The sequence below is a fragment of the Aeromonas sp. R4-3 genome (assembly GCF_040908275.1).
Lineage (GTDB): Bacteria > Pseudomonadota > Gammaproteobacteria > Enterobacterales > Aeromonadaceae > Aeromonas > Aeromonas rivipollensis.
This window is the reverse complement of sequence record NZ_JBFODK010000054.1, coordinates 56,388-112,622: the sequence shown is the minus strand read 5'-3', so window position 1 is coordinate 112,622 and position 56,235 is coordinate 56,388. Positions and strand designations below refer to the sequence as shown.

The 56,235-nt window shown below is 62.1% G+C and carries 52 protein-coding genes and 2 pseudogenes (1 of these 54 cut by a window edge); 24 read left to right on the top strand and 30 right to left on the bottom strand.

The genetic code is table 11. The features are described from left to right. The first annotated feature begins 137 nt into the window (after positions 1–137). A complete protein-coding gene (locus AB5Y91_RS16460; RefSeq protein WP_139745052.1) occupies positions 138–1,052 on the top strand; it encodes a DMT family transporter in 915 nt (304 codons plus the stop codon). A gap of 37 nt (positions 1,053–1,089) precedes the next feature. Here AB5Y91_RS16460 and envZ read toward each other — a convergent pair whose 3' ends face one another. Both envZ and ompR read right to left on the bottom strand, forming a co-directional pair. Further along, positions 1,090–2,400, bottom strand: a complete 1,311-nt coding sequence (gene envZ / locus AB5Y91_RS16455; RefSeq protein ID WP_368170288.1) for a two-component system sensor histidine kinase EnvZ — start codon at positions 2,398–2,400, stop codon at positions 1,090–1,092. Continuing rightward, a complete protein-coding gene (ompR, locus tag AB5Y91_RS16450; RefSeq protein WP_368170287.1) occupies positions 2,397–3,116 on the bottom strand; it encodes a two-component system response regulator OmpR in 720 nt (239 codons plus the stop codon). Before ompR ends, envZ begins: the two co-directional genes overlap by 4 nt. A 225-nt stretch (positions 3,117–3,341) precedes the next feature. Between ompR and greB the strand changes: the two genes are divergently transcribed. Continuing rightward, entirely contained in the window at positions 3,342–3,815 is a 474-nt protein-coding gene (greB, locus tag AB5Y91_RS16445) for a transcription elongation factor GreB (protein ID WP_025325381.1), read from the top strand. 253 nt (positions 3,816–4,068) lie between these two features. After that, positions 4,069–6,381: a Tex family protein gene (locus tag AB5Y91_RS16440; protein ID WP_368170286.1), complete on the top strand. Its 2,313-nt coding sequence runs from the start codon at positions 4,069–4,071 to the stop codon at positions 6,379–6,381. Between the two features lie 66 nt (positions 6,382–6,447). Here AB5Y91_RS16440 and AB5Y91_RS16435 read toward each other — a convergent pair whose 3' ends face one another. From AB5Y91_RS16435 to bioH, 3 genes are all read right to left on the bottom strand, one after another. Further along, positions 6,448–7,209 (bottom strand): putative metalloprotease CJM1_0395 family protein, encoded by a 762-nt coding sequence (locus AB5Y91_RS16435; protein WP_368170285.1) that lies wholly within the window; start codon positions 7,207–7,209, stop codon positions 6,448–6,450. 1 nt (position 7,210) lies between these two features. Then, positions 7,211–7,444: a flagellar biosynthesis protein FlgE gene (locus AB5Y91_RS16430; protein WP_368170284.1), complete on the bottom strand. Its 234-nt coding sequence runs from the start codon at positions 7,442–7,444 to the stop codon at positions 7,211–7,213. 71 nt (positions 7,445–7,515) lie between these two features. Beyond that, positions 7,516–8,280, bottom strand: a complete 765-nt coding sequence (bioH, locus tag AB5Y91_RS16425) for a pimeloyl-ACP methyl ester esterase BioH (RefSeq protein WP_106885238.1) — start codon at positions 8,278–8,280, stop codon at positions 7,516–7,518. Between the two features lie 38 nt (positions 8,281–8,318). Between bioH and AB5Y91_RS16420 the strand changes: the two genes are divergently transcribed. Both AB5Y91_RS16420 and nfuA read left to right on the top strand, forming a co-directional pair. Beyond that, complete coding sequence (locus AB5Y91_RS16420; RefSeq protein ID WP_368170283.1) at positions 8,319–9,047, top strand: ComF family protein; 729 nt, start codon at positions 8,319–8,321, stop codon at positions 9,045–9,047. 159 nt (positions 9,048–9,206) lie between these two features. Further along, positions 9,207–9,785, top strand: a complete 579-nt coding sequence (gene nfuA, locus AB5Y91_RS16415; protein ID WP_043133206.1) for a Fe-S biogenesis protein NfuA — start codon at positions 9,207–9,209, stop codon at positions 9,783–9,785. 68 nt (positions 9,786–9,853) lie between these two features. Here the strand turns inward: nfuA and gpsA are convergent, their stop codons facing one another. From gpsA to AB5Y91_RS16400, 3 genes are read right to left on the bottom strand one after another with little or no spacing between them, the layout of a single operon-like run. Then, the gene (gpsA, locus tag AB5Y91_RS16410; RefSeq protein WP_025325374.1) at positions 9,854–10,858 is read right to left on the bottom strand and encodes an NAD(P)H-dependent glycerol-3-phosphate dehydrogenase; all 1,005 of its coding nucleotides are present in this window, start codon (positions 10,856–10,858) and stop codon (positions 9,854–9,856) included. Positions 10,859–10,860: 2 nt separating this feature from the next. After that, positions 10,861–11,331 (bottom strand): protein-export chaperone SecB, encoded by a 471-nt coding sequence (secB, locus tag AB5Y91_RS16405; RefSeq protein ID WP_005328525.1) that lies wholly within the window; start codon positions 11,329–11,331, stop codon positions 10,861–10,863. Between the two features lie 47 nt (positions 11,332–11,378). Further along, positions 11,379–11,810 (bottom strand): rhodanese-like domain-containing protein, encoded by a 432-nt coding sequence (locus tag AB5Y91_RS16400; RefSeq protein ID WP_106885241.1) that lies wholly within the window; start codon positions 11,808–11,810, stop codon positions 11,379–11,381. Positions 11,811–12,146: 336 nt separating this feature from the next. Here AB5Y91_RS16400 and gpmM point away from each other — a divergent pair, with 336 nt between their 5' ends. Beyond that, positions 12,147–13,676: a 2,3-bisphosphoglycerate-independent phosphoglycerate mutase gene (gene gpmM, locus AB5Y91_RS16395; RefSeq protein ID WP_368170282.1), complete on the top strand. Its 1,530-nt coding sequence runs from the start codon at positions 12,147–12,149 to the stop codon at positions 13,674–13,676. Between the two features lie 9 nt (positions 13,677–13,685). Beyond that, positions 13,686–15,089 (top strand): peptidoglycan DD-metalloendopeptidase family protein, encoded by a 1,404-nt coding sequence (locus tag AB5Y91_RS16390; RefSeq protein ID WP_368170281.1) that lies wholly within the window; start codon positions 13,686–13,688, stop codon positions 15,087–15,089. 320 nt (positions 15,090–15,409) lie between these two features. Here AB5Y91_RS16390 and AB5Y91_RS16385 read toward each other — a convergent pair whose 3' ends face one another. Further along, entirely contained in the window at positions 15,410–16,060 is a 651-nt protein-coding gene (locus AB5Y91_RS16385; protein WP_368170280.1) for a Qnr family pentapeptide repeat protein, read from the bottom strand. A gap of 89 nt (positions 16,061–16,149) precedes the next feature. Here AB5Y91_RS16385 and AB5Y91_RS16380 point away from each other — a divergent pair, with 89 nt between their 5' ends. Together AB5Y91_RS16380 and AB5Y91_RS16375 are read left to right on the top strand one after the other, a co-directional pair. After that, a complete protein-coding gene (locus tag AB5Y91_RS16380) occupies positions 16,150–17,157 on the top strand; it encodes a substrate-binding domain-containing protein (RefSeq protein ID WP_106885245.1) in 1,008 nt (335 codons plus the stop codon). Between the two features lie 129 nt (positions 17,158–17,286). Beyond that, positions 17,287–17,676: a nuclear transport factor 2 family protein gene (locus tag AB5Y91_RS16375; protein ID WP_168236209.1), complete on the top strand. Its 390-nt coding sequence runs from the start codon at positions 17,287–17,289 to the stop codon at positions 17,674–17,676. Here AB5Y91_RS16375 and AB5Y91_RS16370 read toward each other — a convergent pair. The 4 genes from AB5Y91_RS16370 to AB5Y91_RS16355 form a co-directional block, all read right to left on the bottom strand. Further along, a complete protein-coding gene (locus AB5Y91_RS16370; protein WP_368170279.1) occupies positions 17,665–18,357 on the bottom strand; it encodes a helix-turn-helix domain-containing protein in 693 nt (230 codons plus the stop codon). The two genes, AB5Y91_RS16375 and AB5Y91_RS16370, sit on opposite strands and share 12 nt — an antisense overlap. A 140-nt stretch (positions 18,358–18,497) precedes the next feature. Further along, positions 18,498–19,139: a bifunctional 4-hydroxy-2-oxoglutarate aldolase/2-dehydro-3-deoxy-phosphogluconate aldolase gene (locus AB5Y91_RS16365; protein ID WP_111911614.1), complete on the bottom strand. Its 642-nt coding sequence runs from the start codon at positions 19,137–19,139 to the stop codon at positions 18,498–18,500. A 9-nt stretch (positions 19,140–19,148) separates the two neighbouring features. After that, positions 19,149–20,945, bottom strand: coding sequence for a phosphogluconate dehydratase (gene edd / locus AB5Y91_RS16360; protein WP_368170278.1), 1,797 nt, complete (start codon positions 20,943–20,945; stop codon positions 19,149–19,151). 61 nt (positions 20,946–21,006) lie between these two features. Further along, positions 21,007–21,516 carry a gluconokinase gene (locus tag AB5Y91_RS16355; RefSeq protein ID WP_025325364.1) on the bottom strand — a complete coding sequence of 170 codons (510 nt, stop codon included), beginning with the start codon at positions 21,514–21,516 and terminating at the stop codon, positions 21,007–21,009. 164 nt (positions 21,517–21,680) lie between these two features. On the opposite strand from AB5Y91_RS16355, the gene AB5Y91_RS16350 reads away from it, so the two are divergent. From AB5Y91_RS16350 to AB5Y91_RS16335, 4 genes are all read left to right on the top strand, one after another. Continuing rightward, positions 21,681–23,042 carry a GntP family permease gene (locus tag AB5Y91_RS16350; protein WP_201035283.1) on the top strand — a complete coding sequence of 454 codons (1,362 nt, stop codon included), beginning with the start codon at positions 21,681–21,683 and terminating at the stop codon, positions 23,040–23,042. A gap of 153 nt (positions 23,043–23,195) precedes the next feature. Beyond that, positions 23,196–24,545: a CDP-diacylglycerol--serine O-phosphatidyltransferase gene (gene pssA, locus AB5Y91_RS16345; protein WP_368170277.1), complete on the top strand. Its 1,350-nt coding sequence runs from the start codon at positions 23,196–23,198 to the stop codon at positions 24,543–24,545. 177 nt (positions 24,546–24,722) lie between these two features. Beyond that, positions 24,723–26,792: an ATP-dependent DNA helicase RecG gene (gene recG, locus AB5Y91_RS16340; RefSeq protein WP_168236205.1), complete on the top strand. Its 2,070-nt coding sequence runs from the start codon at positions 24,723–24,725 to the stop codon at positions 26,790–26,792. Positions 26,793–26,933: 141 nt separating this feature from the next. Next, the gene (locus tag AB5Y91_RS16335) at positions 26,934–29,003 is read left to right on the top strand and encodes an AsmA-like C-terminal region-containing protein (protein WP_368170276.1); all 2,070 of its coding nucleotides are present in this window, start codon (positions 26,934–26,936) and stop codon (positions 29,001–29,003) included. Positions 29,004–29,056: 53 nt separating this feature from the next. Here AB5Y91_RS16335 and AB5Y91_RS16330 read toward each other — a convergent pair whose 3' ends face one another. Both AB5Y91_RS16330 and AB5Y91_RS16325 read right to left on the bottom strand, forming a co-directional pair. Then, a complete protein-coding gene (locus AB5Y91_RS16330) occupies positions 29,057–29,965 on the bottom strand; it encodes a bifunctional GNAT family N-acetyltransferase/hotdog fold thioesterase (RefSeq protein ID WP_025325359.1) in 909 nt (302 codons plus the stop codon). A gap of 17 nt (positions 29,966–29,982) precedes the next feature. After that, positions 29,983–30,087 (bottom strand): annotated as a pseudogene (locus tag AB5Y91_RS16325) (GNAT family N-acetyltransferase); the annotation flags it as partial. Between the two features lie 51 nt (positions 30,088–30,138). Here AB5Y91_RS16325 and AB5Y91_RS16320 point away from each other — a divergent pair. Continuing rightward, positions 30,139–30,792, top strand: a complete 654-nt coding sequence (locus AB5Y91_RS16320; RefSeq protein WP_106887815.1) for a spermidine synthase — start codon at positions 30,139–30,141, stop codon at positions 30,790–30,792. A gap of 85 nt (positions 30,793–30,877) precedes the next feature. Here the strand turns inward: AB5Y91_RS16320 and dtd are convergent, their stop codons facing one another. From dtd to typA, 4 genes and pseudogenes are all read right to left on the bottom strand, one after another. After that, entirely contained in the window at positions 30,878–31,315 is a 438-nt protein-coding gene (gene dtd, locus AB5Y91_RS16315) for a D-aminoacyl-tRNA deacylase (protein WP_106885255.1), read from the bottom strand. Positions 31,316–31,443: 128 nt separating this feature from the next. After that, positions 31,444–31,566 (bottom strand): annotated as a pseudogene (locus tag AB5Y91_RS16310) (virulence factor BrkB family protein); the annotation flags it as partial. A 15-nt stretch (positions 31,567–31,581) separates the two neighbouring features. Continuing rightward, positions 31,582–32,454, bottom strand: coding sequence for a virulence factor BrkB family protein (locus tag AB5Y91_RS16305; protein WP_368170275.1), 873 nt, complete (start codon positions 32,452–32,454; stop codon positions 31,582–31,584). 177 nt (positions 32,455–32,631) lie between these two features. Further along, on the bottom strand, positions 32,632–34,443 hold the full coding sequence (typA, locus tag AB5Y91_RS16300) for a translational GTPase TypA (RefSeq protein ID WP_041206669.1): 1,812 nt from the start codon (positions 34,441–34,443) through the stop codon (positions 32,632–32,634). 350 nt (positions 34,444–34,793) lie between these two features. Here typA and glnA point away from each other — a divergent pair, with 350 nt between their 5' ends. The 5 genes from glnA (at position 34,794) to add (ending at position 40,691) form a co-directional block, all read left to right on the top strand. Continuing rightward, the gene (gene glnA / locus AB5Y91_RS16295) at positions 34,794–36,203 is read left to right on the top strand and encodes a glutamate--ammonia ligase (RefSeq protein ID WP_025325354.1); all 1,410 of its coding nucleotides are present in this window, start codon (positions 34,794–34,796) and stop codon (positions 36,201–36,203) included. A 198-nt stretch (positions 36,204–36,401) separates the two neighbouring features. After that, positions 36,402–36,977: a DUF4124 domain-containing protein gene (locus AB5Y91_RS16290; protein ID WP_368170274.1), complete on the top strand. Its 576-nt coding sequence runs from the start codon at positions 36,402–36,404 to the stop codon at positions 36,975–36,977. A gap of 86 nt (positions 36,978–37,063) precedes the next feature. Continuing rightward, positions 37,064–38,119, top strand: coding sequence for a nitrogen regulation protein NR(II) (gene glnL, locus AB5Y91_RS16285; RefSeq protein ID WP_041206667.1), 1,056 nt, complete (start codon positions 37,064–37,066; stop codon positions 38,117–38,119). A gap of 9 nt (positions 38,120–38,128) precedes the next feature. Further along, positions 38,129–39,547 carry a nitrogen regulation protein NR(I) gene (gene glnG / locus AB5Y91_RS16280; RefSeq protein WP_289981881.1) on the top strand — a complete coding sequence of 473 codons (1,419 nt, stop codon included), beginning with the start codon at positions 38,129–38,131 and terminating at the stop codon, positions 39,545–39,547. Positions 39,548–39,689: 142 nt separating this feature from the next. Then, positions 39,690–40,691, top strand: a complete 1,002-nt coding sequence (gene add, locus AB5Y91_RS16275) for an adenosine deaminase (protein ID WP_168236202.1) — start codon at positions 39,690–39,692, stop codon at positions 40,689–40,691. 67 nt (positions 40,692–40,758) lie between these two features. Here add and hemN read toward each other — a convergent pair whose 3' ends face one another. The 4 genes from hemN to AB5Y91_RS16255 all read right to left on the bottom strand — a co-directional run bounded on the left by hemN (position 40,759) and on the right by AB5Y91_RS16255 (position 44,604). Continuing rightward, on the bottom strand, positions 40,759–42,132 hold the full coding sequence (hemN, locus tag AB5Y91_RS16270; RefSeq protein ID WP_163148938.1) for an oxygen-independent coproporphyrinogen III oxidase: 1,374 nt from the start codon (positions 42,130–42,132) through the stop codon (positions 40,759–40,761). Between the two features lie 31 nt (positions 42,133–42,163). Further along, positions 42,164–42,604 (bottom strand): DUF2489 domain-containing protein, encoded by a 441-nt coding sequence (locus tag AB5Y91_RS16265; RefSeq protein WP_106885260.1) that lies wholly within the window; start codon positions 42,602–42,604, stop codon positions 42,164–42,166. An 11-nt stretch (positions 42,605–42,615) separates the two neighbouring features. After that, positions 42,616–43,191: a Der GTPase-activating protein YihI gene (gene yihI / locus AB5Y91_RS16260; RefSeq protein ID WP_106885261.1), complete on the bottom strand. Its 576-nt coding sequence runs from the start codon at positions 43,189–43,191 to the stop codon at positions 42,616–42,618. Positions 43,192–43,986: 795 nt separating this feature from the next. Beyond that, positions 43,987–44,604 (bottom strand): cytochrome c, encoded by a 618-nt coding sequence (locus AB5Y91_RS16255; RefSeq protein ID WP_041206664.1) that lies wholly within the window; start codon positions 44,602–44,604, stop codon positions 43,987–43,989. Between the two features lie 143 nt (positions 44,605–44,747). On the opposite strand from AB5Y91_RS16255, the gene yihA reads away from it, so the two are divergent. Further along, the gene (yihA, locus tag AB5Y91_RS16250) at positions 44,748–45,404 is read left to right on the top strand and encodes a ribosome biogenesis GTP-binding protein YihA/YsxC (RefSeq protein WP_106885262.1); all 657 of its coding nucleotides are present in this window, start codon (positions 44,748–44,750) and stop codon (positions 45,402–45,404) included. Between the two features lie 1,012 nt (positions 45,405–46,416). Here the strand turns inward: yihA and aroE are convergent. The 7 genes from aroE to AB5Y91_RS16215 form a co-directional block, all read right to left on the bottom strand. Next, on the bottom strand, positions 46,417–47,238 hold the full coding sequence (aroE, locus tag AB5Y91_RS16245; RefSeq protein ID WP_163137754.1) for a shikimate dehydrogenase: 822 nt from the start codon (positions 47,236–47,238) through the stop codon (positions 46,417–46,419). A 104-nt stretch (positions 47,239–47,342) separates the two neighbouring features. Beyond that, positions 47,343–48,251 carry an oxygen-dependent coproporphyrinogen oxidase gene (gene hemF, locus AB5Y91_RS16240; RefSeq protein WP_111911647.1) on the bottom strand — a complete coding sequence of 303 codons (909 nt, stop codon included), beginning with the start codon at positions 48,249–48,251 and terminating at the stop codon, positions 47,343–47,345. Positions 48,252–48,351: 100 nt separating this feature from the next. After that, on the bottom strand, positions 48,352–48,912 hold the full coding sequence (locus tag AB5Y91_RS16235) for a Sua5/YciO/YrdC/YwlC family protein (RefSeq protein ID WP_368170273.1): 561 nt from the start codon (positions 48,910–48,912) through the stop codon (positions 48,352–48,354). Positions 48,913–49,226: 314 nt separating this feature from the next. Then, entirely contained in the window at positions 49,227–49,784 is a 558-nt protein-coding gene (locus AB5Y91_RS16230) for a topoisomerase DNA-binding C4 zinc finger domain-containing protein (protein ID WP_368170272.1), read from the bottom strand. 55 nt (positions 49,785–49,839) lie between these two features. Next, positions 49,840–50,313 (bottom strand): DUF494 family protein, encoded by a 474-nt coding sequence (locus tag AB5Y91_RS16225; RefSeq protein ID WP_025325340.1) that lies wholly within the window; start codon positions 50,311–50,313, stop codon positions 49,840–49,842. After that, positions 50,306–51,421: a DNA-processing protein DprA gene (gene dprA / locus AB5Y91_RS16220; protein ID WP_368170271.1), complete on the bottom strand. Its 1,116-nt coding sequence runs from the start codon at positions 51,419–51,421 to the stop codon at positions 50,306–50,308. The genes AB5Y91_RS16225 and dprA overlap by 8 nt, the downstream gene beginning before the upstream one ends. A 1-nt stretch (position 51,422) precedes the next feature. Then, positions 51,423–52,511 (bottom strand): LysM peptidoglycan-binding domain-containing protein, encoded by a 1,089-nt coding sequence (locus tag AB5Y91_RS16215; RefSeq protein ID WP_368170270.1) that lies wholly within the window; start codon positions 52,509–52,511, stop codon positions 51,423–51,425. A 108-nt stretch (positions 52,512–52,619) separates the two neighbouring features. Between AB5Y91_RS16215 and def the strand changes: the two genes are divergently transcribed. The 4 genes from def to trkA all read left to right on the top strand — a co-directional run. Beyond that, positions 52,620–53,132 (top strand): peptide deformylase, encoded by a 513-nt coding sequence (gene def / locus AB5Y91_RS16210; protein WP_368170269.1) that lies wholly within the window; start codon positions 52,620–52,622, stop codon positions 53,130–53,132. A gap of 12 nt (positions 53,133–53,144) precedes the next feature. Then, positions 53,145–54,089: a methionyl-tRNA formyltransferase gene (gene fmt, locus AB5Y91_RS16205; RefSeq protein ID WP_163137758.1), complete on the top strand. Its 945-nt coding sequence runs from the start codon at positions 53,145–53,147 to the stop codon at positions 54,087–54,089. Between the two features lie 60 nt (positions 54,090–54,149). Next, positions 54,150–55,442 (top strand): 16S rRNA (cytosine(967)-C(5))-methyltransferase RsmB, encoded by a 1,293-nt coding sequence (rsmB, locus tag AB5Y91_RS16200; protein ID WP_368170268.1) that lies wholly within the window; start codon positions 54,150–54,152, stop codon positions 55,440–55,442. Between the two features lie 80 nt (positions 55,443–55,522). Continuing rightward, positions 55,523–56,235, top strand: partial view of a Trk system potassium transporter TrkA gene (gene trkA, locus AB5Y91_RS16195; RefSeq protein WP_025325334.1) — the 5' portion only. 664 nt of this gene lie beyond the right edge of the window; only the first 713 of its 1,377 coding nucleotides appear in the window; the start codon lies at positions 55,523–55,525; its stop codon lies off the right edge, out of view.

The window sequence follows — 56,235 nt, the reverse complement described above, 5'->3', positions numbered from 1 at the left end:
GGACAGATTGTGCGCAACTTTGTGTGACGGATGGATCTCGCCGGCGATCGCTCTCCTGCCAGCCACAAAGCGGTAACGACAATGTTGCAAACAGGCTGATAGACTGCCCCCTTGCCTCAGTCAGCGGAACGACCCCGATGCTCAAGAATCAGAAGAAAGCCTATCAATACGGACTCTGCGCCGTCGCCCTCTGGTCGACGGTAGCCACCGCCTTCAAGATATCCCTCGCCTACTTCGAGCCGGTGCAGTTGCTGCTGGTCGCCGCCATCACCTCGACTCTGACCCTGGGGTCCATCGTGGCGATCCAGGGCAAGCTGCCCCTGCTGCTGAGCTATCTCAGGGCCCGCCCCTTCTACTATCTGGCCCTGGGGGTGCTGAACCCCTTCCTTTACTACCTGCTGCTGTTCAAGGCCTATGACCTGCTGCCTGCCCAGCAGGCCCAGACCCTCAACTACACCTGGGCCATCACCTTGAGTTTGCTGGCCGTCCCCTTCCTCGGCCAGAAGCTCCGGCGCCGTGACGGCGTGGCCATAGTCCTTGGCTACTTCGGCGCCCTGGTGATCGCCACCAGGGGGGACGTGTTCGGCCTGCAGTTTGACAGCCCGCTCGGGGTGACGCTGGCCCTGGTCTCTACCCTCATCTGGGCCGGCTACTGGATCCTCAACACCCGCAACCAGGGGGATCCCATCGTCAGCCTGCTGCTTGGCTTCCTCATCAGCCTGCCGTTCATCGTGGTGGCGACTTGGCTGCTCGCCGACTTTGCCATGACCGCCTGGCAGGGCTGGCTCGGAGCCATCTATGTGGGACTGTTCGAGATGGGATTCGGCTTCGTGCTCTGGCTGATGGCCCTGCGCCATGCCACCAACACGGCCCCCATCAGCAACCTCATATTCATCTCGCCGTTTGCTTCGCTGGTGCTGCTCAACCTCTTGATCGGCGAAGCCATTCATCCCGCCACCCCCATAGGGCTGGCGCTGATCGTCGCCGCCCTGCTGATCCAGCAACTCAAATACGGCAAGCGCTACCGCAAGACGGCCGAGCCACAAGCCTGACAATGCAGAAGGGCGCATCCACAGATGCGCCCTTCGTTCAATCCATCCACTCCAGCGGCTGGTGCTTGGGTAGCCGGATCTCCACCAGCAAGCCCCGCAGATCAGAGCGGCCCAGCTTGATGGTGCCGTGGTGCTGGGACACTATCTTGGCGACTATGGCCAGCCCCAGGCCACTGCCACCGCCGGTGCGCGCCAGATTGCCCTGGGTAAAGGGTTTGAGCACCCGGGAGTAGTCCTGCTCCGCTATCCCGGGGCCATTGTCGGATAGCCGCAACCTGACCCAGTGGCCATCGTCCTTCAGCTCGGCCTGCAGCCGGGTCGCGCCGTAGCGCAGCGCATTGCCCGACAGGTTGTTGAGGATGCGGCGGATGCTGATGGGATGGCAGGCCACCCGCACCGCCTGCTCCGGCAGGAGCAGCTCCACTTCCAACCCCTGATCGGTCTGCATCAGCAGCGCATCGTGGATGAGCTGGGTCAGGTCGATCGGATGGGCATCCAGCCCCTCGTTCGGGCGTATGTAGTCGATGAACTGATCTATGATGCCGTTGGACTCGTCGATGTCCGCATTGATGCTCTCCTTGAGGTACTCATCCCCGGAGGACATCATCTCGGTCGCCAGCCGGATGCGGGTCAGGGGCGTGCGCAGATCGTGGGAGACCCCGGCCATCATCAGGTTGCGCTCTTCGATCAGGCCCTTGATGGAGTGCGACATGTGGTTGAAGGTGCGAGTCAGGCGGCGTACCTCCCGCGAACCGTGCTCTCCCAGGGCATCGGGGAACTGGCCCCGCGCCACGGCCACGGCCCCCGCCTCCAGATCTTCCAGCGGCCGCACCAGCTGGCGGGCGAAGCGCCAGGCCGCAAACAGGGTCACTACCAGCAGCACGCTCATGTAGATGATGAGGGGCTCTATGTCGTCATCCTCGATCTCGGTCAGGGGGATGCGCACCCACATCTGGCTGGCCTGGGGCGGCTGGATCCAGATGATGTAGTGATCCTGGATCTCGACCCTGACCCTGGTTTCCCCCTTCAGCTCGCGGCTGATGTTCTCCTCCAGATAGGGGTAGGGCTTGGAATCCTTGAGTCCGTGCTGCTCCGCCTCGCTCTGGGTGTAGATGTCGCTGCCCGTGGTCACATAGACCAGCGCCTCGGCATCCTCGCTCAGCGCCAGCTGGTTGCTGTCGGCAGGGAAGATGAGCTTGACCTGATTGGCCAGCAGGTGGCTGATCTGCTTGACGGTGGGCGCCAGCAGATAGTTGTAGAAGGTGGCGTAGGAGACAACCTGATAGACCACCAGCACGGCGGCCAGGAACCAGAGCATGCGGGAGAACATGCTACCCACTTTTTTCATTCCCCGTCACCGTCCGGCACGAAGACATAGCCCAGGCCCCACACTGTCTGCAGGTAACGGGGCTGGGCCGGATCCTGCTCCAGCAGGCGGCGCAGACGGGAGACCTGCACATCTATGCTGCGCTCTGTGGCTGTGTATTCCCGGCCCCGGGCCAGGTTCATCAGCTTGTCCCGGGAGAGCGGCTCGCGAGGGTGGCTCACCAACACCTTGAGGACGGCAAACTCGCCGCTGGTCAAGGCCACCGGCTCCCCGTCACGGCTCAGCTCGCGGGTCGCCAGGTTGAGTTGATAGGTGCCAAAGCTCACCATCTTCTCGGCTGTGGAGGGGGCGCCGGGCAGCTCGACGGTATGGCGGCGCAACACGGCGCGGATCCGGGCCAGCAACTCACGGGGGTTGAACGGCTTGGGCAGATAGTCATCCGCCCCCATCTCCAGACCGACGATGCGATCCACTTCGTCCCCCTTGGCGGTGAGCATCAGCACCGGGATCTGGTTGCCCGCCTCCCGCAGGCGGCGGCAGATGGAGAGCCCGTCCTCCCCCGGCAGCATCAGGTCGAGTACCATCAGGCTGAAGTTCTCGCGTGTCAGCAGGCGATCAGCCTGCTCTCCATTGGCAACACCCCGCACCACAAATCCCTGTTCGGTGAGGTAACGCTCCAGCAGGGAGCGTAGTTTCAGGTCGTCGTCGACCACCAGGACCTTGTATTGCTGACTCATTGCCGCCTCTCCTCTCTGTCTCCTCCCAATACTAGGGCCCGCTCTGGCAACCACAAAGCATAAATATGTTACCGGTTATTACCCTTGGCCGGGGGATCCCGTGGATGAAACAGCTCCGAGCGGGCCTTTTTCCATGCATTTCTGCTCGACACTCGGACGCCAATGGCTAAGATCCCGAGCAAGACGACGCAACCCACCATGCAGGCAGCAGGGACTGATAAGCCCATGAAAACCAAACTCATCACCCGTGAAGGCTACAACCAGCTCCGGCAGGAACACGACACCCTGTGGCGCGAGGAGAGACCCGAGGTCACCAAGAAGGTTGCCTGGGCGGCGAGCCTCGGGGATCGCAGCGAGAACGCCGACTACCAGTACAACAAGAAGCGGCTGCGGGAGATAGACCGCCGGGTCCGCTACCTGCGCAAGTGCCTGGAGGAGCTGACCATAGTCGATTACTCCCCCTCCCAGGAGGGCAAGGTGTTCTTCGGCGCCTGGGTCGAGGTGGAGAGTGAAGAGGGAGAGACCAAGCGCTTTCGCATCGTCGGCTATGACGAGATCTTCGGTCGCAAGGATTACATCTCCATCGACTCCCCCATGGCCCGCGCCCTGCTCAAGAAAGAGGTCGGCGACGAGGCAATAGTGCGCACGCCAGTGGGTGACGCCTGCTGGTATGTCAACGACATCAGCTACCCCAAGTGACCCTGCCGGGAGAGCGCGGGCCCACCCGCCCCGGTGACCACCTGCCCCTGCGGGGTCAGGCTGGCACCCTTGCCCGGGGTGGCATCCCCAGCGTCGACCTCATATAGTGCTCACACCCGGCGCCTTGCGGCGCCAACCGGCCCGCGCGGCAGTGGCTTGGCTGGTACCTTGAGTACCGCTAGGACAGACCCCCTGTACGGCGACATAGCCCCGTGCTGGCCAGTTAGACAGGACCCGACCACAGAGACCCCAGATGCACAGCCATGTAATTGAGAGACAGATTGCCGGTGAGCTGAATGCCCGCCCGGAACAGGTGCAGGCCGCCGTGCGCCTGCTGGATGAAGGCTCGACCGTTCCCTTTATCGCCCGTTATCGCAAGGAGGTGACCGGCGGTCTGGACGACAGTCAGCTGCGTACCCTGGAGAGCCGCCTCGGCTATCTGCGTGAACTGGAGGATCGCCGCCAGGTGATCCTTCGCTCCATCGAGGAACAGGGCAAGCTGACCCCCGAGCTGGCGCGCGAGCTGAACGGTGCCGACAGCAAGACCCGGCTCGAAGATCTCTACCTCCCCTACAAGCCCAAGCGTCGCACCAAGGGGCAGATGGCCATCGAAGCTGGGCTGGAGCCGCTGGCCAACCTGTTGCTCACCGATCCCATGAAGGATCCCGAGCAAGCGGCAGCCCGCTTCCTCAATGCCGAGCAGGGAATAAACGACAGCAAGGCCGCCCTCGACGGCGCCCGTTACATCCTGATGGAGCGCTTCGCCGAGCAGGCCGACCTGCTGGAGAAGCTGCGTGACTACCTGTGGCACAACGCCACCCTGCGTGCCCGCGTGGTGGCCGGCAAGGAGCAGGAAGGGGCCAAGTTCAAGGACTACTTCGAACATGACGAACCGCTGCACAAGGCCCCCTCCCACCGGGTGCTGGCCATGCTGCGCGGGCGCAACGAGGGGATCCTCAACCTGGCGCTGGTCACCGGTGACGATGAGAGTGCCAGCCCCTGCGAAGGGATCATCGCCCATCACCTCAAACTCAATCTGCAGAGCCGTCCGGCCGACAAGTGGCTGCAGGGGGTGGTGAGCTGGACCTGGAAGATCAAGCTCTCCCTGCAGATGGAAACCGAGCTTATCGGCCGCATCCGCGAATCGGCAGAGGACGAGGCGATCAAGGTGTTCGCCATGAACCTCAAGGATCTGCTGATGGCAGCGCCGGCCGGCATGCGCTGCACCATGGGGCTGGATCCCGGCATCCGCACCGGGGTCAAGGTAGCCGTGGTGGATGCCACCGGCAAGCTGGTCGATCACGCCACCATCTACCCGTTCGAACCCAAGCGCCAGATTGACCAGAGCCTCAAGACCCTGAGCGAGCTGTGCCAGAAGCACAAGGTCGAGCTCATCAGCATAGGCAACGGCACCGCCTCCCGGGAGACCGACCGCCTGGTGAGCGATCTGTTCGAGCGCTACCCCGCCGCCAAGGCGCAGAAGATAGTGGTGAGCGAGGCAGGCGCCTCGGTCTACTCCGCCTCCGAACTCGCCTCCCAGGAGTTCCCGGATCTCGATGTCTCCATCCGTGGTGCCGTCTCCATCGCCCGCCGCCTGCAGGACCCCCTGGCCGAGCTGGTCAAGATCGATCCCAAGAGCATAGGCGTGGGCCAGTACCAGCACGACGTCGGCCAGAGCCAGCTGGCCCGCCGGCTGGATGCCGTGGTCGAGGATTGCGTGAACGCGGTCGGCGTGGATGTGAATACCGCCTCGGTCGCCCTGCTCAACCGGGTTTCCGGCCTCTCCCAGACCCTGGCCCAGAACATAGTCGCCTATCGGGATGAGCACGGCGCCTTCAAGAGCCGCCAGCAACTACTGAAGGTGAGCCGACTCGGACCCAAGGCGTTCGAGCAGTGCGCCGGCTTCCTGCGCATTCGCGGCGGCAACAATCCGCTGGACGGCTCGGCGGTGCACCCGGAATCCTATCCAGTGGTGGAGCGGATCCTCGCCCAACTTGAACAGACAGTCGACAGCCTGCTCGGCAACAGCAGCTTGCTGCGCAGCCTGAAACCGGCCGACTACACGGACGAGCAATTCGGCGTGCCCACTGTCACCGACATCATAGGCGAGCTGGACAAGCCGGGCCGGGATCCGCGCCCCGAGTTCAAGACTGCCACCTTCAGGGACGGGGTGGAGAAGATAAGCGACCTGGTGCCCGAGATGGTGCTGGAAGGTGTGGTCACCAACGTCACCAATTTCGGCGCCTTCGTCGACATCGGCGTCCATCAGGACGGGCTGGTGCACATCTCCTCCCTGACCGACCGTTTCGTCAAGGATCCCCGCGAGGTGGTCAAGGCGGGGGACATAGTGCGGGTCAAGGTGCTGGAGGTGGATGTACCGCGCAAGCGCATCAGCCTGACCATGCGCCTCGACGAGAAAGCGGGGCAACCCGCCCGCAAGCCAGCGGAATCCCGCCCATCGGGTGCAGGCAGCGCCAGACCCAGGCAGGAGCCGAAACAGGGTGCCCCAGCCGGTGGCGCCATGGGCAACGCCTTCGCCGCCGCCCTCTCCAAGATGAAGAAGTGATTGCCCCGAAACGACAAAAGCCCCGCGAGGGGCTTTTTTACATCGCCGGCATAGACCCGGACTCGCTCAGATGTCCTGGCTGAAGGTCTGACGAGGAGCGGGCCTGACGGCCTGCTGGTAGTGCTGGGCTATCACCTGATTGCGCCTGTCCATGTAGGCACCGAGCGGCCCGATTGAAGCACCTCTGACGTCCATCAGCTCCTTGCGGGCCTGGGCCTCTTTGGCGGTGGCGGCGCGGGCCACGCTCAGATCCTGTGACGAGGGCTCTGCCGGTGCCAGGGCGGCGGCACGCACCTGCTGCATCTTGGCGAGAGTGGCAGCCGGGTCGCCCGGGATGGCGCCGATGTCGATGGCCACCTCACCCCCGGTGGCATAACGCTTGCCATCCGGCCCATGGGAAAACTGGTAGCTGGGGCTGCCCGCATGCTCGCCGCCTGCCATCTGGTGCGCCTGCTCATGCTTGCGTACCTCGAGATCCCGCTCAACAAACGCGGCCAGCTGGCGCTGCTGCCTCTGTTGCTCCTGCTGTTCGGGATCCTGCTGCTGCCGGCGCTGGCTCTCCTCCCCCGTGGCCTCGACGAAGTGATGGGACGGGGGCGTCGGGCTGGCCTGCGCATTATCCCGGGTCGAAGCGGCGGGCGGATTGGGATTGGCCTGGGCGGCTCTGGCCTTGTCTTTCTGGGAGGCAACGCCGGACTCGGCGGCGGAGGCCTCACCCTGACGTGTGGGGGGCACCAACTCAGCACGGCGGTTGTCAGTCTGCACCGATTCAGTCTGCGGTTGCAGCTGATTGGGGATCAGGGGCGGCAGGCTGACGTTGATGTTCATCTCACACCTTGATGTCTATCAGGGTGCCCAACATGTCGCTGGCGGTCTGGATCACCTTGGCGGAGGCGCCGGCATGCAGCTCGGCCACCTTGAGATTGACCAGCTCGTCCGTCACCTGTACCTGGTCGCCCGCCGGGGTGTTGAGGCGGGCGAGCTGCCCGGATGCCTGACCGGCCAGTTGCTCGGCCCGCTGGAACCCCTGTACGCCCGTGGTCATGACAGAATCGATACGCATCGGCTCACTCCTTTCATGGTTGGCTGATTATCCACCACCTAGAGGCGTTATTGAAGCATGTCGCTCAAGGATCAGCCAATGAACTGTCGCAACAGGGTAATGAAAGGCTCTGGGTGGGAGATGAAGGGGGCGTGGGAGGCCTTCTCCAGCACCAGGCTGCGACTAGCGGGATAGCGCTCGTCCAGCAGCGGTATGGCTGCCTTGGGCACCAGGGAATCCAGCCGGCCATAGATGCGTAACCAGGGCAGATCCAGGCCGACCAGCTCATCCCGCAGATCCACGTCGGCCAGCAGGCCGAGACCCGCCTCCAGCGCGGCAAGCTGGGGGGCCGGACGCTCCGCCAGCCAGTGGCGCAACTGGCGAATGTCGTTTCTAGCATGCTCGCTGCCCATGGCCTGGATCGCCAGGAAACGCTCTATGGTCTGCATGAAGTCCCCCGCCAGCATCTGGTTGAACCCCGCAAGCACCTTGGGGGCAATCCCGGGCCAGTCTTCGCGGGCCATGAAGCAGGGGGAGCTGGCGACCGTGATGAGGGAGTGAAGCCGCTCGGGCCGGGTCAGGGCCAGCTGGCTCGCCACCAGACCACCAAGGGACCAGCCAAGCAGATGGCATTTTTCCGGCAGGACTGTGGCAACCTGCTCCGCCAGCCAGGGCAAGGAGTAGTCACTCCCCTCGCCAAGAGGGCTGTTGCCAAACCCGGGCAAGTCCACCAGGTGCAGCCGATAGTGGGCCGCCAACTGCTGGGCAATACCGTGCCAGACAGCACCATTCATGCCCCAGCCATGCAACAACACCAGGTCCTGACCCTGGCCAAACCGCTCAACCGATACGCTCATCTAGACTCAAGATCCCTGTTCATCTGCTTGGAGCCTGCATGTTAAAGCGGCTGCTCGCCAAAGCAAGTCCGATCCTCGGCAGCCGGCCCGACTGGCTCGGCCTCTGCCTGCTCTGTCGCCAGCCCTGTGATGACCAGCCTCTGTTGTGCAGCTGGTGTCAGCACTCCCTGCACCAGCCTTGCCGCAAATGCAGGCTGTGCGCGACCCCCTTGCCAGAGCACCATGCAGGAAACGAGCTGCTGTGCGGACGCTGCCAGCGCAGGCCGCCGCCCTGGGAGCGGCTGCAGGTGATAGGTGACTATCAGCTCCCCTACTCCCTGCTCATTCCCCGGCTGAAATACTCGGGCCAGATCCTGCTGGCGCCGCTGCTCGCCCGCCTGCTGGCCGACCATCTGGAGGGAGACGATCCCCCCGAGGCCATCATTCCGGTCCCCCTGCACTGGTGGCGCCAGTGGTGGCGCGGCTTCAATCAGGCGGAAGAGATTGGACTGGCCCTTGGCGCGCTCACCGGCATCCCCTGCGACACCCGGCTGCTGCGCAGGATCAGGGCCACTCCGCAGCAAACCCGGCTCAGTGCCGGCCAGCGGCGGCGCAACCTGCGCGGCGCCTTTCAGATAGCACCCCACAGCTATCGTCACGTAGCCCTGCTCGACGATGTGGTCACCACAGGCGCCACCGCCGGCCAGCTCAGCCGTTTACTCCGCAAAAGTGGCGTTGAGAAGGTGGAAGTGTGGGCACTTTGCCGCACGCAGAGGCACATCAAATAGCCGGGGCGGCATGGATAGGAGGAAATAGCGGTCTGGCGTCTTGTCATGCGCTTGTTGCGCTCAGGGTCACATAGGGTAGCCATCGACACGCTACCCAAGCCCCGCCAAGCGAGTTATCATGAATACCCTAGTCGTACACTCAGGTTTATGAGGATAGTGATGATCAGCATTTCCGACACCGCCCAGGCCCACTTCCGCAAGTTGCTGGAGAAGCAGCCTGATGGCACCAACATCCGGGTGTTTGTGGTCAATCCGGGAACCCAGAATGCCGAGTGCGGCGTATCCTATTGCCCACCCGACGCGGTCGATCCGGAAGATCAACACCTGCCCTTCAGCGGCTTCGACTGTCTGGTCGATCCTCTGAGCGCCCCTTATCTGATCGATGCCACCATCGACTTCGTCACCGATCAGATGGGCTCCCAGCTCACCCTCAAGGCGCCCAACGCCAAGATGCGCAAGGTGGCCGACGATGCCCCCCTGGCCGATCGCATCGAATACGTGCTGATGTCAGAGGTGAACCCCATGCTGGCCGGTCACGGCGGCAAGGTGACCTTGATTGACATCACCGACGACAAGCTGGCGATTTTGCAGTTCGGTGGTGGTTGCAACGGCTGTTCACAGGTGGATTACACCCTGAAAGAGGGGATCGAGAAGCAGCTGCTGGAGAAATTCCCGGGCGAGCTCAACGGCGTGAAAGATGCCACCGAGCACCAGCGTGGCGATCACTCCTACTATTGATTTGTCCTTTACGGCAAAGAAAAGGCCCCGCCAGCTGGCGGGGCCTTTTGCATTCTGCGGCGGGCAGATTACTCGTCCTTCTTGTCTCGCGACAGCAGGGCGATGGCCGCCTCTTTCGGGTTCTTGCCTTCGTACAGCACCTTGAAGATCTGCTCGCAGATGGGCATCTCGACGCCACAACGGGCCGCCAGCAGATGCACCTCCTTGGTGTTGCGATAGCCTTCCACCACCTGACCGATCTCGGTCATGGCGGTTTCCACCGACTTGCCGGCCCCGAGGGCCAGACCGAAGCGACGGTTGCGGGACTGGTTGTCGGTACAGGTCAGCACCAGATCCCCGAGCCCCGCCATCCCCATGAAGGTCTTGGCATCCGCACCCAATGCGGCACCGAGGCGCTGCATCTCCACCAGGCCCCGGGTGATGAGCGCGGTTCTGGCGTTGGCGCCAAAACCCAGCCCGTCGGAGAGACCGGCACCGATGGCGATGACGTTCTTGACCGCCCCGCCCAGTTGCAGACCGATGAAGTCCGGATTGGTATAGACCCGGAACGAGCGGCCGCAGTGCAGCAGTTGCGAGAGATCGTCGGCGAAGTCGTCGTGAGTCGATGCCACAGAGATGGCGGTCGGCAGGCCGGCGGCCAGCTCTCTGGCGAAAGTCGGACCGGAGATCACCGCCAGCGGGATAGTCTCCCCCAGCACGTCACGGGCCACGTCCTGCAGCAGGCGGCCGCTGTCCGGCTCCAGCCCCTTGGTGGCCCAGGCGATACGGGTATCCGGGCGCAGGAAGGGTTTGACCCGGGCCAGCACCTGACCGAACACATGGCTCGGCACCACCAGCAGCAACACGGGAGCAGCCTGCACCGCCGCTTGCAGATCCGCAGTCAGCTGCAGATCGGCGGGGAAAGGGACATCAGGCAGAAACGCCTTGTTGCAGCGATCTTGTTCCAGCTCGGCGACATGGGCGGGATCGTGACCCCACAGCAGGGTCGGATGGCCGTTGCGCGCCAGAGAAATGGCAAGGGCGGAGCCATAAGACCCCGCCCCCAAGACCGAGATTGCGATCTGGTCGGCCATTATCAGGCTTCCGCAGTCGCCTGCTGGGCCTGAACCTGTGCCATGTGCTGGGCAAACAGGGCGTCGAAGTTGACCGGTGCCAGGTTCAGCTGCGGGAAGGAACCCTTGCTCACCAGGTTGGCCACGGCTTCGCGGGCATAGGGGAACAGGATGTTCGGGCAGAAAGCGGCCAGGCAGTGTGCCAGCTGCGGCTCCGGCAGGTTGCCGATGGTGAAGATACCGGCCTGCTGCACTTCACACAGGAAGGCGGTCTCGGTTTCCAGCTTGCAGGTCACGGTCAGGGTCAGCACGACCTCGTACACGCCGTCGGCCAGGACATTGGTCTTGGTGTCCATGTCCAGCTTGACGTCCGGCTGCCACTCTTTCTGGAAGATGTGCGGAGTATTGGGGGCTTCGAAGGAGACATCCTTGGTGTAGACACGCTGGATGTGGAATTCCGGTTGCACTTCCTGATTGTTGATTTCGTCAGCCATTTCGTTTGATTCCTTTTTAAGACAATGAGTGGGCGCAGGCCCTTAAATCAGCGTTTTTTGGTCACCGGCAGATTATCTGCACGCCATTGGGCCATGCCACCGCTGAGCACATATACCTGTTTGAAACCGGCTTTGCTCAGTTGGCGACCCGCGCCACCAGCGGTCATCCCCGACTCGCACACCACTATGATGGGGGCATCTTTGTGCTTTTCAACCGGTCCCAGATTGTTCGCCTGGATCTGGGTGAGGGGCAGGTGATGGGCGCCGGCCAGATGACCCTTGGCAAACTCATCCTGACTGCGAATGTCCACCACGGTGGCATTTTCACGGTTGATCAGCAGGGTGGCGCCGTGATTGTTCACCGCCTTCACCGGAGAAAAACGAGCACGCACAGTGGTGTACACCAGGGTGCCTGCCAGGCCGAACCAGGCTGCTGCCAGCAGCGGGTTGCGGGCCGCAAAATCCAAATACTCTTGCATCTTCTACTATCCAGGGACCAAGACAAGGGCCCGAGTATACATGGGGCCCTTGATAAGATCAGCCATCTTGGCGGCAAAGCGAGAGCAAGCTCCCATCAGGGATTGCCCGCCCCAGACCGGCTTAGGGACGGGGCTGCCACCCGCTGCGGGGGAGAGGCGCCAGGGGGAGAACCGTGCACAAAGACAAGCCGGCAACATGCCAAATACAGCCGGATAACAGGTAAAAACAGAGGTGGAAGAGGGACTTGGCTATCAGGTGACTATTTCGGCAGATGTAGTAATATTACGCTAGTTTCACTTCCCGCAATTCATTCCTATCCGAGAGGACATAGTCTTATGTCAACAGCTAAGAAACCTTTGGTTCTGGTCATCATGGACGGTTGGGGCTACAGCACCAAGCAAGAGCACAACGCCGTTGCCGCCGCCAAGACCCCGAACCTGGACCGCCTGGCCCGTGACTACACCAGCACCCTGATCTCCGGCTCCGGCCTGGATGTGGGTCTGCCGGACGGCCAGATGGGCAACTCCGAAGTGGGCCACGTCAACATAGGCGCCGGTCGCATCGTCTATCAGGAGCTGACCCGCATCTCCAAAGACATCCAGGACGGCGACTTCTTCCAGAACGTCGAGCTGGGCAAGGCTGTTGACGCTGCCGTGACCAAGGGCAAGGCCGTGCACATCATGGGTCTGATGTCCCCGGGTGGCGTACACAGCCACGAAGAGCACATCATGGGCATGATCGAAATGGCCGCCAAGCGTGGCGCCGAGAAGATCTACTTCCACGCCTTCCTGGATGGCCGCGACGTGCCGCCGCGCTCCGCCCAGTCCTCCATCGAGCAGTTCGATGCCCTGTTCGCCCGCCTGGGCAAGGGTCGTTTCGCCTCCATGATCGGCCGTTACTTCGCCATGGACCGTGACAACCGCTGGGATCGCGTGCAGCAAGCCTATGACCTGATGACCCAGGGCAAGGGCGAGTTCACCGCCGACAACGCCACCGACGCCCTGGCTGCCGCCTATGCCCGTGAGGAGAACGACGAGTTCGTCAAGGCCACCCGCATCGGCGACGCCGCCCCTATGATCGACGGCGATGCGCTGATCTTCATGAACTTCCGTGCCGACCGTGCCCGCGAGATCACCCGCGCCTTCGTCGACAGCGACTTCACCGGCTTCGCCCGTGCCGCCACCCCGGCGCTGAACTTCGTGATGCTGACCGAGTACGCGGCCGACATCAAAACTGCCTGCGCCTACCCGCCCACTGCCCTGGTCAACACCCTGGGCGAGTGGCTGGCCAAGCAGGGCAAGACCCAGCTGCGCATCTCCGAGACCGAGAAGTACGCTCACGTCACCTTCTTCTTCAACGGTGGCGAAGAAGATTGCTTCACCGGTGAAGACCGCGAGATCGTCGCCAGCCCGAAAGTGGCCACCTATGACCTGCAGCCGGAAATGAGCTCCGAAGAGCTGACCGACAAGCTGGTCGGCGCCATCAAGAGCGGCAAGTACGACGTCATCATCTGCAACTACCCGAACGGCGACATGGTTGGCCACACCGGCGTGTTCGATGCGGCCGTCAAGGCCTGCGAAGCCGTTGACCACTGCATCGGTCGCGTCACCGAGGCCCTGGCCGAAGTGGGTGGCGAGTGCCTGATCACCGCCGACCACGGCAACGCCGAGAAGATGCTGGACGAAGAGACCGGTCAGGCCCACACCGCCCACACCAATCTGCCGGTTCCCCTCATCTATTTCGGTCGCAAAGCCGAGGTTGCTGAAGGTGGCAAACTGTCCGATCTGGCCCCGACCATGCTGACCCTTATGGGTCTGCCGGTGCCGCCGGAAATGACTGGCAAGCCCCTGATGATTCTGAAATAATCCTGCCCCATGCGGGGATGCGAAGTTATTTCACAGAAAACCAGTCGCGTCGGCCTGTTGGCCGGCGCGCTGTTTTTTTGCCTGATCGGCGGTGCCGGCACGGCCCAGGCTGCGAACCAGCAGCTGGGGGCCATGCAGTCCGAGATCAAGGAACAGCAGAAGACCCTCAAGCTCAGCAAGCAGGAGCTTGCCAAACTCAACACCCAGCTCAAGGCTGACGAGCAGGCCATCTCGGCCGCCGCCGCCAAGCTGGATCAGACCAGACTGCAACTGAAGCAGAACCAGCAGAAGCTGGCAGCTCTGCAGCAGGACAAGCTGGCGCTGGAACAACAAGCCAAACACCAGAAACAGTTGCTGGCCAAGCAGGCGGAAAGCGCCTTCCAGGCGGGCAACCACGACTACCTCAAACTGCTGCTCAATCAGCAGGATCCGGCCAAGCTGAGCCGCTCTCTCGATTACTACGACTATCTCAACAAGGCTCGCATCGAAGCCATAGACGCCCTGCGCACCACCCGCAACAAGCTGGCGAAAAACCAGCTGGCCACCAAAGAGACCGAGACCAGGCTGCAGACCCTGCTGAGCGAACAGCAGCAGCATCACCAGAGCCTGCTGGCCAGCCAGCAGAGCCGTGCCAAGGTGCGCAACCAGTTGCAGCAGTCGGTGCAAAACGACGAACAGAAGCTCACCAAGCTGGTCAAGGCGGAAAAGGCCCTGAAGGCCAGGCTGGAAGAGTTGCGTCGCCAGCAGGAAGAGAAGGAACGCCGCGAGCGGGCCGAGCGGGAGCGCCTCGCCAAGATCAAGGCCGAGCAGGAGCGCCAGCGCCGCCTGGAAGCCCAGCGCCTGGCCGCCGAGCAGAAGCGGATTGCGGAGCAACAGCGGATCGCGGCCCAGCAACAGAAGGCGGGCGAACAACAACGGCTCGCCGCCGAGCAGCAGAGAGTCACCGAACAGCAGAACCGGGTGGCGAAGCAGCAAGCCGCCGCGCGCAGCAGCAGCGCCAAGGCCAGTAGCGGCTACAACGGCCTCAGCACCAACGGCAGCCTGCGCTGGCCGGTACAGGGGCCCATCCTCATCTCCTACGGCTCACCGCGCACCGCCGAACTGAAGTGGAAGGGCACCCTGATAGGCGCAAGCGAGGGGACCCAGGTCAAGGCGGTGGCACCGGGTCAGGTGGTCTATGCGGACTGGCTGGACGGCTTCGGCATGCTGCTGGTGATAGACCACGGCCGCGGCTACATGAGCCTCTATGGTCACAATCAGTCGCTGCTGCGTCAGGTGGGCCAGAGCGTGGAGCAGGGTGAACCCGTGGCCCTGGTCGGCGACAGCGGCGGCCAGGACAGACCCGGCCTCTACTTCGAGATCCGCTACCAGGGCGAAGCCATCAACCCGACCAAGTGGCTGGCCAGACGCTAAGCCCACCCTTGGCGAGGCCATCAACCCGGCCCACGACAGCTGGTCAGACGCTGAGTCCACCTTGGCGAGGCCCTCAACCCGGCCCACGACAGCTGGCCAGATGCAAAGCCCACCTTGGCGAGGCCATCAACAGCTGGCCAGACGCTGAGCCAGCGCCCCTCATCCCCAGCCCTTCTCCCGCGAGGGAGAATGGCGCGAACGGCGGCATACCCTCACCACTCCCCCAGCAAAAAGCCTGCATCACGCAGGCTTTTTGCTTTGCGGGGGAAGAGCCGCACCGCCCGTCCTGGTTGGTGAAAACTTACATCGTTTTCCCCGTCTCAGGGGAAGACGACCAGGCCTATCTGCTCCAGCAGGGTCTGCTGCTGCTCCTCGTTTATCTGCACCCCGTCCAGGTTGACCCGGCGAAGATCCAGCCCGAGTAGATCGCACTGGCGCAGATCGCAACCCTGCAGGTTGAAGCTGGTCCAGTCGATCTGCCCAAACTCGGAGCCGCTGAGATCGGATCCCGCCAGGGAGGCCCCCAGCAGGCTGGCCCCCTGCCAGCGGTTGCCGCCGAGTTCGCACTTCTCCAGCAGGCAGCCGTCGAAGTTGGCGTAGCTGAAATTGTTTCCCGTAAGATGGGCCTCGCAGAAGTAGCTCTTGGCGGTGATCTGGTTGGCGAAGCTGGCGTGGCCGAAGTTGATGCCGACCGCCTGACAGTCGCGCATCTCCAGCCCCAGACACTGGCTGCGGCTGCAATCCGCCAGGGTGAGATCGCAGCGCAAAAAGCTCGCCTCCCGCAGGTCGCAGCCTTGCAACAGGCAGCCCCGCTCACTCTCCCGATCGTAGAAGCTGCAATCGACGAAGCGGCTATCGCTCAGATCCAGCCAGGAGAAGTTGCAGTCGATAAAGCGGCACTCCGAGAACTGCTCCCCCTCCACCTCCTGCTGCTCGAACCTTTTCCCCTCGAAACACTTGCCCTTGATCATCCCCAGCCTCTCCTGTGATGGCGTCATATGCTGACTTTGTTGCGCAAAAACGGTAATGTTACCTGTAACATTCTTTGCCGGATCCCGAGATGAACGACACCCGCAAGCGCCGCCCCACACTGCAGGACATCGCCGACCTGACCGGGGTCACCAAGATGACGGTCAGCCGCTACCTGCGTGACCCGTCCGCCGTGGCCGAAGGCACCCGTGAGCGGATCGCCGCGGCGGTGGAGGAGCTCGGCTACATCCCGAACCGGGCGCCTGACATGCTCTCCAACGCCACCAGCAAGGCGATCGGCATACTGATCCCCTCCCTCTCCAACCAGGTCTTCTCGGCGGTGATCCACGGCATAGAGGCGGTGACCCGGCCCGCCGGCTACCAGACCCTGCTCGCCCACTATGGCTACAGCCCGGAGCGGGAGGAGGAGCAGGTTGCCTCCCTGCTCTCCTACAACGTGGATGGCCTCATCCTCTCGGACACCCAGCACACAGAGCGCACCCGCAAGATGATCGCCACCGCCGGCATTCCCGTGGTGGAGACCATGGATCTGCCGCTCTCCCCCATCGACATGGTGGTCGGCATGGATCACCGCGCCGCCGCCCGGGCCATGGTAACAGAGATGCTGCGCCGGGGACGGCGCAAGGTGGTCTACCTGGGGGCGCGCCTCGATGTGCGCACCCAGCTGCGGATGGAGGGCTACTACCAGGCGATGGCGGACTTCGGCCTGGATGGCCAGCACCTGCTGACCGAACAGTCCTCCAGCTTCACCCTGGGGGGCGAGCTGCTGGAGCAGGCCATGGCCCGCTACCCCGACCTCGACGGCCTGTTCTGCACCAACGACGACGTGGCGGTCGGTGCCCTGCTGCAGTGCCAGGCCAAGTGGATACCCGTGCCCCAGCAGATCGCCATCGCCGGCTGCAACGCCCTCGACATAGGCCACGCCATGACCCCCAAGCTGGCGAGCATCAGCACCCCCCGCGAGGCCATAGGTCGCGAGGCGGCCGCCATGCTGCTGGCCAGGCTCAATGGGCAACCCCAGGCCGAGCACCGCAAGGACATGGGCTTCTCCCTCTATGAGGGGGAGAGCCTGGGCTGATCCCGCCCCTTCACACCCACCCGGCGCCACTTTGGCGCCTGTGACCGCCATGATGGCGCGTCCTCCCGGGGTCCCTCCCTGCTCACTGACTTATGCTGGCGCAGCTTGTCCCACATTCAGGAGCAGAAGATGAACAACACCGAAAGATTGAAGACCTGCCTGCAGCGCGTCATCTGCGATCCCGGCTTCACCCTGGCCGAGCTCGACACCTGGTTCAGCCCCGACTATTGCCAGCAGGTGAATGGCGAGACCCTCGACTACGCCGCCTTTCGCCAGCATATCGCCGCCTTGAGAGGCCATCTGGCGGAGGCCGCCATCGAGTTTGTCGCCACCCTGGAACTGGGGGAGCGGGTACATTCCACCCATCTGGTTCGCGCCACCCGCCAGGATGGCGGCACCCTGGCCTGCAAGGTGAGCGGCCTCTTCACCTTTCGCGATGGCCGGCTCTGTCACACCGAGGAGGTCACCTGCCTGCTGGCGGGGGGCAAGGAGGACGCAGACATAGGCTCACGGCGCTGAGCCCTGGCCCTGCACCCGCGCCAGGGCCGCCGAGAAGGCCTCGGGATCCTCATAGCCGAGGATCCCGGCAATCTCGGCAGGCGCCATCCCCTGGTGCTGCAACTGACGGGCCCGCCCCATCAGCACCCGCTCCCGCCACTGGCGAAAACTGCACCCCAGCTGCCGGGCAAAGAGGCGATTGAGGGTGCGCACCGAGGCGCCGCAGTCACGGGCCAGCGCCTCCAGCGTCACCTTGATGGAGGGGGCCTGGCACAGCTTCTCCAGCACCCGCAGCAGGCGCGGATCCAGATCTGCAGCCAGGGGGAGCTGCCCCGCCAGCGGAGCGGCGAGTCCCAGCTCGTGGTGAAGCACCCCCAGATAGGCGTCCCGCGTCTCTCCCTCCCCCAGCTCAGGCAGGCGGGCAAAGAGGCCCGCCAGCATGGAGTTCACCTGCAGCTGGCTGAAAGTGGTGCATGCCGGTTGCGGGCTGTAGAGCAGCGAGAGCCGGGAGTGGCGCAACACGCGAAACTCGTGTGCCCAGCCGGCGGGGATCAGGCAGAGCTGGCCGGCCACCAGCAAGCCGCCCCCGTCGTGACCTGTGATGACGCCGCCGCCCTGGTGCAGGTAGCAGTATTGGGCCTGGGGGTGGCTGTGCAGGGCGGTGAGATGCCCCAGCGGGTAGGAGTGGTGAAGAAAGCTCATAAGGGGCGGCAGCGTGAGGAACCGACCCCGACCTTAAGACAGCCGGCGGCTCCATGCAAATGGCTTTCCGGCCTCCCGGGGCCGCAAAAACGACAGGCCACCCGAGGGTGGCCTGTTCAATTTATCTAAACGATGGGCGCTTAGCGTTTAACCATTTCAACCGCTTCGCGGGAGAGGCGGGTCACCTCCTCCCAGTTGCCGCTCTTGACCGCATCGGCGGGCAGCATCCAGGAGCCGCCGACCGTGGCCACGCACTTGAGCGCCAGGTAGTCGGCCACGTTTTTCGGGCCTATGCCGCCGGTGGGGCAGAATTTCACCTGGGGCAGGGGCGCGGCTATGGCGGCCAGCGCCTTGGTGCCGCCGTTGGCCTCGGCCGGGAAGAATTTCAGGTGGTCGTAGCCCGCTTCCAGCGCCTGCATCACCTCGGACGGTGTCGCCACCCCCGGGATCAGCGGTGCCGTGCTCTTGGCCGCGTGGGCCAGCAGGGCCGGAGTCATCCCCGGGGAGATGACGAAGCGGGCACCGGCGGCCACGGCGGCGTCAAACTGCGCGCAGTTGAGCACTGTACCGGCACCGACCATGGCATCCGGCATCGCCTTGGCGATGAGGGCGATGGCGTCGAGGGCCACCGGGGTGCGCAGGGTGATCTCGAACACAGAGATGCCGCCATCCAGCAGCGCCTTGGCCATCGGCAGGGCCTGCTCCAGGTCGTTGATGACCATCACGGGTACCAGCGGAGAGGCGGCAAACACCTCGGCAGGGGTCACTTTCCAGTTCTGCATAACTCTTCCTCAGTCAAAGATGGTGGCGCCGCACTCGGCGCTCGATACCGCGCGACGCATCACGCTGAACAGTTCACGGCCCCACCCCTCTTGTTCCAGGGTGAGGTCGATGTCGGCCTGGGTGCGGCCTCTCAAATCGGTCAGGCAGTCGAGGCGGCCGCTGTCGGCGTCCACCCGCAGCAGATCGCCATCGGCAAGCAGGCCTATGGCCCCGCCGTGCAGCGCTTCCGGGGTGACGTGGATGGCAGCCGGGATCTTGCCGGAGGCGCCGGAGAGGCGACCATCGGTGACCAGGGCCACCTTGTGACCGGCCTTCTGCAGGTTGCCGAGCACTGGCATCAGCTTGTGCAGCTCCGGCATGCCGTTGGCGGCCGGGCCATTGTGACGCACCACTATGACGGCGTCCTGATTGAGCTCACCGGCCTTGTAGGCCGCCTCCACCGCGTGCTGGGAGGAGAAGACCCGGGCCGGCGCTTCAATCACCCTGTATTCGGGGGCGACCGCCGAGACCTTGACCACGGCGCGGCCCAGGTTGCCGGAAAGCAGCTTGGTGCCGCCTGTGGCCTGGAACACGCTGCCAGCAACGGACAGCACGCTCGGATCCGTGCTCTCCCCCACCGGCTGCCACACCAGCTTGCCATCCACCAGCGCGGGGCGGCTGAGGTAATCCTGCATCTCGCCAAACACAGGGGTGGCATCTAGGTGGATCAGGTCCGCCTCGGCCAGACGGCGCATCAGGCCGGGCACGGCGCCCGCCTGCTCGAAGGCATTCACGTCCGCCGGGCCGTTCGGGTACATGCGAACCAGGAGCGGCACCACGTCGGAGAGATCGCTCAAGTCATCCCAGGTCAACTCCAGGCCAGCGGCGCGGGCCAGCGCCACCATGTGGATGCTGTGGTTGGTGCTGCCGCCGGAGGCAAGCAGGGCCACCAGGCCGTTGACCAGGGCGCGCTCGTCCAGCACCTGGCTCAAGGGGCGGTAGGCCGGGGAGCACGGGATCATGGCGCTGATGCGGCGGGCCGCCTCGCACGTGAGGGCGTGGCGCAGTTCGCTGTGGGGGTGCACGAAGGCGGAGCCCGGCAACATCAGGCCCATGGCCTCGAACACCAGCTGGTTGGTATTGGCGGTGCCATAGAAGGTGCAGGTGCCGGCCGAATGGTAGGCGCCGCACTCCATCTTCAGCAGGGCATCGCGGCCCACTTCACCGGCGGCGTACTGCTGGCGCACCTTCACCTTCTCGTCGTTGCCTATGCCGCTCGCCATGGGGCCGGCGGGCACGAAGGCGGTGGGCAGGTGCGCATGGGAGAGGGCCCCCATGATCTGGCCCGGGGCTATCTTGTCACAGATGCCGAGCAGCAGGGTGGCGTCGAAGGTGTTGTGGGAGAGGGAAACCGCGGTGGCCTGTGCGATGAGATCCCGGGAGAAGAGGGACATGTCCATCCCCGGCTGGCCCTGGGTCACGCCGTCGCACATGGCGGGCACGCCGCCGGCGACCTGGGCGCTGTGGCCCAGCTCGGCCAGCGCACCCTTGATGATGTCCGGATAGCCCTGATAGGGCTGATGGGCGCTCAGCATGTCGTTGTAGGCGGTGACTATGGCCACGTTGGCGCGGGTCATGTCGAGGATGCGCCCCTTGTCGTCACAGCTGGAGGCGGCCACGGCGTGGGCCAGGTTGCCACAGGAGAGGGAGGCGCGGGTCTTGCCCTGCTCGGTCTGGCGCTGGATGCGTGCCAGGAAGGCCTGACGGCGAGCGACACTGCGCTCGCGGATGCGGCAGGTCACTTCGGTGATCACGGGATGGGTCATAGGATTGTCTCCAACACGGAAATACGGACGCGATCGACAAAGGCCAGGATCGCGAAATGGCTCATTGCACCTGCGCCAGGGCGGTGACGGCGCGGTCAACCACCTGCTCGAAGGTGCCATCTATGTCGACGCGAAACACACCGGCCTCGCCATCCGGCCGCTCCAGGGTCTCGAACTGACTTTTTACCATGCCTTCCCGCATGAAGTGGCCCTTGCGTGCCCGCATCCGGTCGAGAATGAGGGACTGGCTGCCGTCCAGAAACAGGAAGTGTACCGACTCGTTGCCCTCGCGGATCTGGTCGCGGTACTGCTTCTTGAGGGCCGAGCAGACGATGACGCCCAGCTCGTTCTTCTGCTCCAGGCTGTAGGCCGCATCGCGGATCCGCTCCAGCCAGGGTGCCCTGTCTTCATCGTTGAGAGGGTTGCCGCCCGCCATCTTCTGGATGTTGGCGCGGGGGTGCAGATCATCACCGTCGATGAACTTGGCGCCCAGGGCGCTGGCCACCTTGAGGCCTATGCTGGACTTGCCACTGCCACACACACCCATCACGATAATGCTCTTGCCCGCCATTATTTGACCTCTCTCTCACTTTTCAAAAAACGTTTACCTGATGGGTTCTAAGTTAGCACGTTACCGGTAACATGTTACCGGTAACGTTGCGCAATGTGAAGTGGAGCACAGAAATGTGCAGAACAACTACTAGAACCATTTGAGGACATTTTATGGACGGAGCGATGAACACACCCGATGTCGCCTACCTGCTCTCGGTAGCCGCTGGCGCTATCGTCATGCTGCTGGTGCTGATCATGCGATTCAAGGTACATGCCTTCGTGGCATTGACCCTGGTCAGCATGCTGACGGCCCTGGCTACCGGGGTCACCTATGACCAGGTGATCCCCACCATGCTGACCGGTTTCGGCGGCACCCTGGCCTCGGTCGCGCTGCTGGTCGGCCTGGGGGCCATGATAGGCAGGATCCTGGAGATGACGGGGGGCGCCAAGGTGCTTGCCGACACCCTGATCAACCGCTTCGGCTCCCACCGCGCCCCCTTCGCGCTGGGGATCGCCTCCCTGCTGTTCGGCTTCCCTATCTTCTTCGATGCCGGCCTCATCGTCATGCTGCCCATTATCTTCAGCGTGGCCAAGCAGTTCGGCGGCTCAGTCCTCAAATATGCCCTGCCCTCCGCCGGTGCCTTCGCGGTGATGCACGCCTTCCTGCCACCCCACCCGGGCCCGGTGGCCGCCAGCGAACTGCTGGGCGCCAACATAGGGCTGCTCACCATAGTGGGTCTGCTGGTCGCGCTGCCGACCTGGTATCTGGGTGCCTATCTGTTCGGGCTCTGGTCCGGCAAGAAGTTTGAGTTGCCCCTGCCCCCGAGCTTCACCGAGACCGCAGAGCGACTCTCCGACCAGGCGCCGAGCTTCGGCCAGGTGCTCTCCATCCTGCTGCTGCCGCTGGTGCTCATCTTCATGGATACCGGCCTCAACACCCTGAGCGTCATGGGGGTGATCGACAAGGGTGCCGACTGGGTGAACGTGCTGCGCATGGTCGGCAAGACCCCGGTGGCCCTGCTCATCACAGTGCTCTATGCCCTCTGGCTGTTCCGTCAGACCCAGGGCAAGGTGCAGCTCGAGAAGTTCTGCAACGACGCCCTGGCCCCCGTCTGCGCCGTCATCCTGGTGACGGGTGCCGGTGGCATGTTCGGCGGCGTGCTGCGTGCCAGCGGCATCGGCACTGCCCTGGCTGACGTGCTCTCCGACACCGGCATGCCGGTGATCCTGGCTGCCTTCCTGGTCTCCACCGCCCTGCGGGTGGCCCAGGGCTCGGCCACGGTAGCCCTGACCACCACGGCCGCCCTGATGGCGCCAACGGTCGCGGCCACGGCCGGGCTGAGCGATCTGGACCTGACCTTCATCGTCATCGCCATCGCCGGTGGGGCGACCGTGCTCTCCCACTTCAACGATTCCGGTTTCTGGCTGGTCAGCCGCTTCCTCAACATGGACGAGAAGACCACCCTCAAGACCTGGACAGTGATGGAGACACTGCTCGGTACCATCGCCTTCCTCATCGTTGCCATGGCAAGCATCGTCTTCTAACTCCCCCATATCGGGGCCCCTTCCGGCGGCCCCGATATGGCGTTCCATCGACATTTTTACGGATTCTTGCTTGGGCCCATCGCCGCAGGTTGCTAGAATTGCCTATTCATCGCCCCGAGTGGAACGCTTCATCCCGTGATTTCAGGCTTCTCTATGCATTCATCGGCACATTATCGACAGTTGCTGGCACGTTTACCCCAGATCGCGGTTGCCGCAGATCAGTTCCAGGTACTCAACAGCGCCAAAGATTTCAAGAGCCGTATCCTCTCGCTCATCGCCAACGCGACCCAGCGTATCTATCTGATCGCCCTCTACCTGCAGGATGACGAGGCGGGACGGGAAATCCTCTCCGCCCTCTACGCCGCCAAGCAGCGCAACCCCGCCCTCGACATCAAGGTCTTCGTCGACTTCCACCGCGCCCAGCGCGGCCTGATCGGCAAGGGCAAACAGGGGGGCAACCACCTGATGTATCAGGCCATGGCCGCCCGCCATGAACACCAGATCGAGATCTACGGCGTGCCGGTCAAGGGCCGCGAGCTGCTCGGCGTCCTGCACCTCAAGGGCTTCATCTTCGACGACATCCTGCTCTACTCGGGTGCCAGCCTCAACGACATCTACCTGCACCAGCAGGAGCGCTACCGCTTCGATCGCTATCACCAGATCCACAGCCAGGCGCTGACCCGCAGCATGGCCAACTACGTGGATGACGTCTTCCTCAAGAGCGAGGCCGTGCAGCGACTGGATCGCACCGGCATCCCGGGTGCCAAACAGCTCAAGGGGCAGATCCGCCGCTTCAAGCACAATCTGCGCACCAGCCAGTACAGATTCGAGAGCATACCGGCCAACAGCCAGGAGATCGCCATCACCCCCATGGTGGGCCTGGGCAAGCGCGGCAACCAGCTCAACCGGATGATCCGCAACCTGGTGCGGGCCACCGAGCGGGAGATCTTCATCTGCACCCCTTACTTCAACCCCCCCAAGGAGTTGAACAAGGACGTGGAAGCCCTGCTCAAGCGCGGCTGCAAGGTGACCATAGTGGTGGGCGACAAGACAGCCAACGACTTCTTCATCCCGCCGGAGGAGAAATTCTCCACCATAGGCGGCCTGCCTTATCTCTACGAGACCAACCTGCGCAAGTTTGCCGAGCGCAACCAACACCACATCGACAGCGGCCGTCTCAACCTGATGCTCTGGTGTTGCGACAAGCACTCCTATCATCTCAAGGGGATCTTCGTGGACGAGGAGTGGGCCCTGCTCACCGGCAACAACCTCAATCCCCGCGCCTGGGCGCTGGATCTGGAGAATGGCCTGCTGGTCCATGACCGCCACCACCACCTGCGCGTGCGCTTCCAGGAGGAGCGCGAGAACATACTGGCCCACACCCGTCGCATCAGCCACTTCGATCAGATCGAGCAGATCAAGGATTACCCCGAGCAGGTGCGCAAGCTGCTTGCCAGGATCCACAGGGTCAGGGCCCACATCCTGCTCAAGCGGATCATCTAGGCCTTATCCGCCTCCCCTGTCTGCCCCTGCAAAGGCCAGCCGTTTTCGGCAGGCCTTTGTCTTATGTGCCCTCTCACCCAGCCCGGGGAGCCCCTGCCGCTGCAACGCGGCTTGCATCGAGACAGCAACAACCCCTATCATCTGGACATATTTACAGTGTTTTCGGGCATCTAATTGATGAAATTGGATAAAATTCCTCTCGACAGCCTCAAGGGCGTCGGCAGCAAGATGCTGGAGAAGCTCGAGCGGCTGGGGCTGGCCACGGTACAGGATCTGCTGTTCCACCTCCCCCTGCGCTACGAGGACCGCACCCAGGTGTGGCCCATCGGCGATCTGCCGCCCGGGCTGCACGGCGCCGTCGAGGGCGAGATCCAGGACACCCAGCTGGTCATGGGGCGCCGCCGCATGCTGGTGTGCCGCATCAGCGACGGCACCGGCAGCCTGACCCTGCGTTTCTTCAATTTCACCGCTGCCCAGAAGAACAGCCTTGCCCAGGGCCGGTTGATCCGCTGCTTCGGCGAGGCCCGTCCCGGCAAATACGGGCTGGAGATGGCCCACCCCGAGTACAAGCTGCTCGGCGAGGAGCAGGCCGGCCAGACCGAAGAGGCGCTCACCCCCGTCTACCCGACCACCGAAGGCTTGCGCCAGCTCAGCCTGCGCAGCCTCACGGATCAGGCGCTGGCCCAGCTCGACCTCTATGGCGTTGAGGAGCTGCTGCCCGCCGGTCTCTACCCCCAGCAGATAGACCTCGCCGCCGCCCTGCGTCTGCTGCACCGCCCGCCCCCCTCAGTAGCGCTGGCCCTGCTGGAGAGCGGCCAGCACCCGGCCCAGCAGCGACTGGTGCTGGAAGAGCTGCTGGCCCACAACCTGTCGGTGCTGAAAGTCCGTGCTCAGGCGCAGACCCAGCTGGCCCGTTCCCTCAAGCCGGCACCGGCTCTGGTGGAAAAGCTGCTAAGCGCCCTGCCGTTCAAGCCGACCGGGGCCCAGAACCGGGTAGTGGCGGAGATAAGCCAGGATCTGCAACGCAGCCACCCCATGATGCGGCTGGTGCAGGGGGACGTGGGCTCCGGCAAGACCCTGGTCGCGGCCTTGGCGGCGCTGCAAGCCATAGGCAACGGCTGCCAGGTGGGGCTGATGGCGCCGACCGAACTGCTGGCCGAACAGCACGCCGTCAACTTCGCCAACTGGCTGGAGCCCCTCGGCATCAAGGTAGGCTGGCTGGCGGGCAAGCAGAAGGGCAAGGCGCGGGAGGAGGCGCTGGCGGCCATCGCCGACGGCAGCGTCAAGATGGTGGTGGGCACCCACGCTATCTTCCAGGAGCAGGTAGTGTTCCAGCGCCTGGCCCTGGTGATCATCGACGAACAACACAGGTTCGGGGTGCACCAGCGCCTCGCCCTGCGCGAAAAAGGGGAGCGGGAAGGGGTCCATCCCCACCAGCTCATCATGACCGCCACCCCCATCCCCCGCACCCTGGCGATGACCGCCTATGCGGATCTCGACACCTCCGTCATCGACGAGCTGCCACCCGGCCGCACTCCCATCACCACTGTCGCCCTGCCGGACAGTCGCCGTCAGGATGTGATCGAGCGGGTGAAACTCGCCTGCACCGAGGGCAAGCAGGCCTACTGGGTCTGCACCCTGATCGAGGAGTCCGAGGTGCTGGAGTGCCAGGCCGCCGAAGACACGGCCGCCGAGCTGCAAGCCAGACTGCCCGGTTTGCACATAGGCCTGGTCCATGGCCGGATGCGCCCGGTCGAGAAGCAGCGGGTGATGGAGGAGTTCAAGGCGGGCATCTTGCAATTGCTGGTCGCCACCACCGTCATCGAGGTGGGGGTTGATGTGCCCAATGCCAGCCTGATGATCATCGAGAACCCGGAGCGGCTGGGGCTGGCCCAGTTGCACCAGCTGCGCGGCCGGGTCGGCCGGGGCTCGGTGGCCTCCCACTGCGTGCTGCTCTACCATGCCCCCCTCTCCAAGACGGCCCAGAGCCGGCTCGGGGTGCTGCGGGAGACCAACGACGGCTTCCTGATCGCCCAGCGGGATCTCGAGCTGCGCGGCCCGGGGGAACTGCTCGGCACCCGCCAGACCGGGTTGGCGGATCTCAAGATCGCCGATCTGGTGCGCGACCAGTCGCTCATTCCCCAGGTGCAGAAGATGGCGCGCTTCTTGATGGACAAGCATCCGAGCCATGTCGAACCCTTGATACGGCGTTGGCTCGGTTTACGGGATCACTACTCCAATGCCTGACCGAGGCAGATGCAGAAGATGGTCAGATTCTTGATGGACCAGCACCCGAACCATGTCGAACCCCTGATCCGCCGCTGGCTGGGACTGCGGGATCACTACTCCAACGCCTGACCCCCAACAGATCACAGGAGGAAAACACCGATGAATTCCTGGCTACGCGCCCTGCTCTATCTGTTTGCCTTCCTGCTGCTGTTCGTCTGGGTCGGCCTCGGCCTGTTCGACGCCGAGCGTGCCAAGGGCCCCATCGCCAGCTGGATCAGCCAGCAGACCGGCGTGCCTGTCACCATAGGGCGACTGGTGTTCAACCCGCTTCACCCCTACACCCTGCTGGCGGAGCAGGTGCAATACGGGGATGCGGTGCAGCTGGAGAAGATCTATCTGGAGATAGACAACATCGACTGGCTGAACCGGGACGTACGCATCGCCCACCTGGATCTCATCCGCCCCGTCATCAAGCTGCCGCTACCGAACCAGCTGCCGACCCTGCCGGTGCACTCCCTCACCATCAGCGACAGCACCATAGACAACCTGAGCCTGCTGAGCCCGGAGCTGACCCTGCGCGGCCTGAGCGCCACCCTGAGCGACTGGGAGCTGATCGATCCTAAACGCCAGCCCCAGGCCAACCTCAGCCTCGGCATCAACCAGCTGGAGACGCCGCAGCTCACCCTGGCCCGCCTCAGCCTCAAGGGGCGACTGGAGGGGCAGGTGCTGAGCACCGACAAGCTGACCACCAATCTGTTCGACGGTCTGCTGGAAACCGGCATGGTGCTGAACTGGCCGGATCGCAGCCTGCAACTGCACACCTTGAAGGCCCGTGGCATGCGCGTCGAACTGGGGGACATCCCCCCTGGTGAGTTCCCCCTGCGCCGCATCACCCTGGATCGGGGCCAGCTCGATCGAGTCAGCGTCAACGCCATAGAGCAGGAGCTCTCCCTCAACAACTTCAGCGGTCAGCTCACCGCCTTCGACTGGCAGGCGGGCAACCAGCCAAGCGGCTATCTCTCCGGCACCCTGTCAGATCTCGGCCGCGGCCTGTTCCAGCTGGAAGCCATCGAGGGCAAGCTCGCCTTCTCCCCCGGGCAGATCGATGCCGAACTGCAGGGCAAGGCATACGACGGGGAGTTCAATGTCGAGCTTGCCCTCGACACCCAAGTGCAAAAGCTGACTCTCAAGGACCTGGCCCTGAGCGGCATGGACATCAGCCTGCCGGAAGGGTGGTGGCAGGAGTGGCAGGGCTGGCGCCCGCAGCAGATCGACGTGCGCAAGCTGGCCTTCGACAAGCTCAAGGTGCTCTCCTTCGACGACACCCTGCCCCTCTCCCTGACCGGCTGGCAGCTCTATCTGAGCGATCTCAGCCTGAAGGGCAACCAGCCGGGCCCGCTGCTTGGCCGGGCCAGCATCGAGAGCAAGTGGTTCGAGCTGGTGTGGGACGGCTTGAGTGCCCGCAACGGCGTGCTGGACGCGGAGCTGACCCCCAGCGCCTGGCAGCTCAACAGGCTCAGCAGCGAGCTGCCGGATGAGGGCTCCCTCAGCCTCAGCGGCCAATGGGGCAAGGTGTCCGGGCAGGAGAGCCGCCTGCAACTGCAGGGCAAGCAGCTGGATCTGGAGAAGTGGGGCGAACTGCTCCATGCCCCCGTTTCGCTGGCGGGCAAGGTGGATCTGGAGACGGATCTGCAGGCCGATCTGGCCCCGCAGCCGGAGCAGGCCCCCGGCAACTGGCGCCGCACCTTGCAGGGCAGCCTGAGCCTGGAGGCCAGGGATCCCTTCTGGGACAAGGTCGGGATAGACCCCCTGCTGGACAACTGGTTCAAGGAGGCGGCCCCGCCCACCCTGACCCCCGAGACCCTGTGGCAGGCGATGCAACAGGGGGATACCCCCTTCTACCACATCAAGCTGAAGGCCAGGGCCGAGCAGGGCAAGCTGCAGATCGAGCAGGGCGGGGCCTCCACCATCACCCACCTGCTGGCGCTGCAGGGCGGGGTCGATCTCGCCAGTGACCAGTGGCAGCTGGATCTCGGCGTGCTGAACAAACGGCGCTGTGCCGAGCTGCTGGCGCTCTGGCGCGGCCCCCTTGAGAGTCCGGCCCTGGAATGGCGCTTCCCGACCGGGGAAGCCGCTTGCGACTGGGAGACAGGCGTACGCTATCCGGCCCAGGGGCGCAGCGGCCCGCTCCGGCGACCCCAGACGGCCCCCGCCACCGCGGCGCAATGACGAACAAGGCCTCATCATGAGGCCTTGTTGCTAACGGATGTCGGGCGGCGGGGTCAGTGTCCCGCCCGCTTGATGGGCAGCACCACGTACTGGCCGACAAACTCCACCGCCAGCTTGCGACCGCTGAACAGCTGCACCCGCAGGCTGAACTTGGCGGACTCCCCGTTCTTGAGCGGCGCCAGCACGGCGGGCATCCCCTCCCGGGCGACCCTGGCCTCCGGCTCCTCGCTCACGGGTCTGTAATATTTGATGTTGCCCTCAGCCAGCACTGTATCCCCACCCAGACCGGCCTCCTTGAGTTGCAGCCAGATGAGGCCCCAGCCCGCCAGCACGCACTGACTGTAAATGCTGCCGGCGAACATGGTGTCGTGGACGTTGAGGTTGGCCGCCAGGTTGGCCTTGAGGTGGAAGGTCTGGCCATCGTAGTGGGTGATATGCACCCCCATCTTCTCGCTGATGGGGATCCCCCTCGACCAGCGGGTGGTGAGATCCTGACACCACTCGGGGCGGTACTGTATGGTCTGCAGCGGACTGATGGATTTGATCATCTGACGATGGGGAATGCGGCCGAAGGAGACGGGCCCCTCACCCACCTCGAGAAAACCGCACCTGCGATAGAACTCCACCGCCTCCTGGCGCGCGTTCATCACCAGCCGTTTCACCTTCTCGTCCCGGGCAAGCTGCTCGAGATCCTCCACCATGCGGGCCCCCAGCCCCTGACCGCGAAACTCCGGGCGCAGCGCCATAAAGCGGATCTGGGCCTCGTCCCCCCCGATGAAGAGGCGACCGACGGCAATGGGGGTACCGTCTTCGGCCAGCATCAGCCGATGAATGGCGACGGTATCGTATTCGTCACGCTCGGAGCCCACGGGCAGATTGAAGGGCTTGCGTAGGAGTTCCCAGCGTAACTGGTAGTAGGCATCCAGCTCGGCTGGGGTTTGGGGGGTAACTACCCGGTACATAAAGAGATCCTTGAGTTTGCGCCGACGGGCAGATTGAAGAGCTTGCGCACCAATGCCTCCCAGTGCAGCTGGTAGTAAGAGTCCAGCTCGGCTGCCGTTTGAGGCGTGACCACCCGGTACATAGCGACATCCTTGAGTTACACTGGTCGAAAGCCATCTTGCCGTGCAAATTCATGGACTTCAATCTGCAAGCGTACCAAGCCGATCACTTATTGCACCTCAGCGCCAAACCCGAACGCCGCCTATCCATCCTGGAAAATGCCCGCCACCGCTGGCTGGAAATGGACGGCGTGGTGCAATCCGCCATGAGCCTGAGCCAGCCGGAACACCTCTGCCTGCCCCATCAACAGAGCATCGCCGAGCGGCTACCCGCAGAGGCGAGCCGGATCCTGGAGCTGGGGTTGGGAGGGGGGGATCTCACCCGTCATCTGGGGGCGCGCTGGCCCGAAGCCCGCCACGACTGCGTGGATCTGGACGCCGAGATCCTCACCCTGTTCCAGCAGTTCTTCCAGGATGCCTCGCAGCGCCCCCCTAGGCTGCATCATGCGGACGCCCTGCACTTCCTGCTCCAGAGCCAGGACGCCTACGATCTGGTGCTGCTGGACTTGTTCAGCCAGGACGGCAATCCCCTGCTGCTGTTCCAGGCTCCCATCTATCAGGCGCTGGCCAGATGCCTGCACGGCACCCTCATCGTCAACCTGCTGCCACGGACCCACCTCGAACTGGCGCAGGCCAAACGGCTGGCCGAGGAGTGGATAGGCCCCACCAGTGCCCACGGGGTGCCGGGTTATCGCAACGTCATACTGCACGCCACCAATCTCGCCTAGGTCCTGTTGCGGGCCCTCACTCTTGCTGGCGGGTCGCCGCGAGAAACGAGCTAGCGCATCCAGGGATGGGCGCCAGCAATGACACCTACACCTGCAGCCAGAAGGTCACGGGGCCGTCGTTGAGCAGCCTGACCTTCATGTCAGCGGCAAAACGTCCTGTCTCGGTCGGCATGCCGCCCTCCTTGGCCCGGGCAACGAAGTAGTCATAGAGCCGCTCGGCATCGCTCGGGTGGGCACCGCCGGAGAAGCTGGGTCGCATCCCCTTGCCGGTATCCGCCGCCAGGGTGAACTGGGAGACCACCAGCAGGCTGCCTCCGACCTGGCCCACGTTGAGGTTCATCTTGCCCTCTGCATCGGAGAAGATGCGATAGCCGCTCACCTTGTGCAGCAGCTTGTCGGCCTTGGCCTCATCGTCCCCCTGCTCTACCCCGAGCAGCACCAGCAACCCCTGGCCTATGGCTCCAGTCACCTCTCCCTCGACGGTCACGCTGGCCTCTGACACCCGCTGGATCAATGCAATCACATCCCTCTCCTCTCAAAACAGAACGACCGCCACCGTCGTCATGACGGGGCGGTCGTTGATGCTACCAATAAATGCCCTGCCCGGGCCAACGCCTTTCCCGCCAGGGTCGGCGCTATGGCAGGCTGGCCTCAGGCCAGCTCCTCGTTGCCCGGTTTCTCGTATTCCCCCAGGCAGGCGGTGGTCTCCGCACCGAGCAAGACCACCAACCAACTTAGATACACCCAGACGAACAGAATGGATATCGGTGCCAACAATGAGCGGCTGACTCAAGCCAGCTCCTCGTTGCCGGGCTTCTCATACTCTCCGAGGCAGGCGGTGGTCTCCGCGCCGAGCAAGACCACCAACCAACTTAGATACACCCAGACGAACAGAATGGGGATGGTCGCCAGGGCGCCGTAGATGGCCTGATAGGAGGGGAAGTTGGTGATGTAGATGGAGAAGCCACGCTTGGCCAGCTCGAACAAGGTGGCCGCCACCAGGGCGCCGATCAAGGCGTGGGTCAGCCGCACCTTGCAGTTCGGCACCACGGTATAAATAAGCAGGAAGCCGAACACAGAGAACAGGAACGGCAGGCTGCGCAGCACCAGATAGCCGGCGCCAAACAGGCTGTCAGCGGCAAACAGCTTCAGCGACAGTATGTAGGAGGAGATGGCGAGGCTGGCCCCGATGAGCACGGGGCCCAGGGTCAGTATCATCCAGTACATGGCAAAGGCCTGGGCCAGCGGTCGATTCTGGGTCGAACGCCAGATGTAGTTGAGGTTCTTGTCGATGGCCGAGATCAACATCAGTGCCACCACTATCAGGGCGCCTATGCCGACCGCAGTGGTGTTGGTGGCATTGGCCACGAAGCCGTCTATGTACTCCTTGAGCATCTCGCCGGCGGTGGGCACGAAGTTGTGATAGACGAACTGCTCCACCTGCTGTTTCAGGGTCTGGAACACCGGGAAGGCCGACATCATGCCGAACACCACGGCGACCATGGGCACCAGGGAGAGCAGGGTCACATAGGCCAGGTAACCGGCGGTGACCGTCAGCCTGTCCTGCTGGAAACGGCCCCAGACAAACTGGGCGAAATGGGCGCCATCGTGGCGCAAGAAGGAGACTGCGTGGGCCAGGCGGCCCCGGATTTGCTGCTGCATCTTGATTCTCGTAAGCGTCATCATGCAGATATTGTGTCAGATAGGGTGCCCATCTGACCACCCATGAGCCGATTCGCGGCCATCACCATCGACCAACCCGGAGCAAGAGGCCGCCGCGCGACCATAAAAAAAGAGGCCATAAGGCCTCTCTTTGGTCTGTCGATGAACAGCTATCGATCAAGCACGACCGGCGCGCTTGCGATCCATCTCGGTCAGCAGTTTCTTGCGGATACGGATGGCCTTCGGCGTGATCTCCACCAGCTCATCGTTGTCGATGAACTCGAGAGCCTGCTCCAGGGTCATGCGGATCGGCGGAGTCAGCACCTGGGCTTCGTCGGTACCGGAGGCACGCATGTTGGTCAGCTGTTTGCCCTTCAGGCAGTTGACGGTCAGGTCGTTGGAACGGGAGTGGATCCCGATCACCTGGCCTTCGTACACTTCGGTCGCGTGACCGATGAACAGACGACCGCGGTCTTGCAGACCGAACAGGGCGAAGGTCAGGGCCTTGCCGGTGGCGTTGGAGATCAGCACGCCGTTCTGACGCTCACCGATGCTGCCACCCTTGTGCGGACCGTAATGGTCAAAGGTGTGGTACAGCAGGCCGGTACCTGAGGTCATGGTCAGGAACTCGGTCTGGAAACCGATCAGGCCACGGCTCGGGATCATGAAGTCGAGACGGACACGACCCTTGCCATCCGGGGTCATGTTGGTCATCTCGCCCTTACGCAGGCCGAGTTGCTCCATGACGGAACCCTGGTGGATCTCTTCCACATCCACGGTCACGGTTTCGAACGGTTCGTGCAGCACGCCGTCAACGGTGCGCAGGATAACTTCCGGACGGGATACCGCCAGCTCGTAGCCTTCGCGACGCATGTTTTCGATCAGGATGGACAGGTGCAGTTCACCACGGCCGGAGACGCGGAACTTGTCCGGATCTTCGGTCTCTTCCACACGCAGGGCCACGTTGTGGACCAGCTCCTGGTTCAGACGCTCCAGAATGTTGCGGGACGTCACGAACTTGCCTTCTTTGCCGGCGAACGGTGAGGTGTTGACCTGGAAGGTCATGTTCACGGTCGGCTCGTCGACGGAGAGCGGTGGCAGGGCTTCGACGGCATTGTTGTCACAGATGGTGTCGGAGATCTTCAGCTCGCCCAGACCGGTGATGGCGATGATGTCGCCCGCTTGCGCGTCGGCCACTTCGGTACGGGACAGACCCAGGTAACCCAGCACCTGACCGACCTTGCCGGTACGGTTCTTGCCGTTGGCACCAACGATGGTGACCTGCTGGTTGGTCTTGACGCGACCACGGGTGATGCGGCCGATACCGATAACACCGACGTAGGAGTTGTAGTCCAGCTGGGAGATCTGCATCTGGAAGCCACCGGCGGGGTCACCCTTCGGCTGCTCGACGTTGTCAACGATGGCCTGGAACAGGGGTTCCATGTTGTCGGACTCGACGCTCTGGTCCAGGGTGGCCCAACCGTTCAGTGCAGAGGCGTAAACAACCTTGAAGTCCAGCTGTTCATCGGTGGCACCCAGGTTGTCGAACAGGTCGAATACCTGATCCATTACCCAGTCAGGACGAGCACCCGGACGGTCGATCTTGTTGATGACCACGATGGGCTTCAGACCCTGGGCGAAGGCTTTCTGGGTCACGAAACGGGTTTGCGGCATAGGGCCGTCAACGGCGTCGACCAGCAGCAGCACGGAGTCAACCATGGACATGACGCGCTCAACTTCACCACCGAAGTCGGCGTGACCCGGGGTATCGACGATGTTGATGCGGTAGTCATTCCAGCGGATCGCAGTGTTCTTGGCGAGAATGGTAATACCACGTTCCTTTTCCAGATCGTTGGAATCCATCAGACGCTCTTGACCATCAGTGGTACGGTCCAGGGTTCCAGACTGCTGCAGCAGCTTATCAACCAGGGTAGTTTTGCCGTGGTCTACGTGCGCAATAATCGCAATATTGCGTAAATTCTCTAACATTCTCGCCTCAAATCACCGGGTAAAATTGGGCGCTAATTGTACTCTCGCCTTTGTGATCTGCCTAGCAGAATTGCAGACCATTCGTGTACGACAGGGGATCTGGATCATGGACCCCGCGCCAAAAGCCTGCTTAGATGGTCCTGACACGTAGGCGCACCATCCTGGTGCACCAAAACGATCCAAGGTTGCACCACTTTGAGGCGCAGCCAAGCATGAAAGCGGGAGTCCCGACAGCCTGAAAGGGTGCAAATGCACTGAAATCAAGCTGTCACAAACTTGGCACGATACTGGCTTATGTGAATGTGATGACGCATTCACCCAAAGAGTTTTAACACCGGAGGTTACTTAGCATGTCAGCCCAGAACGTTTTGGCCCTGATCCAGGAACACGAAGTCAAGTTTGTTGATCTGCGTTTTACCGACACCAAGGGTAAAGAGCAGCACGTATCCATTCCTTCCCACCAGGTCGACGAAGACTTCTTCGAAGACGGCAAGATGTTCGATGGCTCCTCCATCGGCGGCTGGAAGGGCATCAACGAGTCTGACATGGTGCTGATGCCGGATCCGGCCTCCGCCAAACTGGACCCGTTCACCGAAGAGACCACGCTGAACATCGTCTGTGACGTGCTTGAACCCGCCACCATGCAAGGCTATGACCGCGATCCGCGCTCCATCGCCAAGCGTGCCGAAGATTTCCTGAAAGCCAGCGGCATCGCTGACACCGTGCTGTTCGGGCCGGAGCCGGAATTCTTCATGTTCGACAACATCACCTTCTCCAACACCATGGGCCACAGCTTCGTGAAGATCGAATCCGAAGAAGCTGCCTGGAACTCGGGTACCGAGTACGAGCACGGCAACAAGGGGCACCGTCCCTTCGTCAAGGGTGGCTACTTCCCGGTTGCGCCGGTTGACTCCTCCCAGGACATCCGTGCCGCCATGTGTCTGGTGCTGGAAGAGATGGGCCAGGTCGTTGAAGCTCACCACCACGAAGTGGCCACTGCCGGTCAGAACGAGATCGCAACCCGCTTCAATACTCTCACGCTGAAAGCGGACGAAGTGCAGGTGCTGAAGTACGTGATCCACAACGTGGCCCACGCCTACAACAAGACAGTCACCTTCATGCCGAAACCCATGTTCGGTGACAACGGCTCCGGCATGCACTGCCACCAGTCCCTGGCCAAGAACGGCGTCAACCTGTTCGCTGGCGACCTGTATGGCGGTCTGTCCGAGATGGCGCTGCACTACATCGGCGGCATCATCAAGCACGCCAAGGCCATCAACGCCTTCGCCAACCCGACCACCAACTCCTACAAGCGTCTGGTGCCGGGCTATGAAGCCCCCGTCATGCTGGCCTACTCCGCCCGCAACCGCTCTGCCTCCATCCGTATCCCGGTGGTGCCGAGCCCGAAAGCACGCCGCATTGAAGTGCGCTTCCCGGATCCGGCTGCCAACCCCTACCTGGCCTTCGCTGCCCAGCTGATGGCCGGTCTGGACGGCATCATCAACAAGATCCATCCGGGCGATGCCATGGACAAGAACTTGTATGACCTGCCGCCGGAAGAAGCCGCAGAAGTGCCGACCGTTGCCGGTTCCCTGGACGAAGCCCTGTCCGCACTGGATGCAGACCGCGAGTTCCTGACCCGTGGCGGCGTCTTCAGCGACGACTTCATCAACTCCTACCTGGAGCTGAAGCAGCATGACGTGGATCGTGTCCGCATGACCCCGCACCCGCTGGAGTTCGAGCTGTACTACTCCGTCTAATCCGGTGCCCATTGCTTCATCATGACAAACCCGCCATCTGGCGGGTTTTTTATCTAAGGGGCTGAAATATCATGACTCATTGCCTCACGCAGCATGGTGCTAGGGCTCAGCGAACCCATTTTTCACCGCCGATCCGACAATAAACCCGACATTTTTTTCTCTGATAGGATTAAGGTGAACCCCGTCAAGGAGAGATGGATGAAAACAGTACACCCGACATGGACGCTGGGCCTCTTGCTGATGCTCTCCTGCACCGCCCAGGCGGCCAGAGTCTATTCCTGGATCGACCCTCAAGGGGTGACCCATTACACCGACGCCCCTCCCCCCGGCAAGAACGCCAGGGAGTTAGACCTGCGGGTCTCCCCCCTCATCGGCACCTCGCCCCATTCGGTCCAGGTCGATGACTTCAACAGCCTGACCGGTGTCGATGCCAGGAAGGCCCAGGAAGCAGCCCCCCTGGAGATAGAACTGCTCTCCCCCGAGCCGGGCAGCACATTGCGCGACAACACGGGCAACATCGTCTTCCAGGCACAGGTCCATCCCCAGGCACCGGTGCAATATGACGTGCGACTGCTGCTGAACGACAAGGCCATTCCCCTCGTTCACAACAGCCTGGCCATCCGGGTTGAGAACCTCCCTCGTGGTGCCTACGAGGCACGGCTCGAGCTGCTCACCAAAGACGGTACGATCCTTGCTAAATCCAAAGCAGCCACCTTTTACCTGCATAGAACGACTGTGAATCCGGCTCCCAAAGCCACCCCCAAGGCCAATTAGGGGTGATGTGACGCACCGATGCGGGTAAACTCAATGCACCATATCGGTGCATAACAGGTGTAAAGCACCGTTTTAGGGAGAAACCTGTGCCAACCCGCTCGGATCACGCCAAGACACTCTTGGACAACCTGCTGACCGCCGTCATCCTGATGGATGAGCGGCTCTGCATTCAATTCGTCAACCCGGCGGCCGAACAGCTGCTTTCCCTCAGCGAACGGCGACTGATCGGGATCGAACTGCCCCATCTGCTGGAGCACATCTCCCTCGACCTGCAACGATTCAAGCAGTGCCTCATTTCGGGGCAGGGCTTCACCGACAGCGAAGTCACCCTGGTGGTGGAGGGAGAGCCCAGGCTGGTGGAGATCAGCGTGAGCCCCATGGCCGACCACGAGCAGCGGCTGATGGTGGTGGAGCTGCGCAAGATCGATCAACAGAAGAAGATCAGCCAGGAGCTGCAACAGCATGCCCAGCAGCAAGCCGCCAAGGAGCTGGTGCGCGGGCTGGCCCACGAGATAAAGAACCCCCTCGGGGGTCTGCGCGGCGCGGCCCAGTTGCTGCAAAAGGAGCTGCCAGACCCGGCCCTGCGTGAATACACCGGCATCATCATAGAGCAGGCTGATCGCCTTCGGGTGCTGGTCGACCGTCTGCTCGGCCCCCAGCGGCCGGGACGCCATCAGATGCACAATGTGCATTCGGTGCTGGAGCAGGTGCGCCGCCTGGTAGACCTGGAGCTGCCGCCCCAGATCCGCATCGAGCGGGACTACGACCCCAGCATTCCCGAGTTCGAGATGGAGCCGGACCAGCTGCAGCAGGCGTTTCTCAACATAGTCCGCAATGCCGCCGAGGCCCTAGGTGACCAGACCGGGCTCATCCGCATCAAGACCCGCACCGCCTTCCAGATCACCATCCACGGCCAGCGCTACCGGCTGGCCGCCGAGATCAAGATCATCGACAACGGCCCCGGCATTCCCGATGCCATTCGCGACACACTGTTCTACCCCATGATCACCGGCAAGGAGGGAGGCACAGGCCTCGGCCTCTCCATCGCCCAGAACCTGATCGATCAGCACAAAGGCCGCATCGACTGCATCAGCTGGCCCGGCCACACCGAATTCACCATCTACCTACCACTTCGCAAGTAAGGGAACCTCATGACAGCAAAAGTGTGGATCGTCGATGACGACAGCTCCATCCGGTGGGTCCTGGAGCGCACCCTTGGTAGCGAAGGCTTCGAATGCGAGAGCTTTGCCGACGGCGAAGCCCTGCTGAGTTCGCTGGAGATGCGCTCGCCGGACGTGATCCTCTCCGATATCCGCATGCCGGGCATCGACGGCCTCAGCCTGCTGGAGCAGATCCACCGCCGCCAGGCGGATCTGCCCATCATCATCATGACGGCGCACTCGGATCTCGACAGCGCGGTCAACGCCTACCAGCGCGGCGCCTTCGAATACCTGCCCAAGCCGTTCGACATCGACGAGGCGGTCACCCTGGTGCGCCGTGCCGAGAATCATCTGAAAGAGCAGCGCACCAAGCGCAAGGCTCGCCAGCAGGAGGCCACCACCACCCCGGAGATCATCGGTGAGGCCCCCGCCATGCAGGAGGTGTTTCGCGCCATAGGCCGACTGTCCCGCTCCAGCATCTCGGTGCTGATCAACGGCCAGAGCGGCACCGGCAAGGAGCTGGTCGCCCACGCTCTGCACAAGCACAGCCCGCGCGCCCACAAGAACTTCATCGCCCTCAACATGGCCGCCATCCCTAAGGACCTCATCGAATCCGAACTGTTCGGTCATGAGAAAGGGGCCTTCACCGGCGCCAACAACATCCGCCACGGCCGTTTCGAGCAGGCCGACGGCGGCACCCTGTTTCTCGACGAAATAGGCGACATGCCCCTCGATGTCCAGACCCGGCTGCTGCGGGTGCTGGCCGATGGCCAGTTTTACCGGGTCGGCGGCCATCAACCGGTGCAGGTGGACGTGCGGATCATCGCCGCCACCCACCAGAATCTGGAGAAACGGGTCGCCGACGGCGAATTCCGGGAGGATCTGTTCCACCGCCTCAACGTCATCCGCATCCATATCCCCGCCCTCAAGGAGCGGCGGGAGGACATACCCCAGCTGGCCCAGCACTTCCTGCTACGGGCCGCCAAGGAGCTGAACGTGGAGGCCAAGAGCCTGCACCCGGATACCCAGACCTACATCAGCCGCCTGCCCTGGCCCGGCAACGTGCGCCAGCTGGAGAACGTCTGCCGCTGGTTGACCGTGATGGCCTCGGGCCAGGAGGTGCTGGTCGGCGATCTGCCCACCGAACTGCTGACCCCCATCACCAGCGCGGCGGAACCCGGCCAGCCCGCGCTGACCGGTGGCTGGCAGCAACAACTGCAGGACTGGGTGGCCGCCAAGCTGGCGCTGGGGGAGACCGACATCCTGGCCGACGCCATGCCCCAGTTCGAGCGGATCATGCTGGAGACGGCGCTGGAGCACACCCATGGCCACAAGCAGGAGGCCGCCCGCCTGCTCGGCTGGGGCCGCAATACCCTGACCCGCAAGCTCAAGGAACTCGACATTCCCTGAGTCTTCGGGAAAAACGATTCCCATCACGCCTTGAGGGAAAGCCTGACCAATCAGACCCCGTTTGCCTGCAAACGGGGTATCTTTTTCAAGATCCCCGCCTAGAATGACAGGCTTTCCAACCCGACTCGCAGAAGGCGCCATCATGATTGACAGATCCCTCCCCCTGACCGACCTGCACCGCCATCTGGATGGCAACATCCGTCCGCAGACCATTCTCGAGCTGGGTCGCCTGCACAACATCCAACTGCCAGCCGATGAGCTGGAAGCCCTGCGCCCTCACGTTCAGATCGTCGAGAACGAGCCGAGTCTGGTGGCCTTCCTGAAGAAACTGGACTGGGGCGTGGCCGTGCTGGCCGATTACGACGCCTGCCGCCGGGTCGCCTACGAGAACGTGGAAGATCTGCTGCGCGCCGGCATCGACTATGCCGAGCTGCGCTTCAGCCCCGCCTACATGGCGATGGCCCACAAGCTGCACCCGCAGGGCGTGGTGGAAGCCATCATCGACGGCGTGGCCGCCGGCAGCCGCGACTTTGGCATCAAAACCAATCTGATCGGTATCATGAGCCGCACCTTCGGCACCGAGCAGTGCAACAAGGAGCTGGCCGCCTGTCTGGCCCATCGCGACAAGCTGGTCGCCATCGATCTGGCCGGTGACGAGCTGGGCTTCCCGGGGGAACTCTTTACCGAACATTTTCGCAAGGTGCGGGATGCGGGCATGCGCGTCACCGTGCACGCCGGTGAAGCGGCGGGCCCCGAGAGCATGTGGCAGGCCATTCGCGATCTGGGCGCCGAGCGTATCGGCCACGGTGTCAAGGCCGTCCAGGATCCGGCCCTGATGGCCTATCTGGCGGAGCACCGCATCGGCATCGAGTCCTGCCTCACCTCCAATATCCAGACCACCACTGTCGCCAGCCTGACCGAGCACCCGATCCGCCAGTTCCTGGCCGCCGGCGTGCTGGCCTGCCTCAACACCGACGACCCTGCGGTGGAAGGCATTGACCTGCCCCATGAATACGAGGTGGCCGCCCCGGCCGCCGGCATGACGGCGAGCGAGATCCGCACCGCCCAGCAGAACGGTCTGACCCTGGCCTTCCTGAGCGATGGCGAGAAAGCCGAACTGAGCGCCCGCGCAGCCCAACGCTGAGTGCAGGCAAACCCAATAAAAAAACCGCCGAGGCGGTTTTTTTTTATGTTCAACGCTGAGCGACGGCTCAGATCACCCGGGAGAACTGCTGCTGGCGCGCCTTGCTACGCAGGTAGACGTCGAAGCACATGCAGATGTTGCGAATGAGCAACTGACCGGTGGAGACCACCTCCAGTCCATCGTCTGTCATGCGCACCAGACCATCGTCGATGAAGGTCTGCAGCAGCTTGAGATCCTCGGCGAAGTACTCCCGGAAGACCAGGCCATGGGCCTGCTCGACGGCGGCGAAGTTCAGGGAGAAGTCGCAGATGAGGCGCTTGATCACCTCGCGGCGGATCAGGTCATCCCGGTTGAGGGAGCATCCCTTCCACTGGGCGTGGCCGAGCGTCTCCACCTGGGCGTAATAGGTTTTGAGATCCTTCTGATTCTGGGAGTAGGCATCCCCCATCATGCTGATGGAAGAGACCCCCAGCCCCAGCAGATCGCAATCTCCCTGGGTGGTGTAGCCCTGGAAGTTGCGGTGCAGCTTGCCTTCACGCTGGGCCACCGCCAGCTCGTCATCGGGCTTGGCGAAGTGATCCATGCCGATGAACTGATAACCCTGACCGGTGAGGAAGGCGATGGTGTCCTGCAGCATGGCCAGCTTCTCCCGGGGGGCTGGCATGTCTTCCTCCTTCAGCTTGTGCTGGGCGGCGAAGCGGCTCGGGAGGTGGGCATAGTTGAAGATGGAGAGGCGGGCCGGATCCGTCTTGAGCACTTCCTCCAGGGTGTGGTGGAAGCTATCCCGGTTCTGGTGTGGCAGGCCGTAGATAAGGTCGAGATTGGTGGAGCGGAACCCCAATGCCCGGGCGCGCTCCAGCATGGCACGGATGAAGTCGTTGTCCTGCTCGCGGTTGACCGCGACCTGGACCGCCTTGTTGAAATCCTGCACACCGAGGCTGATGCGGTTGAAGCCGAGCTCCCGCAGCACATCCAGCATGGAGAGTTCGATCTCGCGCGGGTCGACCTCTATGCTGATCTCCCCCTCATCCGCAAACCGGAAGTGCTCCCGCAAGATGGCCATCAGGCGACGGGTCTGCCCTTCGTTCAGATAGGTGGGGGTGCCGCCGCCCCAGTGCAGCTGGGTCACCAGCCGGTCCTTGAACAGGGGGGCCTGCGCCTTGATCTCCTGCTCGAGGTAATCGAGGTATTGATCGGCCTTGTGCTGGTGACGGGTGATCACCTTGTTGCAGCCGCAGTAGTAGCAAAGCTTGTGGCAGAAGGGGATGTGCACGTAGAGCGACAGATTGCGCGCCGGATACTGGCCCGCGGCCTGGACGAAGTCCGGATAACTGAAGCCCTCGTTGAACTCCAGCGCGGTGGGATAGGAGGTGTAACGCGGGCCGCTGTAGTTATATTTCTCGATCAGGGCCTGATCCCACACAATCTGTTCTGCTTGCACGCTTGCTTCCTCTTTCTTTGTTATCCAGGGCTCACCGGCTTAGCTGAAAGTCCTTCAGTCGGGCGACATCCTTGAGGATCTGCGCCTCCAGCTCGGCCTCGTAGCCGCTGCGTTCGAGATCCATCTTCATCACTTCGTTGCGCTTGAGGGCTCGCCTCGCCTCGTGAGTCGGCATCTCCTTCACCTTCTCGTAGAGGCCATAGAGACCAGGGAATTCATTGGCGAAGGCTCGCCCTTCCTTGATCTGCAAGGCATCCAGCAGGTTGGTCAGCCGGATGGCCCCCTCCGAGTAGTCGCACTGACCATCCCGTACCGCATGGGCGATCACCCTGACGCTGTCGAGGATGCGCTCGTTGCGGGCCGCGATGGCCTGCCGCTGCATGTCGTGCTGACGCTTGAGACGCGCCAGCAGGGTGCCGGCATAGACAGCCAGCCCCAGCAAGACAAGGCCCCCCAGCAGGGCGGCCAGCATCCATCCACTCATCACTTCTTCTTCGGCTCGGGCTTGGGTTCGGGCTGATAGTCAACCTGGCTGAAACGCTCCCACAGCTCTTCCTCGGAGGCAGGCTGTCTCGGCTCTTCATACTCGACGTCGTCAAAATCACCGTCGTCATCTTCGTCGGTGTCTATGATGCCGAGCTCGTCCATCAGCTCCTGATAGCGATCGACGCGCTGATCGACCCAGGCCTGCTCGGCCGCTTCCAGAGTTTCGCCGGCATCCAGTCGATCCAGCAGATCGTTCAGGCGATCATCATTCTCGATGGAGGCCAGCTCCTGCTCGGGCGTCATCACCAACTTCTTCTCTTTTTGTGGTTTGGTCACCACGGACTGGGACTTCTTCTCTTCCACGATCAGCACGACCGGCTTGCGGGAGCCGATGCGCGGATCCTTGGCCTGCTTGCCACTACCGCCCTTGTTGCCTTGCTCGACCTGCTGACGGGAGCCCGCCTTCAAGCCCTTGCGCTTGGCGGCGCGTTTGCGCTCACGACCTTCCAGGGCACTGGCATCTGATTCTTTGCGCTTGCCGGTAGGCTTGCGGGTGGGTTGTTTGGCCGACATGAATGACTCCGACAAATAACTGGATTGAAACCCCCGGGATTGTTTCGTCCGGGGAGGATGCTGAAGCGGGGAACAGTAAATCTGGAACAAGAGTGGGATCCCGCACCAATTCGACCATATTCGGTCGCTGAACACCGCAGGATCGGCATCCTCTGGGCATGTTGCTGGTATTTTGACACAGAATGCCTTGGCGGGTTAATGACCCAACAGAAAAAAGGCAGCCGAAGCTGCCTTGATCCTGTCATGCGAGTCCCATTCCCTGGCTGCAAATCGCCTTATCCCTGGGCGTACCTCTGCGCATCATGTCGTTAGGTCTTCCTGACCCTTGTTGCTCGATCCTGAATGTGCGTGTGCTTGTCTAACCCATGCGGACAACATCCGGTCGTCTTTCTGGGGTGGTTGCCTCCCGCAGCCCCGCTCATCCCTGGCGGTCACCATCCTGGTCTCAGACTCTCTTGCTCATCACTTGTCTGCTGAGCCGACTCCCTGTCCAACCCGAACGCCAACAGCTCGTCAGGTCATTCCATGAGCTCACTGTAACAATTTCGCAGTCGGGCTCAATCCACCCGGTATGCTTTCAAATGAAGATTAGTGGCCATCTCATGTTTAACATATTGAAAGTTATAGCTTCCGCATCGAAGGCTGAACGCTGTTTCAGCCCCGACCAGACTCGGAAATGGGGGATCTCTTACAACAATGCAGGGCATTTGCAGGCATGGCGCCAGAAGCCCCAAAAAAGAGCAGGGAACCTTTATAGTTCCCTGCTCTTTTCAACAAGATAGATTCAGGACCTTATCAGTGCAGACCCGCCACGTATTTGGAGAGGGCTTCGATATCCTGATCCGTCAGCTTCTTGGCCACATCCCGCATCATGCCATTGGGGTCATTGTCACGGGCTGCCGCACGGAAGGCGGTGAGCTGCGCCTTGATATACGCAGGGTGCTGCCCCGACAAGCTGGGATACTTGGCCTGCTCGACGCCGGAACCGCGCGGACCATGGCAGGCGGTACAAGCGGCCAGACCACGTTCCATGTCGCCTCCCATATAGAGCGCCTTGCCTGCGGCAACCACGTCATCGGGCACGGCAACCGGAGTCACCTTCTGGCTGGAGAAGTAGGCCGCCAGGTCGTCCATGTCCTGATCGGACAGAGGCAACGCCATGGGTCCCATGATGGGAGCAACCCGACCAGTTTGGCCAGAAGCTGCAGCCTTCAGTTCAACTAATTGTTTTTTGATATATGATGCGTGCTGACCAGCAATCTTGGGATACATGTCGACTGGGCTGTTGCCGTCCGGTCCATGACAGGCCGCACAGACGGCAGCCTTGGTTTGTCCCGCAGCGGCATCGCCCTTGGCTTGTGCCATCCCAGTTACGCCAACCATCAGAGCAAGTGTAATGACTAGGTTCTTCATGGCGTTCCAACTTTCTCGTTATTAGACTTCCAGATCCCATGCCGCCGAAGGCATGTTAAAATAAACGCGTTTAAACGACGCCATTTTACACGATTTCACAAAAAAGTAACTCTATAACCCTCTATCTCTATGGGGAATTTACGTTGGATACACAAACTCTGAATTTCAATAAGGTGCATTTTGTGACCAGCGCACCCGACATCCGCCACCTGCCAAATGATGGGGGTGTCGAGATTGCGTTTGCCGGGCGTTCCAACGCCGGTAAATCATCTGCATTGAATACCTTGACCAAACACAAGAACCTGGCACGGACCAGTAAGACACCGGGCCGTACCCAGCTGATCAACCTGTTTGAACTGGAACCGGGCAAGCGCCTGGTCGACTTGCCGGGCTACGGTTATGCGCAGGTTCCGCTGGAAATGAAGCTCAAGTGGCAAAAGTCACTGGCTGAATACCTGCAGCGCCGCGAATCCTTGAAAGGTCTGGTGATCCTAATGGACATTCGCCATCCGCTCAAAGAGACCGACATGAACATGCTGGAATGGAGCTCACACCGCGAGCTGCCGGTGATGCTGCTGCTGACCAAGGCAGACAAGCTGAGCCCGGGCCCCCGCAACAATCAGGTGATCAAGGTGCGCCAGGCAGTAGCCGAGCTGGGTCCGCAGATCCAGGTTGAAGCCTTCTCCTCCCTCAACAACATAGGCGTCGAGAAGTTGGCCCAGACCCTGAGCGGCTGGTATCTGTCCAATGCCGAAACCGCTTCGATCGACACAGAAGAAGACCACCAGATCGAGGAGTAAATCGCTCCTCTTCTTGCTGCAATGAGCGGAGTTGGCCCTCCGCTGATTGAAAGACTTTCAGTTTTTCCCTGCCTGGGCCTGTCCCGCGTCCCCTTCTGTTACAACCTCTGTTACAACCCATCCCTATCGCTTATAAGTCTTTTTGATCAGACAGATAGAACGTTAGGCTGCTGTGAGAATTAACTTTCACTCTCTTTGACACCGTTTTCATCAATCCCACCAAACAAACCGGGAATAATGCCGAACATCAACAAAACTGAAAATTTATTACAAGAAAGGAATAGGAAGGGATAAAAATGAGGCCAGTCTCGCTGTCGCGGACCGGCCTGAAGAAATGAGTTCAAAAAATTGGGAAAAAGCGAGTTCTCGAGAACAAAGACGATTGGTTTTCCTCAAGAAACATCCCTATTCTAACAAAAGATTGCCCAATTTAAAGCATTTACTCTAAATGCTGCGCATAAAAAAACACCCCGACGATGACTCATCGGGGCTGCTATTCAGCCACATTCAATTACGTGAAATAAAAGGTCTGAAAGATAGAACATCTTACCTCTGTACCCTACGCCGATAACTGTATAGCAAAGCAGCAGAAAGTGAAAGTAATTTATGTAATTTAGTTTCACCCAAAACGGGAAAGGTAAATTTCTATATTTTTCAAATGGATAAAAAAATCCCCAGTATAAATACCGGGGAGTTATAAAGGTGACTAGCTAGCACTTCCTCAACTATCTAGTTAGTCAGCACCATTTCGCACAAGTTCCGCTGCTTTGAGAAAAAACTTGATAAACGTGAGCGACACTAGCCTGAAATCATCGCAACCCATTGTTACCTATCGATTTATATTTATTTTTATAATGGTGCTAATTTCATTCTCCCACGCACGGGGAGCACTTTCCCCCCGAGGAAGAGAGAGATTCTGCTCAGACATAGGGTGTGACATCGCAACAGCCCGTCAGCAGGAGCGCACACTCGCGGTTGTGCCACTCCTCACCCGCTTGATAAGCGGACCGATTTACAGGGTGCCCAGATTGCGCTTCAGTTCTCTCAATACCTGCTTGGTGCCAGGCCGGATGCCGCGCCACACGGTAAAGGCTTCAGCAGCCTGCTCCACCAGCATGCCGAGCCCGTCCATGGTCTGACGAGCGCCATGCTGCTTGGCCCAGCCGATGAAGGCCGTGTCCGTCGCACCGTACATCATGTCGTAAATGGCGATATCGGCGTGGATCAGGGCCGGTGCCAGCGGTGGCAACTCCCCTTGCAGACTGGCGGAGGTGGAATTGATGATGAGATCGAACGGCCCCGCCAGCTGCTCATAAGTCTTGGCACTGAGCGCTCCCAGATCCTGGAATTCGGCAGCCAGCTGCTGCGCTTTTCCATGAGTGCGGTTGGCGATCACCAACTCGCCCGGCTTCTCCGCCAGCAGCGGCGCCAACGCACCGCGAGCCGCCCCACCGGCCCCCAACAACAGGATCCGGCTGTCCGCCAGCGTCACCCCATGGGACTTGAGATCGGCTACCAGCCCGGCACCATCTGTGTTGTCCCCCAGCAGCACGCCGTCATCGGTCAGCTTGATGGTATTGACCGCCCCCGCCCGCTTGGCCCTTGGACTCAACCGATCGACCAGGGCGAACGCCTGCTCCTTGAAGGGCACCGTGACATTGCACCCCTTGCCCCCCTGGGCAAAGAAGCTGCGCAGGGTAGCGGCAAACTCGTCGACGGCGGGCTCGGCCAACCCATACTCCAGCTCTTGCTGGGTCTGTCTGGCGAACAGGGTATGAATGAAGGGGGACTTGCTGTGGCGCACCGGGTGGCCAAAAACCAGATAACGATCCATCAAAGAGTTCCATCAGAGGGTGATCACCCGATTTAACGGGTTTTCTCAGTCGGGAACAAGCCGAATATCGGCCAGTAAAAAGGGGCCCGTCATGGCCCCTCGAGTCACAGCCACTCTCGTGGCGTGAGGTAGTCGGTATAGAGCAAAGCCTCGGGGCTGCCCGCCTCCGGCTGCCAGTCATACTCCCAGCGGGCCAAGGGGGGCATCGACATCAGGATCGACTCGGTACGTCCGCCAGTCTGCAACCCGAACAGGGTACCCCTGTCATACACCAGGTTGAACTCCACGTAACGACCACGGCGATAGAGCTGGAACGCCCGCTCCCGCTCGCCATAGGGCAGCGTCTTGCGTTGCTCGACAATGGGCAGATAGGCATCGAGATAACCCCGACCTACCGCCTGCATGAAGGAGAAGCAGTCGGCAAAGGGCCAGCGGTTCAGATCATCGAAGAAGAGGCCGCCCACCCCTCTGGTCTCGTTGCGATGCTTGAGGAAGAAGTAGCGATCGCACCAGGACTTGAACTCGGGGTAGATATGGTCGCCAAAAGGCTGACAGAGATCGTGGGAGACCTGATGCCAGTGCTGCACATCCTCGGCAAACGGATAGAAGGGCGTCAAATCGAAACCGCCGCCAAACCACCAGATGGGCGCCTCGCCCTCTTTCTCGGCGATGAAGAAACGGACGTTGGCATGACTGGTCGGCACATAGGGGTTGTGCGGATGGATCACCAGCGAGACGCCCATGGCCTCGAACTTGCGGCCGGCCAGTTCGGGGCGGTGAGCGGTCGCCGATGCCGGCATGGCATCGCCATAGACATGGGAGAAGTTGACCCCACCCTGCTCGATCACAGCGCCGTGGCGCAGCACCCGGGTGCGGCCGCCACCACCGCCTTCGCGGCGCCAGGCATCTTCCACGAAGTGTCCGGCGCCATCAGCCTGCTCCAGTCCCCGGCAGATCTCGTCCTGCAACTGCAGCAGGAAGGCCTTGACCTGGGCCACATCCGGTTTGCTCATCTTGTCTCCAGTCAGGCAGGATCTTGATCGTCCCGTCCATTTTATATTGTGGTGTCACGCCATGAGCACATCGCCCGTCATGACTGCAAATCAGCGCCCCTCAGGAGGGACGAATGATGGCGCCGGTACGGGCGTCCTTGATCTCGGATGGATTGGCCTGTCCCCCGACCTCCCCAGGCAGGATATGGGCCAGCTGACTTGCCAGCAGCGCACCTATATCGGCCACCCGACGGGCAGGCTCCTCGCCGGTCAGGTTGGCACTGGTCGAGACCAGGGGCTTGCCAAAGGCGCGGCACAGGGCCTGCACCTGAGGATGGGCCGTGACGCGCACCGCCAGGGTATCGAACTGTCCGGTCAGCCAGGTCGGCGTGGTCGTGCGGGCAGGCATGATCCAGGTGAAGGGGCCGGGCCAGCTCGCCTGCACGCGAGCAAGCTGCTCGTTGCTGAGCTGGCTCAGGTCGATGTAATCCTGCAATTGGGTCAGATCGGCGGCAATCAGGATCAGGCCCTTCTCCACCGGGCGCTGCTTGATGGCCAGCAGGCGCTGAACCGCAGCCTCGGAGTCGGGATCACATCCCAGGCCAAAGACGGCCTCGGTGGCATAGGCGATCACCCCTTCGCGGTGCAGGGCGGCGATCGCTTGTTCAAATTCGTTTGGCATAGAAAAAATGCGACAGCCGGGCTGCCACCTCTCATCACTGGGTTGTAAGTTGAACCGACATGAGGGCACCTTGGAGCCCTCACCTCTTCAGTACATTCGGACGTTTGACCCGCCATCAGAGCCTCGGCTCATCATTGGCCACTGCAACGCCTGAGATGCCGGGCCACATGAACAGACCAAGAGGCTGGCGGCACGGCAGCATCGGGATCGGCGCCCAACGGCACGGCCGTAGAAGGGCGGTTCACCGCAAGAAGATAAATCCAGATGAAGTACCCTCTTGCCAGCAAGCTGCCAGCCGGCTCATGGCGGCAGGATTATACCCGCTCAATCTGATGACAGCATTTCTTTTGCGGGCAGACCCAGCGCAGACTCCCTCTCACTTTCTTCTCGATCATGATGCCCCAGCCACACTCGGGGCAGGGCATGGGAACAGGCTTGTCATTCACCACGTACTTGCAGTGAGGATAGGCATCGCAGGGGTAAAACTGTTTGCCATAGCGGGAGGTGCGGCTCACCAGATGACCCTTGCCGCACTCCGGGCAGAGGATCTGGGTATCGTCGCTCTCCTGCAGGGACTCGATATGCTGGCAGGCCGGATACTGGGTACAGCCCACGAACAGGCCGTAACGCCCCTTCTTGATCGCCAGCGGCTGGCCGCAATCGGGGCAAGCGGAGCCTTCGAGTACCTTCTCGATGTCGCGACCGGAGGGCGTCAGGGAACGAATGTAGTCACAGGAGGGGTAGGCCGAGCAGCCCAGGAAGGGGCCATGCTTGCCCTGACGGATCACCAGCTCGGCACCACACTGCGGGCACGGTTCGCGCTCGAAAGCATGTTCGTGGGCAGAAAAGAGGTGATGATCGATTTTTGACATGGGCCGCGCCTTGGAATCCAGATGGCCTGAATTCTACCAGCGCGGCACCAGACTGTCAGTGAATGACACCATCCGACTCGTCAAACACCAGCTCCTCCATCTGCTGGTAGGCATTCTCACTGCCCGGGACGTTGAACAGCACCATCATGACGACCCACTTCAGGTCATCCAGCTCGATATCCGGCTTGTCCAGCTCCAGCAAGCGCTCGATACAGATTTCACGGGTTTCGGCGTTCAGCACCTGGGCCTGTTCCAGGAACAGCAGGAAACCACGGCACTCGGTACTGAGGCGAGCCAGCTCTTGCGGGGCGTAGATCCGCATCGAACCTTGCGCGCTGGCGGTGACATACACCTCCCGCTCGCTGTCATGCAGATTGGCCAGTCGTTCCAGCCAGTTGAGTGCCTTCTCAATCTCGTCCTGATTGAAACCGGCCCGGCTAAGTTCGTCGGTGAGTTCATCCTGCTCGACCATCACATCTGCATCGCTGTGGATGTAGGTCTCGAAAAGGTACATCAATACATCAAACATGATTCGCCCTCCTCGCTCTGACGTATCCACCGGCTACCGCCATCACTGCACCGGCCAGCTCCAGCTCTACCAACCTGCCCAATACCACTTCGACAGGAAGCTGGGCCCGCTCGGCAACGGTATCCACGCTCGTGGTCTCATAATCTACGTTATCCAACAAATCGGCATAAGGCAATTCGCTATTATGCAATGGCTCGGGAGAAGGGTTCGCCAGCTTCTTTAATGGCACAAGGGCAGGCAGCTCTTCCATCACATCTGCCGCATTCAAGACCAACTTGGCCCCCTGCTGAAGCAGGCGATTGCACCCCGCAGCCTGGGTGTTTTGCGGTGCACCTGGTATGGCAAAGACCTCGCGTCCCTGCTCCAACGCGTAGCGGGCCGTGATGAGTGAGCCGCTCTGTTCGGCCGCCTCCACCACCAGCGTGCCCAGCGACAAGCCACTGATGATGCGATTGCGACGAGGGAAATGTTCCGCCAGCGGCCCCTGATCCGGCGCCAGCTCGGAGACAAGCAGGCCGCCGTGCTCGAGGATCTGCATCGCCAGGCCCTGATGGCGCTTTGGGTAGAGGCAGTCAAGCCCGGATCCCAGCACCGCCAGCGTCACACCGCCCGATGCCAAGGCCTGCTGGTGACAGATGCCATCAATGCCCAGCGCCAATCCGGAGGTGATCGCCAGACCGCTCTCCACCAATTCGGCACACAAACGGGCTGCGTTGTCCTTGCCTGCATAGGTGGGGTGACGGGTTCCCACCATCGCCAGCTGTGGCAGAGAAAGGGATGCAAGATCCCCGCGGCAATAGAGCAACAGGGGGGCGGCGGGGATCTCTTTGAGCAGCGAGGGATAAGCGGGACTGTCCGGGCAAAGCAGGTGATTGTCAGGTGCCGCGGCCCAGTTCAACCCCTGCTCCACCAGGGGTGATGGCCATCTCAGCTGCCGGATTTGGGCCGATTGCAGGCCAAGTGATTGCAGCACACCATCATCACAGCCAAACAGGGCGTCGATGTCGCCGCCGAAGTGCGTAAGCAGCCGCGCGGCGGTGACCGGACCTATGCCGGTCACCGTATCCAGCGTCAACCACAGCGAGAGCCGCCCGAGTGGAAGTGGCACGTCAGAAGTTACTGACCTGATAACCCGAGCTGACCAGATCCTGGCTCTGCAGGATGAGGCCATAACTCAGCTTGTCATACACCTTGAACAGCATGACCCTGGCAACCGCTTCGGCGGGCAGGGACGACTTGCCAGCAGAGTGGAATGCCTTGTCATAGACGGAAGCATATTCCCGATACGAGACCTTGCCATTCTTGTCCACCATCTCGGCCCCCGGACGCAGGATCTCGAGCACATCGCCTGGGGCAATCTGATCCCGCAGCCCCTTGTTGATGAGGACAACGTCAAACTTGCCTCCCCCGCGCACCTTGCTCGGCAGCTCTATCACATAACCGGGGGAAATCACCGGCGCCGCCTTTGGCATGAAGACGGCAGAAAGGCTCTCCTGCGGTGGTAACGGGATGACCTTGTCTCCCTGATATACCTCGCGCCTGCTGTGCGTCAGCGTGACTCTGGTGCTGTCGTTGACTTGGCGATCCTCCGCCCGCACAGTGCCGACAAAAATCGCTTCCTGGCCGAGCTGCTCACCGGTCAGCTTGTCCTTGTAAGTCACCCCGGGGCGATAGATGCCGTAACTCTGACCCGGATTCAGCGCCCCCTGCACATAGAGGGTGTCCCCCTCCAGCATGCCGATATGCTTGTCGTTATTGCCAAGCACATAGGGCAGATCCTTGCTCTGCTGGCTGTCGGCCAGAATGTGATCGGTTTGCAGGAAGGGCACTATCTCGCTGAGGGGCAGGGTCGGAATGGGATTGGCCTTGTTCTCGTAGCGGTTCTTGGGAGACAGGTGAATGACCTGTTTGCCGCCCTGGCTGGCCTTGCCCAGACGCGGTTCGCCATTGACCCAGCTCAGTTGCAGCACATCACCGGGGTAAATCCAGTGTGGGTTGGCAATCTGGGGATTGATGTTCCAGAGACGTGGCCAGAGCCAGGGTTCGGCCAGATACTGGCCCGAGATATCCCAGAGGGTATCCCCCTTCTGCACCACATAACTCTCGGGATAACCGGATTTCAGCGTCAACTGCTGTGCCATGGCACCATTGGCCAGGGCTGTCGCCAGACAGGCGAGGATGATTTGCTTCAGATGCATAACACTCCCTGTTACTTCTGCACGCAAAGTGTTGCTGTTTTTTGTCGACGTAAATGACTAGAATTACGTCAATATTGACTGCGTTTATATGAAACTAAAGAAAAAACTATGGCCATTCTAGATGTATTGCGTTTCCCCGATGAGCGCCTGCGCACAGTCGCAGCCCCTGTCGAGACCATTACACCCGAGTTACAACAGATTGTAGATGATATGTTCGAAACCATGTACGCGGAGGAAGGCATAGGCCTGGCCGCGACTCAGGTCGACATTCATCAGCGCATCATCGTCATCGACGTCTCTGAAGACCGTGAAGATCAGCTGGTGCTGATCAACCCGGAAATCCTTGAGCAGTCAGGCAGCACCGGCATCGAAGAGGGTTGCCTTTCGGTCCCCGGCAACCGCGCTCTGGTACCGCGTGCCGAGTGGGTCAAGGTCCGGGCGCTGGATCGCCACGGCAAGCCATTCGAGCTGGAAGCGGACGATCTGCTCGCTATCTGCATACAGCATGAGATGGATCATCTGGTCGGCAAGCTGTTTGTGGATTACTTGTCCCCGCTCAAGCGCCAGCGCATCCGTCAGAAGCTGGAAAAGATGGCCCGTGAAGATCGCAAAGTCCTCTGAGGATCTGCCCCATTGAATAAGCTGAAACTGATTTTTGCCGGTACCCCCGACTTCGCCGCCCGTCATCTGGCGGCGTTGTTGTCTTCCGACCATGAAGTCGTCGCCGTTTACACCCAGCCCGACAAGCCGGCGGGCCGCGGTCAGAAACTGACCGCCAGCCCGGTCAAGGAGCTGGCGCTGGCCAACGATTTGCCGGTCTACCAGCCGGCCTCCCTGCGCAATGAAGCCGCACAGGCCGAGCTGGCCGCCCTTGGCGCCGATCTCATGGTGGTGGTGGCCTACGGCCTGATCCTGCCCAAGGCGGTGCTCGACACCCCGCGTCTCGGTTGCCTCAATGTGCACGGCTCCCTGCTGCCACGCTGGCGCGGTGCCGCCCCCATACAGCGCGCCATCTGGGCGGGCGATGCCGAAACCGGCGTCACCATAATGCAGATGGATGTGGGGCTGGATACCGGCGCCATGATCCGCAAGGTGAGCTGCCCCATCGCCTTTGATGAGACCTCCGCCAGCCTCTATGACAAGCTGGCCGAGCTGGGCCCGCAGGCGCTGGTCGACACCCTTAACGCCATGGCCGCCGGTGAAACCGCCGCCGAGGCGCAGGACGATGCGCTGGCCAACTATGCCCAGAAGCTCTCCAAGGAAGAGGCGCGCATCGACTGGTCCATGGAGGCCGTCGCCATCGAGCGCTGCATTCGCGCCTTCAACCCCTGGCCCATCAGCTGGTTCGAGGCCGCGGAGCAGACCATCAAGGTGTGGCAGGCCGAGGTCATCGACAGCGACCATGGCCAGAGCGCCGGCACCCTGCTCAAGGCCGACAAGCAGGGGATCGACGTCGCCACCGGCAAGGGGGTGCTGCGCCTGCTGACCCTGCAACCGCCCGGCAAGAAGGCCATGTCCGTCCCGGATCTGCTCAACTCTCGCCGCGACTGGTTTGAACCCGGCACGCAATTGCATTGAACTGGATTGAATTGACACAAGCGGGGCCCAGGCCCCGACTTGCGCATCTAAGGTAACTCTATGAAAACACGTGCACAGGCCGCTCTCGTTATTCAACAGGTGCTGGATCAGGGCCAATCCCTCTCCGCTGTTCTGCCTGCTGCCCAGGAGAAGGTGGCGCCTCGCGATCGCGCCCTCCTGCAAGAACTCTGCTACGGCACCCTGCGCTGGCTGCCCCGCCTCGACGCTGCGGTGAGCGAGATGATGGACAAGCCGCTCAAGAACAAGAGCCGCATCTTCCACTATCTGATCCTGGTCGGTCTTTATCAGCTCATCTACACCCGCATTCCGGCTCATGCCGCCGTGGCCGAGACCGTCAATGCCGTCAAGCTGCTCAAGGGTACCTCACTGCGCGGCCTGATCAACGGCGTGCTGCGCAACTTCCAGCGCAGCGCCGAAGTCATACTGCTGCGCATCGACCGGGTGCCCAGCATTCGCCTCGGCCACCCGGAGTGGCTCACCAAGCGCCTGCGCCAAACCTATCCCGAGGATTGGGAGTTCATCATGGAGGCCAACAACCAGCGGCCCCCCATGTGGATCCGCAACAACAGCCAGCGCCAGAGCCGCGAGCAGATGCTGGCCCGCATGGCCGAAGTAGGCATCAATGCGGTGGCCGGCGAAGAGGGTGAGGATTGCATACTGCTGGAGCGCCCTTGCGACGTGACCAAGCTGCCCGGTTTCGAAACCGGTGACTGCTCGGTGCAAGACGGTGCCGCCCAGCAGGCCGCCCGTCTGCTCGATCCCCAACCCGGTGACTGGGTGCTGGACGCCTGCGCCGCCCCCGGCGGCAAGACGGCCCACCTGCTGGAGCTGCAACCCGCCCTCGCCGGTGTGGTAGCCGTGGATGCGGACGAGCACCGCCTCACCCGGGTGCAGGAGAACCTGGATCGTATCGGCCTCACAGCCCGGGTGATCCACGGGGATGCCAGCACGCCGGACCTGTGGTGGCCAGAGGGTCAGTTCGACCGCATCCTGCTGGATGCTCCCTGCTCCGCCACCGGCGTCATTCGCCGCCACCCGGACATCAAGTGGCTGCGCCGGGATCAGGACATTCGCGAGCTGGCCGAGCTGCAGCGTCGCATTCTCAATGCCCTCTGGGGCAAGCTCAAAAGCGGCGGCACCCTGCTCTATGCCACCTGCTCAGTGCTGCCGGAAGAGAACCGCGACCAGATCCGCGCCTTCCTGGCGGACACCAAGGATGCACGCCTGGTACCGCTACACGAGCAGGACAACCCGGATTGCCCGGGTCGCCAGTTCCTGCCCGGCGAGGCGGAGATGGACGGCTTCTATTATGCCAAGCTGATCAAGCTGTAGGCCGTGCCCCCGGATGCCGAGTCCGGGTGGCAGGCTGGCTTGCCTCGTTTCGAAGCAACAATCTTGAGTAAGATGTCCATATGAAAATCATCATTCTGGGTGCGGGTCAGGTGGGTGGCACGCTGGCGGAAAACCTCGCCGGCGAGAACAACGACATCACCATAGTCGATACCGACAGCGACCGTCTGCGGGAGCTGCAGGACAAGTTCGATCTGCGGGTGGTGAACGGTCACGGCGCCCACCCCAGGGTGCTGCGCGAAGCGGGCGCCCAGGATGCCGACATGCTGGTCGCGGTCACCAACAGTGACGAAACCAACATGATCGCCTGTCAGGTGGCCTACTCCCTGTTCAACACCCCGAACAAGGTGGCGCGGATCCGCTCCCCCGCCTATCTGGTGGAGCGGGATCGGCTGTTCCTGCCGGAATCCGTGCCTGTGGATCACCTGATCGCCCCCGAGCAGCTGGTGACCGACTATGTGCGTCGCCTCATCGAGTATCCGGGCGCGCTGCAGGTGGTTGATTTTGCAGGTGGCAAGGTGGGTCTGGTGGCGGTCAAGGCCTACTACGGCGGCCCCCTGGTGGGCAATGCCCTCTCCACCCTGCGGGATCACATGCCGAACATAGAGACCCGGGTCGCCGCCATCTTCCGCCAGGGCCGCTCCATCCGCCCGCAAGGCACCACCATCATAGAGGCGGATGACGAGGTGTTCTTCGTCGCCGCCGCCGGCCACATCCGGGCCGTGATGTCGGAGCTGCAACGGCTCGAGAGCCCCTATCGCCGCATCATGATAGT

Bases quoted from the DNA above. Each gene is read 5' to 3' on its own strand.
- glnG (WP_289981881.1), top strand. From the start codon at position 38,129: ATGACAGCAAAAGTGTGGATCGTCGATGACGACAGCTCCATCCGGTGG.
- AB5Y91_RS16440 (WP_368170286.1), top strand. From the start codon at position 4,069: ATGCACAGCCATGTAATTGAGAGACAGATTGCCGGTGAGCTGAATGCC.
- gpmM (WP_368170282.1), top strand. From the start codon at position 12,147: ATGTCAACAGCTAAGAAACCTTTGGTTCTGGTCATCATGGACGGTTGG.
- AB5Y91_RS16225 (WP_025325340.1), bottom strand. From the start codon at position 50,313: ATGTTTGATGTATTGATGTACCTTTTCGAGACCTACATCCACAGCGAT.
- AB5Y91_RS16230 (WP_368170272.1), bottom strand. From the start codon at position 49,784: ATGTCAAAAATCGATCATCACCTCTTTTCTGCCCACGAACATGCTTTC.
- envZ (WP_368170288.1), bottom strand. From the start codon at position 2,400: ATGAAAAAAGTGGGTAGCATGTTCTCCCGCATGCTCTGGTTCCTGGCC.
- AB5Y91_RS16215 (WP_368170270.1), bottom strand. From the start codon at position 52,511: ATGCATCTGAAGCAAATCATCCTCGCCTGTCTGGCGACAGCCCTGGCC.
- typA (WP_041206669.1), bottom strand. From the start codon at position 34,443: ATGTTAGAGAATTTACGCAATATTGCGATTATTGCGCACGTAGACCAC.
- hemF (WP_111911647.1), bottom strand. From the start codon at position 48,251: ATGAGCAAACCGGATGTGGCCCAGGTCAAGGCCTTCCTGCTGCAGTTG.
- yihI (WP_106885261.1), bottom strand. From the start codon at position 43,191: ATGTCGGCCAAACAACCCACCCGCAAGCCTACCGGCAAGCGCAAAGAA.
- glnA (WP_025325354.1), top strand. From the start codon at position 34,794: ATGTCAGCCCAGAACGTTTTGGCCCTGATCCAGGAACACGAAGTCAAG.
- AB5Y91_RS16350 (WP_201035283.1), top strand. From the start codon at position 21,681: ATGAACACACCCGATGTCGCCTACCTGCTCTCGGTAGCCGCTGGCGCT.
- aroE (WP_163137754.1), bottom strand. From the start codon at position 47,238: ATGGATCGTTATCTGGTTTTTGGCCACCCGGTGCGCCACAGCAAGTCC.
- edd (WP_368170278.1), bottom strand. From the start codon at position 20,945: ATGACCCATCCCGTGATCACCGAAGTGACCTGCCGCATCCGCGAGCGC.
- AB5Y91_RS16435 (WP_368170285.1), bottom strand. From the start codon at position 7,209: ATGAACATCAACGTCAGCCTGCCGCCCCTGATCCCCAATCAGCTGCAA.
- AB5Y91_RS16385 (WP_368170280.1), bottom strand. From the start codon at position 16,060: ATGATCAAGGGCAAGTGTTTCGAGGGGAAAAGGTTCGAGCAGCAGGAG.
- AB5Y91_RS16235 (WP_368170273.1), bottom strand. From the start codon at position 48,912: ATGCCAAACGAATTTGAACAAGCGATCGCCGCCCTGCACCGCGAAGGG.
- AB5Y91_RS16265 (WP_106885260.1), bottom strand. From the start codon at position 42,604: ATGCTGGCCGCCCTGCTGGGGGGCCTTGTCTTGCTGGGGCTGGCTGTC.
- secB (WP_005328525.1), bottom strand. From the start codon at position 11,331: ATGGCTGACGAAATCAACAATCAGGAAGTGCAACCGGAATTCCACATC.
- AB5Y91_RS16420 (WP_368170283.1), top strand. From the start codon at position 8,319: ATGTTAAAGCGGCTGCTCGCCAAAGCAAGTCCGATCCTCGGCAGCCGG.
- AB5Y91_RS16375 (WP_168236209.1), top strand. From the start codon at position 17,287: ATGAACAACACCGAAAGATTGAAGACCTGCCTGCAGCGCGTCATCTGC.
- AB5Y91_RS16255 (WP_041206664.1), bottom strand. From the start codon at position 44,604: ATGAAGAACCTAGTCATTACACTTGCTCTGATGGTTGGCGTAACTGGG.
- AB5Y91_RS16320 (WP_106887815.1), top strand. From the start codon at position 30,139: ATGGACTTCAATCTGCAAGCGTACCAAGCCGATCACTTATTGCACCTC.
- greB (WP_025325381.1), top strand. From the start codon at position 3,342: ATGAAAACCAAACTCATCACCCGTGAAGGCTACAACCAGCTCCGGCAG.
- AB5Y91_RS16370 (WP_368170279.1), bottom strand. From the start codon at position 18,357: ATGAGCTTTCTTCACCACTCCTACCCGCTGGGGCATCTCACCGCCCTG.
- AB5Y91_RS16335 (WP_368170276.1), top strand. From the start codon at position 26,934: ATGAATTCCTGGCTACGCGCCCTGCTCTATCTGTTTGCCTTCCTGCTG.
- AB5Y91_RS16305 (WP_368170275.1), bottom strand. From the start codon at position 32,454: ATGCAGCAGCAAATCCGGGGCCGCCTGGCCCACGCAGTCTCCTTCTTG.
- pssA (WP_368170277.1), top strand. From the start codon at position 23,196: ATGCATTCATCGGCACATTATCGACAGTTGCTGGCACGTTTACCCCAG.
- AB5Y91_RS16390 (WP_368170281.1), top strand. From the start codon at position 13,686: ATGCGGGGATGCGAAGTTATTTCACAGAAAACCAGTCGCGTCGGCCTG.
- def (WP_368170269.1), top strand. From the start codon at position 52,620: ATGGCCATTCTAGATGTATTGCGTTTCCCCGATGAGCGCCTGCGCACA.
- gpsA (WP_025325374.1), bottom strand. From the start codon at position 10,858: ATGGCCGACCAGATCGCAATCTCGGTCTTGGGGGCGGGGTCTTATGGC.
- AB5Y91_RS16330 (WP_025325359.1), bottom strand. From the start codon at position 29,965: ATGTACCGGGTAGTTACCCCCCAAACCCCAGCCGAGCTGGATGCCTAC.
- nfuA (WP_043133206.1), top strand. From the start codon at position 9,207: ATGATCAGCATTTCCGACACCGCCCAGGCCCACTTCCGCAAGTTGCTG.
- rsmB (WP_368170268.1), top strand. From the start codon at position 54,150: ATGAAAACACGTGCACAGGCCGCTCTCGTTATTCAACAGGTGCTGGAT.
- AB5Y91_RS16380 (WP_106885245.1), top strand. From the start codon at position 16,150: ATGAACGACACCCGCAAGCGCCGCCCCACACTGCAGGACATCGCCGAC.
- bioH (WP_106885238.1), bottom strand. From the start codon at position 8,280: ATGAGCGTATCGGTTGAGCGGTTTGGCCAGGGTCAGGACCTGGTGTTG.
- AB5Y91_RS16400 (WP_106885241.1), bottom strand. From the start codon at position 11,810: ATGCAAGAGTATTTGGATTTTGCGGCCCGCAACCCGCTGCTGGCAGCA.
- AB5Y91_RS16430 (WP_368170284.1), bottom strand. From the start codon at position 7,444: ATGCGTATCGATTCTGTCATGACCACGGGCGTACAGGGGTTCCAGCGG.
- AB5Y91_RS16365 (WP_111911614.1), bottom strand. From the start codon at position 19,139: ATGCAGAACTGGAAAGTGACCCCTGCCGAGGTGTTTGCCGCCTCTCCG.
- AB5Y91_RS16460 (WP_139745052.1), top strand. From the start codon at position 138: ATGCTCAAGAATCAGAAGAAAGCCTATCAATACGGACTCTGCGCCGTC.
- add (WP_168236202.1), top strand. From the start codon at position 39,690: ATGATTGACAGATCCCTCCCCCTGACCGACCTGCACCGCCATCTGGAT.
- AB5Y91_RS16355 (WP_025325364.1), bottom strand. From the start codon at position 21,516: ATGGCGGGCAAGAGCATTATCGTGATGGGTGTGTGTGGCAGTGGCAAG.
- recG (WP_168236205.1), top strand. From the start codon at position 24,723: ATGAAATTGGATAAAATTCCTCTCGACAGCCTCAAGGGCGTCGGCAGC.
- AB5Y91_RS16290 (WP_368170274.1), top strand. From the start codon at position 36,402: ATGAAAACAGTACACCCGACATGGACGCTGGGCCTCTTGCTGATGCTC.
- ompR (WP_368170287.1), bottom strand. From the start codon at position 3,116: ATGAGTCAGCAATACAAGGTCCTGGTGGTCGACGACGACCTGAAACTA.